The sequence below is a fragment of the Vibrio sp. 779(2023) genome (assembly GCF_033344285.1).
GTDB classification, from domain to species: Bacteria; Pseudomonadota; Gammaproteobacteria; order Enterobacterales; family Vibrionaceae; genus Vibrio; species Vibrio alginolyticus.
Window position 1 is genome coordinate 402,856 of sequence record NZ_JAWPOM010000003.1, and the last position, 57,671, is coordinate 460,526.

Consider the following 57,671-nt stretch of genomic DNA (forward strand, 5'->3'; position numbering starts at 1 on the left):
TCACTAAACTGAAAGGCAATGTCCAGTTTGTACCGAACCAAGCGGAGCAGCCGTTAATCAATGATCTTCGCAGTTAACTCATTGGTGGCATAAGTGCAGTAGAAAGTGGTTGTCATAAAAAACTAACAACGTCAGACAAAAGGCTAGAAAAGGGATACCACATTGCGCTGCGTATCCCTTTATTTTTTACTACCGCAATCAGGGAGCGGGTAAATGAAACAGGCACCAATGATTAACACACAATTCTGGGATGATTTGTTTATCCGAGGCACTATGCCTTGGGATGCCCAATCGACACCTCAAGAACTCAAGGACTATCTCGACAATTCACTTCATGTAGGCCAGTCAGTGTTTATTCCTGGGTGTGGTGCCGCTTATGAACTGAGCACTTTTATTCAATATGGGCATGACGTGATCGCGATGGATTACAGCCAAGAAGCGGTAAAAATGGCGCAATCAACGTTAGGTAACTACAAAGATAAAGTCGTATTGGGTGATGTATTTAATGCCGATTTTTCTCACTCGTTTGATGTCATTTACGAGCGGGCCTTTCTCGCAGCACTACCGAGAGATATGTGGTCAGAATACTTTTCGATGGTGGATAAATTATTGCCAAGCGGAGGTTTTCTAATTGGTTTTTTCGTCATTGATGATAATTACCTATCACGCTTTCCTCCATTTTGTTTGCGAAGTGGGGAGTTGGCATCTTTTCTAGAGCCCACGTTTGAACTTGTGAAGTTCTCAGTGGTGGCAAACAGTGTTGAGGTTTTTAAAGGCAGAGAGCAATGGATGGTGTGGCAGAAACGTTAGTCGTCACTGAGACTTCTTTAGAAAGTATTCGCGGAAACTGTCTGGTTCTTTGTGAATCGCTGATACATAAGTCTTCACTCTATGCCTGATGGAATGCTCACATAGTTTGTCGGTTTGTGTGAAACATTAATTTCTCGTTGCTGGTTTAAGTTGTTGAGATATCTCTAACAGCGGTCGAGTGGTTGAGTTTATTGCCGGCACGGGTTGTGTGCTCAGAGCGTAAAGCGACAGATCAGCATCGATCCGAAAGGTAGTAGAACGTCTCTCACTGATCTGTCTATTTCATGCTTATACTATTTTAGGTTGACCATCTGATGCGGTGGCACCGCCGTCTACAGGTAGGTTTACGCCATTAATGAAAGATGCGTCATCACTTGCCAAGAAAGTCACGACAGACGCAATTTCTTCAGGTTCGGCTGCTCGGCCAAGCGCAATGCGCTCATTGAATTTATCGCGGATGTCCTGCGGCCAGCCGTTTGTCATGTTGGTTTTTACTAAACTTGGGCATACGGCGTTAATTCTTACCCCATCCGCACCATGGTCCAATGCCATCGCTCGGGTAAGGTTCACCACTGCGCCTTTACTCGCGCAATAGAATGCGGCACCCCAGTCACCACCCAAACCGGAAACGGACGCGGTATTTACCATACAACCTTTCGTTTTTAAGAGTTCAGGCAAAGCAAACTTCGCGCAATAAACAACACCATCAATGTTTACACCAGAGATCTTCTTCCAGTCTTCCACACTACCTTCAATCACGGAACCAGGGACATGTACGCCAGCATTGTTTACTAAAATATCCAGTTTACCGAAACGGGTAACAACATCAGAAATCAGTGCTGCGACTTTTTCTGGGTCAGAAACATCAATAGAATGCGCAGACACACGCTGTTTATCAAAGCCCTCAACGGCGTTTGCCAATTGCTCTTCATTCCAATCGGCAAGAGCGACGTTTGCGCCTTCTTCATACAAACGTTTTGCGATGGCCAAACCAATACCATTGGCAGAACCAGTGACGAGTGCGACTTTATTTTTTAATCCTCTCATGCGATTTCTCCTTCGAAACTTACAAAAACGGGATCTTGATTTTTCTCTGTGCGCGGCAACATCAGTTTGTCGTTGTCGCTGTAATCTACGGGGATAGCCACCACTGCTGGTCCTTCAACGTCCATGGCTTTATTCAATGTCGGTAGCAATTCGTGTTGACTAGTCACTGCGAAGCCTTTCGCGCCAAATGATTCGGCGTACGCCTTGAAATCAATTGGTCCAAATTTCACACCAGAGCAGCGCTGATATTTGTTGATCTCTTGCATTTCTACCATGTTGTAGGCGTTATCAACCCACACAATATGGACGATATTACAGTTCAGTCTAACCGCGGTTTCTAACTCCATGCTCGATTGCATAAAACCGCCGTCTCCTGATATCGATACCACTTTGCTACCAGGTTTTAGTAGGCTGGCACCAATGGCCCATGGTAGTGCAACGCCCATTGTTTGTTGGCCGTTAGACACCAGCATTTGGCGAGCTCGAAAACAACTTAAGTAACGAGCGATCCAGATGTGGAAGCTCCCCATATCAAGACATAGCGTGGTATCTGGTGTGATGATAGATTGCATGGCTTTAATCAGTGCCAGTGGATGAAATCCTTGCTTGTGATAGACATTGGGATAGGTTTTGATCACTTGCCGTTGCAGTGCTACCTCTTCCAGTACTGAAAGTGCCGTTGGGGAAAGGCGGGCATATTCAGAGATATAGCTGCCCATCTTGTCTAATGACTGCGCAATGTTTCCGACGATTTCAACACAAGGCTGATAATTAAGTTGGTATTCTGCCGGTTCAATATCGAGGTGAATCACTGGGTTGCGGTGGCTGTTCCAAAGCTCAGGGTCATACTCTATTGGGCTAAAGCCGATGGTGAGAATTAAATCGGCGTCCCGCAGTAAAACATCGCCAGGTTGGTTATTAAACAAACCGACACGCCCAGCAAAGTGATGATAGTAATTGATGTCTACCGTGCCGGCGGCTTGGTAAGTGCCGACAACGGGTAGCTGCGTATTTTGAAGAAATCGGGCGATAGCAGCAGCGTTTTTACTGCGGCTCGCGTGAAGGCCAAGTAAAACCACACAGCGCTTTGCTTTACTGATTCGACTGACCGCTTCTTCGATTGCTGCGATGTCTGCGCAACCAGGCTGTGTGTAAGGCGAGGGGACAATAATGTCCGTTTGGGTTTGCTCGGATAAAACATCTTGGGGGAGACTCAAAAAGCAAGCCCCAGGACGACCTGACTCTGCGATACGAAATGCGTTCGCCATGATCTCGCTTGCGGCGTCCACATGCTGCACTTCAGCACTGAACTTAGTTATAGAGCGAAAAATACTGACGGTATCCATGCTCTGGTGTGTTTGTTTTTGCTGGTCAGTTCGTTTCACCGCACCACCGATAGCAATCAGCGGATCGCCTTCGGAGTTTGCTGTTGCCACTCCCGTAACTAGATTTCCACAGCCAGGGCCTGACGTAACCATGGTGACGCCTGCTTTGCCGGTTAGTCTTCCCATAACGCCCGCCATAAATGCGCCGTTAGCTTCGTGGCGTACCGGAATCATTTGGATGTTAGTGTCTTCAATCGCATCGAACAGTCGATCGATTTTTGCACCGGGAATACCGAAAATGTACTTAATGCCGAGAGACTCTAGCTGTTGAGCGATCAACTGAGATCCATTTTTATTTGAAGGTTTGGATTGCATTTGTTGTCCTTATTATTTGCCTGACTTTGTTACTTTTCCGCCTTTTCTATGGCGGTATTTATATCTTCCGGAGCCAAATTGGCGTTGAGGAAGTCTGTCGATACCGGGGTATCAATCACTAGCCGCGAGACTTTGCCAATCTGGAGGAACCCTGACGAAATGCTGTAATCCTGAATATGACCACCTCCTTGGCGGTCATCGGTAATAAAGTGTTCGTGATAGCCGGGCACATTGATGCCAGTCGTATATTTAGGACTGCGAAAGCCGGCGACCACGCCTTGCTTATGCGTGAAGCGGAACGTTGGTTGTTCTTTGACCACTTCAAGCATTGGCCGATAAGGGCGTGTTTGTTTAGGTACGGTGCGAGTACGAACTGAATCGAAAACGCCATCAATGCGCACTGCGCAAAATAGGTTATCGCTTGGAACCATCTCGTCTATGATGCTATGGACTTCATGACGTGACATGCGCGATGTCAGTGGCAGCTCGATATCAGGCTTAAAAAAAGTCATGACAGCAAAGGGCGTTTTTTGCGCCAGGTCTGCCGGGTTTGCGGAGCCATCCGACTTGAGTTGAAAAACTTCCTTATCAAACGCAATCAACTCACCATCCAATTCATTGAACGTACCTAAACCAAAATCCCCATGTTTCAGCAGTTCTTCTATGGTTGTTGAGCCTTCGTAAACACCAGCGATCAAAGCACTCATTAACGAAGTCTGATAAATCTCACCATCTCCGGTAACGTGATGGTATTCAGAAAATTCTTTCGCTACTTCAAGCGAACAAGCACATAGAGGGTTATAAAATCCACGCATGAGTAAGACCAGTTATGCAATGAAGAGTATATTTAGATTGACTTCTACACGGTGCTAAATCCAATATAAAAAAGATTTATTTTGATATGGAAAATATATGGAATTTCGCTACCTGAAGTATTTTGTCGCGGTCGCCGAGACTCGTCACTTTACCCGAGCAGCTGAACGGTTAGGGATTGCGCAACCTCCTTTGAGTCAACAAATCAAAAAGCTAGAGCACGAGCTTGGCGTGGACTTATTTAAGCGCTTGTCTAGAGGAGTAGAACTGACCCATGCAGGGCAAGTCTTTTATACGGATGCGGTAAATATTCTTGCTGATGTGGAACGCGCTAAAGCAAAAGCCCGACAGATTGCCCGTGGTGAAAATACGCAGGTTAAAATTGGGTTCGCGACGTCAACATCAACCTGCATTAAGGTATTGGAGAGGATTGGGCGTATTCAAGAGAATGGGGTTCATTTACAGACGGCGGAACTGTCAATGCCAGAGCTTGCCACTCAGTTAAAAAGCAAACAACTTGATCTCGCAATCATGCGGCTACCCTGTTACGCCAGTGAGCCTTTTGAGCACAAGGTGTTGTTTAACGACCCGTTTGTCGCGGTGATTCCGGCGGGCCACGAACTGGCAAAGTATCCCTGTATCCAGATGAAACAGTTGAGAGGCCATAAAATTTTACTGTTTCCACGAGAGACTGGACCCGCATTGTTTGATGGCATGAGCACACTTTTTGCCGACGCAGGAGTAAGGCTCGAACCACAGTTCGCAGCACCGCAACTTCGTACGACGATTGCCATGGCGCAGGCCGGGTTAGGTATTGCTCTCGTTCCGCGCTCACTGGCTGAACATCTCGATGATTCCGCGACAGTCGCTGAGATTGATGATATCCCTCTCATTAGTCGTGTTGTTGTTGCTTGGGAGGCATCTAATCTCAATAAACAAGCGCTAAAAGTAGCCATGCACATCGGTCATGTTGAGGCTTAAAGATGAGTCATCGAATTGGCTCTGATAGCCACAGGCAAATGTGATACTCTCACTCGTTATATGCAAAGCTATGCTTTGGTTGAATAGACAAATCTTACTCAACGAATAGAACTTACTGAGGATGTACCAATGATATACGCTGCGGTCTTTGATATGGACGGGTTGCTGATTGATTCAGAACCTTTGTGGAAGGAAGCGGAAAAGCAGGTGTTTTCATCAGTTGGTGTCCAAGTGACCGAAGTGCTGTCAAAGCAGACTGCAACTATGACGACAGGTGAAGTAACAAGGTTTTGGTATGAACGTAATCCTTGGCAAGAAAAGAGCCTAGAGGAAGTAGAGAATGCTGTTGTGGATAAAGTGGAGGCATTAATAATTGAAAAAGGATGCGAATTAGAGGGTGTTACAGAAACACTCAAATTGCTTAAGGAAAAAGGGTTTAAGATAGGGTTGTCTACTAATTCACCTTATCAACTCATTCCCATCATTTTGAACAAACTCGGTATTGCCAGTTACTTTGACGCGATATCATCGTCAGACGATGTAGAGCAGGGTAAGCCAGAGCCAGATGTCTACCTTTCAACAATCAATAAACTAGGTGTAGATTCAAGTAACTGTATTGCCTTTGAAGACTCTTATTCGGGTATGCTTGCGGCAACACGAGCAAACATAAAAACAGTCGTGATACCTCAACCTGATAAGTTCTACCAAGAGTTTAATGAAGCCAGTCTAAAGCTGCAAAAGCTATCAGAGTTTAATGAAAGCCATTTGGCGAGTTTAATGGACTTGAATTTGAAAGCAACACTTGCACCAACACCGCATGAAAGTTTTTTAGAAGAAGGACTTGATTGTGAATAGCCGGTCGCTGAAAAAATACCTACTGCCAATGTTCTTATTGGTTTTACCTATAGAATCATTCGCAAAAGATACGACTATGTTGGACGAGCTCAATAATCGATTTGTTACATTTGAAAGGCGATTTGATGATTGTATCAACTCTGCTTCTCAAAGTGATATGAGTGAAAACATTGTCAGTCAGATTCAAGCGCTTAATATTGATTTTGAAATTTCGGTTGGCTATTTATACAAACAATCACTTTATTTATGCTCTGATGATGAATTCAGTGATTTAGCAAGAATTATCATGATAATTGAAACCTCCGATAATGATGGATTGCAATTATCAAAGGCAAAAGCTAGTCAAATTAGAAAGCTACTTTTTAGCAAAGTGGATTTACGTTTAGAGTCGAAGTTTCAAAGTTTACCGCAAGATAAAAAGGAAGCATTACTGAGCATTGCGAAAAAGCTTGAACCTTTTGATCTCGTAAGCATGCATGAACGACTTCAGGCAATGTAGACTTATGAAAGAATGTTTTGAGTAGATTCTTAACGCTTGGCTTTTTCATTAAGATTGAGTATTAGGTTCAACGCCTCTAGCTCTTACACAAGATCTAGAGGCATCCATTTTTTATTGACTTAAAAATGCCGCGCTAAGATTTTAACCCTGCAGCGGTCATCATGACGCGAAATAACATAGACACTAACCCTAATGCAGCGACGTTAACGACCCAAATTCCAACCATCCACGCCCATTGGCGGCACCAATTTTTGACTTTCATACTCACTCCTTATCAACTCGTTAATGGTACGCTTCGTCTTCTTTCACTTTTCCAGAGAAGACGTAATAACTCCAAAAGGTGTAAGCCAGAATGATCGGGATGATGATCACCGCTCCAACGAGCATAAAGCGCTGACTGCTTGCAGGAGCCGCTGCTTCCCATATTGATATGCTAGGAGGAATGATATTTGGCCAGATACTGATACCAAGCCCTGCGAACCCGAGAATCACGATCACTAGCGCCATCACGAAAGGGCTGCGCTCTTTACGCTTTTTAACGGAGTCAGCAATCTTCAAACATACCAGTCCAGTAATGACTGGTACGGGCAGTAAGTAGAACAAATTCGGCAGAGAAAACCATCTTTCCGCAATGGTAGGGTAAGCAAGTGGAGTCCAAGCGCTCACAATGACTAATGCGGAGATCATCGCCAGTAGTGTTTTATTAGTGAAGCGGTACATCGTGTTTTGCAGTGCACCTTCCGTCTTCATGATGAGCCATGTGCTACCGAGCAGCGCGTACGTTGCGACTAAACCCAAACCGCAAAAGATGGGAAAAGGGGTAAGCCAGTCTAGTTGGCTACCTACGAAGACGCGGTTTTCCACCGCAAAGCCTTGAATTACCGCGCCAACAGCGATGCCTTGGAAAAACGTGGTTAAAATCGATCCGACCATAAAAGAGCGATCCCAGAACTTTAAGTGGCTTTCCAATGCTTTAAAGCGAAACTCAAATGCGACTCCACGAAAGATCAAAGCAATCAACATCAACGTTAAAGGGATGGTTAGCGCTTCAATAATCACCGCGTAAGCCATCGGAAAAGCGCCAAATAGAGATGCGCCTCCAAGCACAATCCAAGTTTCGTTACCGTCCCAAACTGGCGCGACACTGTTGACCATGACGTCTTTTTGTTTTTCATCCTTGATGAAGGGCATCAGTATTCCAATACCCAAATCGAAGCCGTCCATGATGATGTACATCAAAGTGGCAAAAACGATGATCGCGAACCAAATCACGGATAAATCAAAATGCATATTCTCTACCTTAACTTTGTGACAAATTCTAGATGCGGCCTGAAACGGTCGTCATGTCGTGCTCATCGTGCTCGATTGCATCGGGGCCTTTCTTGATTTGGTGGATCATGTAGTAATACCCAAAACCAAACACCAAGCTGTACACAACAAGGAAACACAGCAGGCTGATGCTCATTTGTAGGTCTCCGTGTGCAGAAACCGCATCACGCGTTTTTTGTACGCCATACACGACCCAAGGTTGTCGACCAACCTCTGTCGTAAACCAGCCAGCGAGTATTGCGATAAGGCCAGATGGCCCCATAAATAATGAAAATTTGAGGAACCAACGCGAGGTATAAAGCGTGTTCTTTTTTCGTAACCACATGCTGTAGAAGCTTTGAAAAATCATCAGAAGTCCTAGCCCGACCATGATTCGAAATGACCAAAAGACGATAGGTGAGTTCGGTCGTTCCTCTTTCGGGAAGTCTTTCAGCGCCGGGATTGGCTCAGTTAAACTGTGGCGTAGGATCAAACTTCCTAGAACAGGAATTTCTAAGGCATAGTCTGTGCGTTCTTGTTCCATGTTTGGCATGCCGAACAAAATCAATGGGGTTGGTTTGCCATCACTGTTATCCCAATGTCCTTCGATGGCAGCGATTTTGGCGGGCTGGTGTTCCAGAGTGTTTAGCCCATGCACATCGCCAATCACGGCTTGGAGTGGCGCAAGGAACACTAAGATCCCGAGCGACATCGAAAACATGGTTTTTACCGCAGTCGATTGATTGCCTCTCAATAAATGCCAAGCGGCTGACGCGCCTACAAAGAGTGCTGAACTGACAAAAGCTGCGACGCTCATGTGAGCCAAACGATAAGGAAATGAAGGATTGAAAACGATAGCAAACCAGTCGGTTGGCACCACACGTCCGTCGACAATTTCATAGCCTTGTGGCGTTTGCATCCAACTGTTGGAGGCGAGAATCCAGAAGGTCGAAATGATCGTGCCTAACGCCACCATCGAGGTTGCAAAAAAGTGCAGCTTTTCGCCGACGCGACGCCAACCAAACAGCATCACGCCAAGAAATCCGGCTTCGAGAAAGAAAGCCGTTAACACTTCATAAGTCAGTAATGGGCCAGTGATAGAACCAGCGAAGTCGGAGAAACCACTCCAGTTGGTGCCGAATTGATAGGCCATGACAAGGCCAGATACAACGCCCATCCCAAAGTTAACCGCAAAAATTTTCGACCAGAAGTGATAGAGCTTTTGGTAATCGGGATTACGTGTTTTTAGCCATAAGCCTTCCAGCACGGCGAGATAGGTGGCCAAACCTATGGTGATAGCGGGGAAAATAATATGAAAGGATACCGTGAAGGCGAACTGTATCCGTGCAAGCATAAATGCGTCGAGGCCAAACATTAAACTTCCTTTGATCTTTTAAGTTTTATGAGAGAGCTATTTTAAAAGGAGCGGAATGAGGGAAGTAGGTACAGACAGTGACTATAAACCTATAACAGATTAAATATTGAAGTGTTATTATTTTGAATTCAGCTTTATGGAGGGGGATTTGCGTTTGGCGAAGTATCAAGAGTTAGTGGAACAGCTTAAAAGGCAGATAAAATCGGGGATATGGCATCCGGGTGACAAGCTGCCTTCTCTGCGTCGCCAATCTGAACACTCGGGTTTAAGCTTGATGACGGTGTTGCATGCCTATCAAATTCTGGAATCTCAAGGCTGGGTCACCTCACAGCCGCGCTCTGGTTATCGAGTCGCTCCCAATATTAAGAGTTCAAATGAACCCCAAGCGCCAGCCGCGGTTTCGTGGACAGAACAGGTAGACATCAATGAATTTATCTTTGATGTGCTGCAAGCGAGTAAAAATCCATCCATGATCAATTTTGGCTTTGCCTATCCAGATCCAAGTTTGTACCCACGCTATCACGTGAATCGGGCGATGAGCGCAGCCGCTCGCAATATGCCGATTTCTACCGCCTTTGATAACTTACCGCCGGGAAACGAACAATTACGCACCATCATCGCGAAGCGTTATGCTGCGAAAGGCATTGAAATTTCACCCGATGAAATTGTTATTACGGCAGGCGCGCTGGAGGCGTTAACGCTCAGTTTGCAAGCCTGCACAAGACCGGGAGATTGGGTGGTTGTGGAGTCGCCTGCATTCTACGGTGCATTGCAATCCTTAGAGCGGTTAGGTTTGAAAGCGCTCTCAGTAAGAACAGACCCAGTCACGGGCATTGACCTAGACTCATTGGAACGAGCGCTGCAAACACACGATGTGAAAGCATGTTGGCTGATGTCGAACTTCCAAAATCCTCTGGGTTTTACGCTCACCAACGAGAAAAAACAAAAGCTGATTGAGCTGACACAGCGATATAACGTACCAGTGATTGAAGATGATGTGTACAGCGAACTGCATGCAGGGAATGACTCGGTCTACCCACTAAGAATGTTTGATGACACGGGCAATGCCATGTTGTGCTCCTCGTTTTCAAAATCATTAATCGCAGGGCTACGTATTGGTTGGGTTGCGGCGGGAAAGCGGGCGCTAGAGGTACAAAAGTTACAGCTAATGAGTACATTAGCGACGAGTGCACCAGTGCAAATGACATTGGTGCATTATTTAACAAGCCGCAATTATGAATCGCATTTGAAGCAGTTACGGAAAAAGCTGTTTGAACGTAAAAGTAAGATGACGGATCTGCTTAGTGAGCTGTTACCTGAAGAAGTCAAAGTGTTAAGCCAAAGCGGCGGGTACTTTATTTGGTTAGAGCTTCCCAAGCATATCGACGCCTTGCAGATATATCGAGAAGCGCTAAAAGATAATATCAGCATCGCACCGGGAAAGATGTTCAGCCTGACAGAACAATACGATCACTGTATTCGTCTTAACGCTTCTTTTGAGCTCAATGACAAATACGTCCATGCTCTCAATCTGCTTGCCAACATTATTCGCTGTCATTTGGCGAAATAGCGACTTTCTTCAGTTTTTTGGTTTAATAGAGCGCGCGGGATTTCCAGCAACTCGATCGCCCGGCGCAACGTCTTTGGTTATGACAGAGCCAGCGCCGACGACGGCCTCATCGCCAATGGTCACGCCTGGCAGTATGATAGCGCCCCCACCAATCCAAACGTTATTGCCGATTTTTACCGGTTTGGCGATCTCATCTCCGGCTAAGCGTCTTTGTGTATCGAGTGAATGAGCGGCTGTGTAAATTTGCACTCTAGGCCCAATCATGACGTCCGCGCCAATCTTAACCTGCCCATTGTCCAGAATAATGGCATCCCAGTTGATGTAGGAGTTTTCCCCGATGGACAAGTGACAACCGTAGGTAAGTTGAAGCGGTGGCTCTATACAGGCGCTGTTTTCTAATTGGACGCCCATTTCCGCCAATAGTTGTCTACGGATACTTGGGTTTGGCTCGTGGTTAAATTGGAAGACAAGCTGCGCGGTTTTGGCGCGCATCAGCTTTAGTTCTTCATCCAGACAATTATAGGCTTCTCCAGAGCGCATCCGAGTCAGTTCTGACATAACAATCATTCCATCAATGTTATTTGCAATAAAGTGCATAATAATAAATGAGAGTGATTCGAAGTGAAAATTTGATGCTTAAAAATCAGAAAGTTATCACTGATTTGCCTTGCGTATTCAGTCGGTTGATTGGCTCGTTGAGTACACAAAGACGTACTCCTTAAATGGCTTAATCGTGTTGAAGCCAAAGCGGGAAACCACTCGAAGCGTTTTACGTAGATTACAATATAGTTAATAAGAAGAACTTAATTGAGCCGCTTGCGCTATCGATTGACCTAAAAATTTAAGACTTATGCGCTCTGGCTTGCTGGCAACGATGAATCAAGAGTGAGCACTTTATGTTCGAACGGGTCATTTCATTTTTAGAAACAACGCTGTTTACCTTTAACGAACAACCTATCACGTTGTGGGCGATATTGATGGTGCCGACATGGGTGATTGTCGCTTTATGGTTGTCCAAAATTTTAATCAAAACCGTTACGTCAAGAATGTCCTCATCGGGGAAAGATCCAAACGTCATTCATTTGGTTAAACGGATATTATTTGTCATCGCTCTCGCCATTATTTTTATGACCACACTTTCGATGATCAATGTGCCAATCACCGCGTTCGCCTTTCTGTCTGGTGCCATCGCTATCGGCTTCGGTTTTGGTGCACAAAACATCATTAACAACTTCATAAGTGGCTGGATTTTGATTGGTGAAAAGCCAATCCGAATTGGGGACTTTTTAGAGGTCGAGGGAGCCAAAGGCATTGTCGAGCAAATAAATACGCGTTCAACGCGAATCAGGCGAACCGATGGCGTTCACATGCTCATTCCCAACAGTCAATTGATTGAGAACGTGGTGATCAACTGGACGTTATGCGACAGATTAGTCCGTGGCTCGGTCGTCGTCGGCGTCGCGTATGGGAGCGATGTCAAACAGGTTGCTGCCTTAATGGCGGAGGTGACTTCGCAGCAAGCGCAAGTTCTGAGTTCGCCAGCTCCAGACGTGTTTTTTCAAGACTTTGGCGATAATGCTTTGATCTTCGAATCTTATTTTTGGATTAACTCAACGGTTGAAGGCGGGATTCGATCGGTCGCAAGTGCCATACGTTTTGAAATCTATGAAGCTTTCGAAAAGCACGGTATTGAAATCGCGTTTCCACAACGAGATGTGCACATTGATGGGGAAATCAAGTTGTCTAGGGAGAGAAACGGATAGGGCGATAAGCGGTGTAGGTGCCCTTATCTTGGCTTCGAGTAGTGATAGCGAGGCGGTCACAATATGGATTCACCTCGCTAGAAACCAGTTTGAAGGCGTTATTGGTTGTCCCACATGACTTCGCATTCTTCTTTGATTGCTGATTTTAGCAACTCAATCAGTGGAAACGCTCTGCGTCCTAGGCTTACCGCGGGCTCTGCTTGTTCTTCCTCTTCGTCTACATCAGTAGGGAGGTTTTCTTCAGCTGCATTTTTCGCAGATAGAGCAGAAGTTAATCTTGATAGCGCGTCAGGAACATCTTGAGCGGAAATTGATCCCGGCACCGTGCCGCTGTGACCCATCATTTTGAGCATATCTAATGCAATATCACCAAACATTGTGACGTTTGAGTGGCTTCGACAACGAAATGTTATGAGCATTTACCTGATCCTGTTTTATATGTTCGGTTTGAAACTAAATTGTAGCTGAAATCAGACACTAATTAATGTGATGAAGACCGTTGAGCGTTAAGGTTTTTATGAGTAACAACAAAAAACGGGCACGTACGTCTGCATGCCCGTTGAAATACATTACCTGATTGGTTGTTGATGATTTACAAGCTATACGGATCGCCTAGAGCCAATGCGACCCTAGAAGCAGGAGACTTTCCTAACGCACGGCAAATTTGCCAACCCGCTTCATTGATGACGCCAAGGTCAACGCCTGTTTCAATCCCAAGTTGCTCACACAGATAAAGTACATCTTCCGTTGCAACATTGCCACTGGCTCCTTTCGCGTAAGGGCAGCCGCCGAGCCCCGCTACTGCGCTATCAATGGTGTTGATGCCCATTAACAAGGCTTGGTAGATATTGGCTAATGCTTGTCCATAAGTGTCATGAAAATGTACTGCGAGCGCGTCTTTTGGCAGTAGCGTTAACAACGAATCCAGCATGGCGATAACGCGATTAGGCGTTGCTTTACCGACAGTATCACCGAGCGAAATCTCATAACATCCCATATCAAACAACGTATTGGCGACCTTGGTAGTTTGCTCTGGCTTGATTACTCCCTCATATGGACACACCATGGTACAAGACAAGTACCCGCGTACAGGAATGTTGTGCTGGTTCGCCAATTCGATAACGGGTTCAAATCGAGCGAGACTTTCGGTAATGCTGCAGTTGATGTTCTTCTGGCTGAACGTTTCTGAAGCGGAGCCAAACACCGCAATTCGCTTTACACCGCTTTCCAGCGCACGTTCTAACCCTGCGAGATTTGGTGTGAGCGCGCTATAAACCACGTCAGGCTTTTTTGAGATACCAGCAAACACCTGATCGGAATCGGCCATTTGAGGCACCCACCTTGGAGAGACGAAAGATCCCGCCTCAATATGCTTTAAGCCACTGCTGCTTAGTTGGTTAATCAAACGGATTTTATCAACCAGCGTCACTGCCGTTTCATTTTGCAGACCATCACGAGCGCCGACTTCGACGATATTAACCTTCGCTGGTAGCATATTCGCGCTCCTTATCTTCACTGACGTTATCCGATATCAAAGACAAATTCAGCAGTATGGAACCGTGCTGTACTTGGTCCCCGTGCTGATAAAACAATTCGTCGACTGTTGCTGCGACCGGAGCCGTGATGGTGTATTCCATTTTCATTGCTTCGAGTACCAAAAGCGGATCGCCCGCCGCCACTTCGTCACCTTTAGCCACCATAACTGCTGAAATTATGCCGTTGAGTGGTGCGGTTGGACTTAGTTCATCATCTACATCTTTTGCAGAGTCAAAGTTAGGTTGATGAGCGAACGTGCGCTGCTGACCAAGATAAAATAGTGTTGTTCTTTGTTCATCGCTAAGTGCATTAAAGGTGTAACGCACATTATCAATATCGACGATAATCTGGTTGTCACTTTCAAGCAGGATGACCTGATGCAGCTCCTCACCACATCGGACAGTGAAGTGAGATCCTGTATCTTGCGATGATTGTTGCAAACGTACCTGATGGTTGGCATTGGCATCCGTGAAGTTAAATCGGTAAACGTTGTCAACTGACAGTCTAAAACCTCGTCTGGTTGGCGCGGGTAACGTTGAGCTGTCTGATTTTGAAATGAGATCATTCCGGTGAGCAACCGCCGCCAATGTAAGCCAGATTGAATCCGACACGTCTTGCTGCTCATTTATGCCTTGTTGATGTGTTACGAGGAAACCTGTATCGAGCTCAATCTCGGCAAAGGCTGGCTGCGAAATAATACTGTGCAGATAACCAATGTTTGTCGTTACTCCACGTACGTGATATTGAGTTAACGCCTGCTTAATCTGCTTTAGAGCGATATCACGAGTTTGCCCCCAGACGATCAGTTTGCTGATCATTGGATCGTAATATTCGCTGATGCTATCGCCTTGGGTAACACCACTATCAACGCGTACGCACGCTAGGCGCACACTACTGTCTGATACGGGTTCTTTTAAGTAATCAATGCGGCCAGTCGACGGCATAAAGTCATTGTCTGTATCTTCTGCGTAAATTCGCAGCTCAATTGAATGACCGTTGTGGGTGATTTCAGATTGCGAAATAGGTAAATGCTCGCCAGCTGCGACTTTTAATTGCCACTCCACCAAATCAACGCCGGTGATCAATTCAGTAACAGGGTGTTCAACTTGCAGACGAGTATTCATTTCCATGAAGTAAAACTCACCGCGGCTATCGAGCAAGAACTCCACCGTGCCCGCGCCAACATAGTCGATCGCTTGAGCGGCCTGAACCGCAGCTTCACCCATTTGTTTACGCAGTTCATCACTAAGACCGGGAGCTGGTGCTTCTTCGACTACTTTTTGGTGACGGCGTTGAATGGAGCAATCGCGATCAGAAAGATAGACACAGTTGCCATGTTGGTCAGCAAATACCTGAACTTCAACGTGGCGAGGCTGCAATATACATTTTTCGATTAGAAGCTGCTTATCGCCAAAGCTTGAAAGTGCTTCACGCTGCGCACCGTCGATGGCCAGAGGCATTTCGGCTGCGCTATTGACCACTCGCATGCCTTTACCGCCGCCCCCTTGGGTTGCTTTAAGCATCACTGGGTAACCGATTTTTTCAGCTTCCGCTAATAAGTGCTCTACGCTGTTGTCTGTGCCGTGATAGCCGGGAACCAAGGGCACGTTCGCCTCTGACATGATTGCCTTGGCTTGAGATTTAGAACCCATTGCCTCAATTGCGCTGGTGGAAGGGCCAATAAAGGCGATGCCATTTTCGCTGCACGTTTTCGCCAGTTTCGGATTCTCGGAAAGAAAACCATACCCAGGGTGGATAGCATCGGCTTGCCATTTTTTCGCAGCACCGATAATCGCATCGATATCGAGATACGATTCACTCGCCGGAGCGGGGCCAATGAATTCAGCGAAATCCGCTTGTTTAACATGTAAGCTGCTGCGATCCGCTTCGGAATAGACGGCAACCGTCTCTATAGCCATGCTTTTTGCGGTTTTAATGATTCGGCAGGCAATTTCACCGCGGTTTGCGATCAGTATTCTTTTAAACATGATTCCTCCAATTGGCGGCGCGCTTTTCAAAAAATGCAGCTAGTCCTTCTTGTCCTTCACTGGACACGCGAGCGGTTGCAATAGCTTGGCTGGTGTATTCAATTAATGAATGATCGATAGGTTGGTTATCACAGCGTAAACAAAGTGCTTTTGCAGCCTGCATGGCTTGTGGACCGTTGTTGAGCAGGTGATCAATGGTGCGATTGACGGCTTCACGTGGTTGAGAGTCTATCTGATGAAGAATACTCATCGATAGTGCGGTTTCGGCATCAATCAGTTCCGCGGTTAAAAAGTAGCGTCGGCTTTGTCGTTGTCCAATCGCTCGAATGACGTAGGGTCCGATTGTCGCGGGTAACAAACCGAGTTTCACTTCACTCAAACAGAAGCGGCTTTCAGGTGTACCGATAGCGATATCGCAGCAGCAGATAAGCCCAAGTGCGCCGCCAAATGCAGCGCCATGCACCATAGCAATGGTTGGTTTGCTAAAGGCATCCAGTTTGTGCAAGAGCAACGCTAACTGCTGTGCATCTTGCAGATTTTCCCCCTCGGTTTTGGTGGCCATTGACTGCATCCAGCCAAGATCCGCACCCGCAGAAAAGTGTTTACCTTGCGCCGTTAGTACCAATGCACGTAGAGAGTTGTCTCTCTCAAGTTTTTCCAAGGTGTCGATAAGTGAAGCAATTAATTCATCATTAAACGCGTTGTGTTTCTCTGGTCGATTGAGGCTCAACCAAGCAACGCCATTGCTGTCTTTTTCAAGCAGTAGTCCGGTCATGTGACTTCCTTTGTCTGACATTTCAGTCTGTATTTCAATGCTCGCTAACCATTACTTTTTAAACATCGGTATTCGCGAGGAGTTAAGGTTTGCCTTGCATCCGGCTACATGCGGAAGATGCCAAATTTACTGTCTGGTATTGGCGCATTAAGCGCAGCAGACAGAGCAATGCCGACAACATCACGGGTTTTCGCAGGGTCAATAATGCCGTCGTCCCACAGGCGTGCACTGGCGTAGTATGCATGGCTTTGAGTCTGATATTGCTCCGCAATTGGACGTTTGAACGCTTCTTCTTCCTCTACGCTCCAGCTTTCACCTTTGCGAGTTTTGATATCGCGGGTCACTTGCGCCATCACGCCAGCCGCTTGCTCTCCACCCATGACGGAGATGCGCGCGTTTGGCCACATCCACATCATGGTTGGATCATAAGCGCGGCCACACATGCCGTAGTTTCCTGCGCCATACGATCCACCAATAACCACGGTAAACTTCGGCACGTCTGCACACGCAACAGCAGTTACCATTTTCGCACCATGTTTGGCGATGCCTTCGGCTTCGTACTTCTGACCGACCATAAAGCCCGTGATGTTCTGCAAGAAGAGCAGAGGAATTTTGCGTTGTGCGCACAGCTCAATAAAATGCGCGCCTTTTTGTGCTGATTCCGAAAATAGAATGCCGTTGTTAGCGACAATGCCAATCGGCATACCGTGAATATGGGCAAAGCCACAGACCAAGGTTTCGCCGAACAAGGCTTTAAATTCATCGAACTGGGAATCATCAACAATTCGGGCAATGACCTCTTTAACATCAAACGGCTTTTTAAGATCGGTTCCGACGATGCCGTACAGCTCTTGGGCAGGAAAACGTGGTTCCTGAGGTGCTTTTTGCTTGAGTTGAACGGGTTTCAAGTGGTTGATTTGTGAAACCACTTGTCTTGCCAACTCTAACGCGTGGTGATCATTTTCTGCGTAATAGTCCGCCACACCAGAGGTGCGACAGTGAACGTCTGCGCCACCAAGATCTTCCGCGCTGACTTCTTCACCTGTCGCTGCTTTTACAAGAGGTGGACCTGCCAAGAAAATCGTGCCTTGTTCTTTGACTATGATGGAAACATCACACATCGCAGGAACATAAGCGCCGCCAGCGGTACATAGCCCCATGACCACAGCGATTTGCGGGATACCCTTGGCTGACATTCGGGCTTGGTTATAGAAAATACGACCGAAGTGGTCTTTGTCTGGGAAGACCTCATCTTGGCGGGGTAGGTTAGCGCCGCCAGAATCGACTAAGTAAACACACGGCAGTTGGCATTTTTCTGCAATTTCTTGTGCTCTTAAGTGCTTTTTCACGGTGAGTGGGTAGTAACTGCCGCCTTTTACCGTCACGTCGTTCGCGACGATCATGCACTCAGTGCCGTCAATTACACCCACACCGGCAACCACTCCAGCACATGGAACGTAATCTGGATACACATCCCAACCCGCGAACTGGCCAATTTCTAAGAAGGATGAACCGGGATCGAGGAGGGCAAGAATGCGCTCACGTACCGGAAGTTTGCCTTTCTTCTGCTGATGCTCACGTGCTTTCTCGCCGCCACCATCTTCGATTTGCGCAGTCACGGTATAGAGTTGATCCACGAGCGACGCCATAGAGCGGTAGTTTTCCTGATACTGCTCTGAATGGGTATTAATATTGGTCGTCAAACAAGCCATAAATAGCCGATCTCCATTCGGTAGACGGGTGACACCACCCGCCTTTATCTATGTTGAATAAGATTTAGGTTGAATAAGGAATTTATTTAGATTCAGAACGCCTAGGTATGTTGATTAGGCGCTTTCGTTAAACAATTCGCGACCAATAAGCATGCGGCGAATTTCTGAAGTGCCCGCACCGATTTCATACAGCTTGGCATCTCGCAACAAACGGCCCGTATCAAACTCGTTGATGTAGCCGTTACCGCCAAGTAGTTGAATCGCATCCAGTGCCATCTTGGTTGCCAGCTCTGCGCTGTAGAGGATCGCGCCAGCAGAATCTTTACGTGTGGTTTCACCGCGATCACAAGCGGCAGCGACGGCGTAAACATACGCTTTAGCGGCATTCATTTGTGTGTACATATCGGCGATTTTTGCTTGAACTAGCTGGAATTCACCGATGGATTTACCGAACTGTTTACGGTCGTGAATGTAAGGCACAACGATATCCATACACGCCTGCATGATGCCAAGTGGGCCGCCTGCAAGCACCACACGTTCGTAGTCGAGGCCGCTCATCAATACTTTCACGCCTTGGTTTTCTTCGCCGAGAATATTCTCCGCAGGGACTTCGCAGTTTTGGAAGACCAGCTCACACGTATTCGAGCCGCGCATGCCCAACTTGTCGAGTTTTTGTGCTTGAGTAAATCCAGGGAATCCGCGTTCCACAATAAACGCCGTGATGCCTTTGGAGTGCTGGCTTGGGTCTGTTTTTGCGTAGACAACATAGGTGTGTGCATCAGGGCCGTTGGTGATCCACATTTTGTTGCCATTTAATAGGAAAATATCGCCTTTACGTTCGGCTTTAAGCTGCATAGAGACCACATCAGAGCCGGCGCCGGGTTCACTCATAGCAAGGGCGCCGATATGTTCACCGGAGATGAGCTTAGGTAGGTATTTCTCTTTTTGTGCTTGTGTGCCGTTGCGGTGGATTTGGTTGACACAAAGGTTGGAGTGAGCGCCGTAACTTAACGCAACCGAAGCGGATGCTCGGCTGATTTCTTCCATAGCGATAACGTGGGCGAGATAGCCCATGCCTGCACCACCAAACTCTTCGCTGGTGGTCACACCTAAAAGACCCATGTCACCTAATTTGGACCAAAGATGGTTTGGAAAGTCGTTAGTTTGGTCGATAGATTGCGCTAGCGGCGCAATTTCTCTTGCAGCAAAACTATTGATTTGCTCGCGAAGCAAATCGGTATTTTCGTCATAAACAAAGTTCAGGGAAGAGTAGGTAGATTTCATTGCGTGTCCTTGCCTTTACGTCACCTACATCCCAGAGTTGAGGTGTTAGGTGACTTTTTCGCCTTTCATGGATCTCAGTGTGTTTTGGCATCGCAACTGCGCAGCATTTAACTCCATCATTACCGCTTGAATGTCGTTTGCTTGCTGTTGCAATGCTGCCTTCTTCTCTTCGATCAACCGAATCATATAGTTCAACTGCTCAGTACTTTGATCGGTATCGTAGAGTTCAAATAACTCTTTGATATCTGCAAGAGAAAAGCCCAATCGCTTACCTCGCAAAATCAGTTTTAGTCGAATTCGATCACGACCATTGTAGATTCGAGTGTTGCCTTTACGTTCTGGAGTTAGGAGACCTAAATCTTCGTAGAAGCGAATGCTTCGAGTAGTAATGTCGAACTCTTTCGCGAGCTCGCTGATCTTAAATGTGTTCATTCCTTAACCTTACGACTTTCGTATAACATTTACATGAATATACAATTCGTTAACGTTAAAGTAAACAAACAACATCCACTCTTGAGCCTTGATATCACTCGCATTTACTCGAAATCAAAGAATCACTCGAACAAACAATAACCTCAAACTTGACGTTAACGTAAATGTTAGTATAGTTATGACGTAAACGTCAATAAAAGGTTAATGGAATGAAAAATGAAACATGGATTGTTGCCGCTAAGCGAACGCCTATCGGCTCTTTTCAAGGTGCATTAGCTTCAACAGATGTCACGGAACTCGGTGCGAGAGCCATTCAAGGGGCGCTAGCCGAAAGCCAACTCGATGTGCACAAAATAGACGAAGTGTTGATGGGGTGCGTTTTACCCGCCGGTGTGGGGCAAGCGCCTGCAAGACAAGCAAGTCTTAAAGCTGAAATGCCACAATCGATTGGTTGTACGACACTGAACAAAGTTTGTGGATCGGGTATGAAAACCGTGATGCTGGCATATGACCTTATTCAATCTGGCAATGCGCATGCTGTCATCGCTGGTGGCATGGAAAACATGTCGTCTTCTCCTTATCTATTAAAGAAAGCGCGTGATGGTTTCCGTTTAGGTCACGAGCAAGTGCTTGATCACATGTTTTATGACGGTTTGCAGGATGCCTACCAAGGCGAGCTGATGGGTGTCTTTGCAGAACAGACGGCGCAAAAGTATCAGTTCAGCCGTGAAAGTATGGATGCCTGGGCGCAACAGTCGTTGACTCGTGCGCAGCAAGCAATCGAACAAGGTTTGTTCAAAGAAGAGATCGTGCCTGTTAACGTAAAAAATCGACGCGGCGAAACCTTGGTTGTAGATGATGAGCAACCGAGCAAACTCGACGTCACTAAAATTCCTACCTTACGCCCTGCGTTTGCCAAAGATGGCGGCGTAACCGCAGCAAACTCTAGTTCCATTTCGGATGGTGCGTCGGCAATGATCTTAGTCGATAGTGAGTTTGGTCGTCAGGAAAACCTTCAGCCTCTAGCCAAAATTGTCGCGTACAGCACGCATGCAAGACAGCCTGATGAGTTCACCATCGCACCAGTCTTCGCGATTGAATCGCTGCTGGAAAAAACGGGCTGGGAAAAATCGGACGTGGACCTTTGGGAAATCAATGAAGCTTTTGCTGTCGTGACTCAATACGCGGTGAAAGCACTCGAACTAGACGAGAGCAAAGTGAACCCGCGCGGAGGGGCTTGTGCGCTGGGGCATCCAATAGGCGCAAGTGGCAATCGAATCCTTGTCACTTTGATTCATGCGCTAAAACAAACTGGTGGTAAGCGTGGCGTTGCATCGCTTTGTATTGGCGGCGGCGAAGCTACCGCTATCGCGATTGAAATCTGCTAAATCACTCTCAACAAAGTTTCACTTACATAACAGTAGTCAGTAACAAGCTGAAAAATACAAGGATGTCATCATGACAGAACAAGTAAAGCAGTATATCGGTGGTGAATTTGCCATCTCCGATTCAAAACAATGGCTAGATGTAACCAACCCGGCAACCAACGAAGTGATTGCACAAGTACCTTGTGCCACGGAATCGGAAATGAATGCGGCGATTGCCAGCGCAACAGAAACGTTCAAACGCTGGAAAGAAGTTGCAGCGCCGGAGCGTGCTAGATTGATGTTGCGTTACCAACATCTGCTAAAAGAGCAACACGATGAGTTGGCGATACTGCTTTCAAGTGAGACAGGCAAAACCCTCGCGGATGCAAAGGGTGACATTTGGCGTGGGATTGAAGTCGTAGAACAAGCGGCGAACATTTGTAGCTCAATGATGGGCGAAACGGTGGAAAACGTCGCGACCAATATTGATGGTTACTCTTACATTCAACCGCTCGGTGTTTGTGCTGGCATCACACCCTTTAACTTCCCTGCGATGATCCCATTGTGGATGTTCCCGATGGCGATCGCTTGTGGCAACACCTTTATTCTAAAACCTTCGGAACAAGTTCCGCTGACTGCAATGAAATTGGCAGAGCTATTTGAACAAGCTGGTGCACCAAAAGGCGTATTGCAAGTTGTTCACGGGACCAAAGAGCAAGTCGACCGCATTCTGACTGATCCAGTCGTTCGTGCGATCTCTTTTGTTGGCTCTGTGCCCGTTGGTGAGTACATCTACAAAACAGGTACAGACAACCTGAAACGCGTGCAGTCATTTGCAGGTGCTAAGAACCACATGGTCATCATGCCGGATGCAAACAAACAGCAAGTCATCAATAACCTAGTTGGCGCGTCAGTTGGTGCTGCAGGCCAACGCTGTATGGCGATTTCGGTTGCCGTATTTGTCGGCGAAACCAAAGAATGGATTCCAGAGCTTAAAGAGGCGTTAGCTCAGGTTCAGCCTGGCGCGTGGGATGATGAAACCGCCGGTTATGGTCCACTGATTAGCCCTCAAGCGAAGCAGCGAGTGGTGAATCTGATTAATGAAGGCAAAGCGTCAGGCGCGAATTGTGTTCTGGACGGGACAGACTGCCAAGTACCTGGCTTCCCGAACGGTAACTGGGTGGGGCCAACACTGTTTACCAACGTGACCACAGACATGTCGATTTATCAGGAAGAAATTTTCGGGCCTGTACTGTTAACTATGGAAGTGGATGACCTAGATGAAGCGATTGAACTGATCAATGCAAACCGCTTTGGTAATGGTACGTCTATTTTCACGGCGAACGGCGCTGCCGCGAGAAAGTATCAACACAATATCGAAGTAGGTAACGTAGGAATCAACGTACCGATTCCGGTGCCATTGCCGTTCTTTTCGTTTACTGGGTGGAAAGGCAGCTTCTACGGCGACCTGCATGCTTACGGTAAACAAGCGGTTCGCTTCTACACCGAGACGAAAACTGTCACCGCGCGTTGGTTTGAAGATGACATTCCAAGCGGTCCAAACATGACTATTCAACTTAGCTAATTACTGGATTAGCGACACCTCTAGCCAAGCCCTTCATCCTTTTAGAGGGCTTGGCTCGGATACAAATGCAACGAATTAGACCTTAGGACTTCAAGATGGATTTTGAATTAAACGAAGATCAACTCGCGTTTGCCGAAGTAGCAAAGCAGTTTGCAGACCAAATGTTAGCGCCGCACGCGGCCGAGTGGGATGAAAACCATCACTTCCCTAAAGATGTACTGCGTCAGGCGGGTGAGCTGGGCTTTTTGAGTATCTACACGCCACCAGAGCACGGTGGCTTGGGGTTATCTCGTTTGGATGCGGCGATCATTTTCGAGCAGTTGGCTATGGGTTGTACCGCGACTACTGCGTTTATGACCATTCACAACATGGCGACGTGGATGATCACCAGCTTTGCCAAAGCCGAAGTGGCGCAGCAATTTAGCGCGGATCTAATTTCGGGTGAAAAGCTCGCTTCCTACTGTTTAACCGAACCTAATGCCGGCTCTGACGCCGCTTCTCTAACGACTAGCGCAGTGCGTGATGGCGATGAGTTTGTTCTCAATGGCGCAAAAGTGTTTATCTCGGGTGCCGGTGATACAGATGTATTAGTCGTGATGGCGCGTTCCTGTGGTGAAGGAGCGAGTGGCGTTTCTGCATTCGTTGTTCCTGCTGATTGCGAAGGCATTAGCTACGGTAAAAAAGAAGCCAAAATGGGTTGGAACTGCCAGCCAACTCGCATGATTACCTTCGAAAATGTCCGCATTCCGGCTGACTATCTGTTGGGTGAAGAGGGAGAAGGCTTTAAGTTCGCCATGCTTGGTCTGGATGGCGGTCGAATCAATATCGCCACGTGTTCCGTCGGTACTGCGCAACAAGCACTGAACGAAGCCAAGCAATACATGAACGAACGCAAACAGTTCGGCCGTTCACTGGCGCAATTTCAAGCGTTGCAGTTCAAGCTTGCTGATATGGCGACTGAGCTGGTCGCTGCGCGTCAAATGGTGCGACTCGCTGCCGCTAAACTCGATGCCCAGCACGCAGAAAAAAGCGCGTACTGTGCCATGGCAAAACGCTTTGCTACTGATGTGGGCTTTAAAGTCTGCGATCAGGCGCTGCAAATTCACGGTGGTTATGGCTACATCAAAGAATATCCAGTCGAGCGCCATTTCCGAGACGTTCGTGTTCACCAAATTCTTGAAGGTACCAACGAAATCATGCGTCTGATCGTCGCAAGACGATTACTAACGGAAGGCGTTGAGCTGCTTTAGTCAGCTAGACACAGCCTTACCTAAAGAAATTAAAAAGGACTGAAAGATTATGACGGCACAAATGAAATTAGAGCGCGAAGCGCATATTGCCAAGCTCACGATTAGTAATCCGCCAGCGAACACTTGGACGCTTGAGTCTTTGAATCAGCTAAAAGAGTTGGCGATTGAACTTAGCAATGATCGCTCTATTTATGCGTTGGTTTTAACAGGCGAAGGCGAGAAGTTCTTTTCTGCTGGAGCAGATCTTAATAACTTTGCATCGGGTGATAAATCACAAGCAGCAGACATGGCGTTCGCATTTGGTGAAGCGTTTGAAGCGCTGTCTGCATTCGATGGGGTTTCTATCGCAGCGATTAATGGCTATGCGATGGGCGGCGGTCTGGAAGTGGCGATGGCGTGTGACATTCGTATCGCAGAAGAACAAGTACAAATGGCACTTCCTGAAGCATCGGTAGGTTTGTTGCCGTGTGCGGGTGGGACGCAAAACCTGACCGCGTTGGTAGGTGAAGGTTGGGCGAAGCGTATGATCCTGTGTGGCGAGCGTGTGACGGCCGAGCGAGCGGAAAAAATTGGGTTAGTCGAAGAGGTGGTGGCGAAAGGTCAAGCACTCGAAGCGGCTATGGAGCTAGCACAGCGTGTTGCAGGTCAATCACCGAAATCTGTGTCTGCGTGCAAAACGCTCATTCAAGGTCGACGCAGCCAAACTCATGCAGCTGGATTGGTTTTGGAGCGTGAACTGTTTTTACAGCTGTTCAATACACAAGATCAGACTGAGGGTGTGAATGCGTTTTTGCAAAAGCGCAAGCCACAATGGACAAACAGCTAGCGGAGGCCAAATGACAGGTACAGTAAATGTTTCAAAGCTTAAGTGCGCTGATGGCTCTGTTATTGGTGTGCTAGAGCTTGATAACCCAGCAGCTCTCAACGCGTTGAGTTACGTGATGATTGAGAAGTTGTACAAACAGCTTAATGAATGGCAAACGGACGACAGCGTCATCGCGGTATTCTTGCATGCTCAAGGTGAAAAAGCGTTTTGTGCTGGTGGTGATATTCAAGCGATCTACCGTGCACTTGAAAACAAAGAGCAAGACTTTGATTCTGCGTTTTCAGCGATGGAAACCTTCTTTGACCTCGAATATCGCTGTGACCATCTTATTCATACTTATCCAAAACCGATCATCGCGTGGGGACATGGTTATTTGATGGGCGGGGGAGTTGGCCTGTTTATGGGTGCCAGCCATCGCGTAGCAGAAACCACCACACGCTTTGCAATGCCAGAGATTAAAATTGGCCTTTACCCAGATGTAGGCGCGACGTACTTCCTGAACCAGTTGCCAAAACATTTGGCACTGTTCTTAAGTTTGACGGCTTGTCAAATTAACGCAACAGATATGAAAGCGTTGGGGTTAAGCCAATGGATTGCACAGCCAGAAAACAAGCAAGTGCTGCTGGATCTGCTTGCATCGGTAAGTTGGAAAGGTGAAGCGAACATCAACGAAAAAATCGCCACTACGCTGCGTTCGGTACACGTGGACGAGCCAACCGAAGGGATGTTGATGCCCTATGCGGAATTGATTGAGCAGTTATGTTCGGGTGACTTAGCGTCAATTGTTGATGCAATCAGCCGTGCTAACGTTGATAACAAGTGGTTCGTCAATGCGCAGAAGTCACTGAACTATGGCAGTCCGTTGTCGCTCAGTATCACTTATCAGCAGTTAACGCAGTATCAAAACCTCTCTTTGAAAGCGTGTTTTGATATGGAATTTAACCTAACACTACGTTGTGGCTTAGAAGGTGATTTTAGAGAAGGGGTTCGTGCGCTGATTATTGATAAAACCAATCAACCGACTTGGCAACATCGCACGGTTTCTGACGTAACGCCACAAGTTTTGGAGCGCTTCTTCTCGCCAATTGACTCAGCAGAATACCCACTGACCGCATCGTCGGTAGCTATAGCGGCACTTTAGTACAAGGAAGAAATACGATATGGACAAAATTGCATTTATTGGCCTTGGTAACATGGGTGCGCCTATGGCTAAGAATCTACTTAAAGCGGGCTTGAACGTCGAAGTATTTGATTTGAACCCAAACGCAGTTGAGGAGTTGACCGCATTGGGCGCTTCAAGTGCCGATTCCGTTCAGCAGGCAGTACAAGGTGTTGACGTGGTTGTCACTATGCTGCCAGCGAGCCAACACGTTCAAAGCGTTTATCTTGGTCAAGATGGCATCTTAGATAGCGTCGAATCAGGTACCTTGCTGATTGATTCTTCCACCATCGATCCGGCGACTGCTCGTTTGGTTGGCGAAAAAGCATCGCAACTTGGTATCAGTTTTGTTGATGCACCAGTATCTGGTGGCGTTGCGGGCGCAGCAGCAGGTACGTTAACTTTCATTGTTGGCGGCTCACAAGAGAACTTTGTTCAAGCCAGAGCGGTGCTTAGCCACATGGGTAAAAACATCTTCCATGCAGGCGATGCTGGAGCTGGTCAGGTGGCGAAGATCTGCAATAACATGATGTTGGGCATTTTGATGAGCGGCACCTGTGAAGCACTCAATTTAGGGATGGAAAACGGACTCGATCCCAAAGTGCTTTCCGACATCATGTTGCAAAGTTCAGGACGTAACTGGGCGCTAGAGCTTTATAACCCTTGTCCAAGTGTGATGGAAAATACGCCTGCAAGCAATGGTTATCAAGGCGGCTTTATGAGCCAGTTAATGGCTAAAGATCTGGGTCTTGCGATGGAAGCGGCGGTTGCCAGTCAAACATCAACGCCAATGGGCAGCTTGGCTCGTAATCTGTTTAATTTTCACAACGGTCAGGGCAACGGGCAAAAAGATTTTTCAAGCTTGTTTGAGTTCTACCAAAAGCAAAATCAGGCCTAAGGAGCGCTTATGGAGTTAGCAAATAAGGTCATTGCGATCACGGGGGCAGGGCAGGGGCTGGGTAAACAAATGGCACTGTCACTGGCGGAAAATGGCGTTCATCTTGCGCTTATCGACCTCAATTCAGATCAACTGGCTGAAACGAAAGCGGAATGTGAATCTCTCGGCGTTACCGCTCGTTTTTATGTGACGAACGTGACTGACGAACAGCAGGTGTGCACTGCTTTTGAGCAAATTGAGGCAGATTTCAAGCAGCTCAATGGCGTTATCAATAACGCAGGTATTATGCGTGATGGTATGTTCATTAAAGTCAAAGATGGTCAGGTTAACACGATGTCGCTGGAACAATTTCAGTCTGTTCTAGATGTGAATGTAACAGGCACTTTCCTGTGTGGCCGTGAAGCGAGCAAGGTAATGCTGAACACCGATAGCAAAGGGGTTCTGATCAACATATCCAGCGTTGCGCGTGCCGGGAATATTGGTCAAACCAACTATTCAGCATCTAAAGCGGCGGTAGCCACCATGGCAACGGTGTGGGCGAAAGAGTTAGGGCGTTTCGGAATTCGCTCAGTGGCGATTGCTCCGGGTGTCATCAAAACTGCCATGACAGACCAAATAAAACCTGAAGCGATGGAACGTTTAATCGGAATGATTCCGGTTGGACGTTTAGGTTTGGCGGATGAAATTTCATCGACCATAAAATACGTGTTAACCAACGAATTCGTGACCGGAAGAGTGTTCGAAGTCGATGGCGGAATGCGAATGTAACCCCTTCTGCAACATAAAAAAGGGGAGCGAGTTTGATTGTCCGCTTCCTTCCATTTTCTCCTTTCTTTTATTGCTTCTATCTGAAAAATGTATTGGATGCATCGTCGACTGCTATCTCATCGAACGGTATAAAAATTGATTCTATTTCTAATGTGAATGGTTAGTTCTATATTGCTTGTCATGTAAATGTATCAACTCACAACTAAGACGATCTTTTGTCTCACTAACGAGATCGTCATTCTTGGTGTGTAAAAAATATTCTTATTGGTCATATTGTAACCGAAAACTATTTCGGCATCTAAAGATGGTGATTTATTATTCAGCGCAAAATACATGGGAATATGAGGCTGACTGAATAACCTTCAGTTGTCTTAATAATAAATAATCAGAATTCTCAATTACACTGAAGTAACTACCCATTAGGGAAGAGCAATAATGTCACTATTTCATTCGCTTAGGACGATGCCGCTATTATTGGGGTGTCTGTGTTTTTCTGTTCAGGCCTCCACAGAAAAGGTGGAACAGGAAGGTAAGTTTTTACAGTCGTTAGAAGGCATCGAAAATCAAATTTACGCATTACCTCAGAGTTCTTTAGCTTTGATTGAAGCGTTAGAAGAAGAGTCTTTACTACAAAACCAACCAACAGCGCTGTTGGTGCGTTACTGGCTTGCCAAGGCCACGGTTTTAGAGCTGCTAGGGCGCGTAGAAGAGAGTCAAAGTGTCGTTCAAAAAGGATTGGAGCTTGTGCGTCCACAGAGCCATGAGTATCTCCTGTTTAAGTTGATTCAGATGCGAACTATGGTTGGAAAGAGCGATATCGATACCGCGCTTTCTGCGTTGGATAGCTTGTTGGAAACATCGCGTGAGAATGGTGATAAGCAACTTGAATCAGAAATCCTGTTGCTAAAAGGACGCTATTACGATGAGCAAGGTGAGTTTAAAAAATCCTATGCTGCACTTATGTCGTCCATGGATGTGGCTGAATCTTCAGGTGTTCACGGGCTGGTCGAACGTGCAGCACTAGAGCTAGGTGACGTACTTGTCAAAATTCAGGGTTACGACCGATCTGAGGCGCTTTTGGAACAAGCATATCGCTATTTTAGGGATAGGCGTATGTCGTTCAATGAGTTGTTGAGCGTTTTGACGATAGCGAAACTTCATAAAGCACAGTTCCAATACGAAGAGGCGATAGCGTCATATCAGCGAGCGTTAAAGCTGGCTCAAATTATCGGTGATGGACGCTTTAGATTTCGAGTTAACCTTGAACTTGCAGCTTTATATCGCGAGACGAAACAAGAAAAGAAGATGGTTAACCACTTGAAGCTGGCGGAGAATTTACAGTACAGAGAAACGTCTAGCGCGTATTTGGCAACATTTAAGTTGTTACAAGCCGAATATATGTTAGAGCAGCAGCAATTTGAAATACTTTTAGCGATGATCGCGCCAATGCTACCGGAGATTATAGAGAGTCGATACGTCAAGCAACAGCAAATGGAGCTACTAAAAGTCGCCGCTATGGCCTATGCGGGAAGCAATGACTTTAAACTAGCATTCGAAACTTACGGTAACTATCACGATAAATTTATCCAATTTAGCAATCAAAGAGAAGTTGAAAATCTTGAGCGCCAGCAGACGTTATTTGAGTTGGAACGACTTGAATATGAGAACGAAGATCTCAACTGGAACAATGTTTTGCAGCGTATGGAGCTAGAAAATAACCGTCGTACTTTTTACTTATTGGGTGAAGCGCTACTTGCGCTCATCGGTGTTCTATTTTTGATGGCGGTAGTATTTCTCGTCGTCAATCGCTCGCGTTTGAGAATGCGTCGCCTCGCAAAGACAGACACATTGACAGGGTTGTTCAATCGCCGTTTTTTAGAGGACTGGTTCACTATGCCAGTAGAAGTGAGGCGTGAGCGAAAAGAGAAACCGGTACCTCAATCTAAGCAAGAAAAAATACAACACTTTGTTTTTGAGCAAGTCGAGCAAGTTAAGTACGGTTATCTAGCTTTAAATAAATGGGTAGATAGCAAACTCGATAAACAGAAAATGGTGCCAAATAAACCACAATCGGGGCCAGTAACTTTAGCGTTAATCGATGTGGATTATTTCAAGCAGGTAAATGATACCTATGGGCATGTGTTTGGAGATACCGTACTAACGGGCGTTGCCAAAGTGTTGGAGGAAACTGTACGTGAAAACGACATTGTTGCTCGCTTTGGTGGTGAAGAGTTTGTTGTTGTTATGCCCAATACAGACCATGAAAACGCCCTTATTACTGCCGAACGTTTACGTAGCGCTTTATCCCTACATGGCTTTGTTACGGAACAGAAAGAAGAAGTGAGAGTGACCTGTAGTTTTGGAGTCGTTACCACTGAAGATAATGAGATGAGCTTTAAATCACTTTGCGATCAGGCCGATAAATTGCTTTATCAAGCGAAAGCGAACGGACGCAACTGCGTGAAAGGTCGCTCGCTAGCGTAACAGAAATCAAGAGTTCAGGCTCATCGCACGATGAATCTGAACTTATCCCTCCCATTTACTTTGATAGCCAAGTGACTTTGAGATCCTTGCTTCGAATATAAAACGCTGAATCTAACATCTTAAAGTCACTTGGCGATATTACTTAAAAATGGCTTAAGGATATCGAATCGCATATTCATGGCGTTCAACATAACCTCTCTTTTTGCCTCCTTCACCTTCAAAGTGCGAATGCCACTTGTGTCTACAAAACTATAACAAACTAGTGTGTCTATTCTTTGTACAAATAAACCGTGTACAGGTGAAATGATTAGTGGTCGATATAAATTTTTTGTGGCACAGATTTTTGTTGTTCAAAAATCAACTCGTTCATCATCGTTTTAAAAATAGAGAAAGATTTAAGTGTTTGATTTTGTTTTTCTTGTTTGTTTGTTCTTAAACTGAAATCTAGTTATCCCGACAAGTTCTTACCGAGCGATTTTTCGTACACCCTCAACTTTTCATCCTTTTTTACTAACATTTTTCTTTAAAAATAATTTGAGTTCGAATTAATTTTCAGGCATTTTATATTTAACTAACCGTTCAATTAAAAATAACAGGGACGCAAAATGCCAAAGGTGGGGATGCCTGAAATCAGAAAACCGCAGCTTGTGAAAGCGACAATGTCAGTGATTGATAGAGTCGGTTTACACGCGGCGAGTATTTCGTTAATCAGCAAAGAAGCCGGTGTATCAACGGGGATTATCAACCACTATTTCGGTGGTAAGCACGGATTGCTGGAGGAAACGATGCGAGAAATCTTGCGTCAGCTTTCGTCCACTATCACACAGAAGTTACGTGAGCTGCCAAGTGATGCTCATCACCAAAGAATTAATGCAATCATTGACGGTAACTTTGTCGGCTATCAGGCAGAAAACCAAGTTGCTAAGACTTGGCTGGCGTTTTGGTCGTACTCAATGCATGACGAGCAGCTCAAGCGTTTACAGCGTGTCAACGAACGACGTCTATTGTCCCACCTAAGAAAAGAACTCAAAGCATTATTAAATGCAGAGCAGGCTGAATTGGTTGCTCATGGTATTGCATCACTTATTGATGGAATTTGGCTGCGCGGAACGCTCAACCCGCAAGGCATTGATGCAGAAAGAGCGAGAATCATCATCAACGATTATCTCGAAAAACAACTTACGTTTTATTCTGAAAAAATATAAAAGTTACAGGTCTTCAAAATGGAAATGAAAGCACACTATATCAATGGTGCGATGTACGACGGGTGTTCAGATGAACACTTCACCACTTACAATCCGGCGAATGGTGAGCCATTGGCCAACATTAAACAAGCGAACCAAGACGATCTTCAAGCAGCGATTGAATCGGCAAAAAAAGGTTTTGCTGCATGGTCGGCGATGACTGCGATTGAGCGCAGCCGTATTTTACACAAAGCCGTTGCCATTTTACGTGAGCGTAATGACGAGTTGGCTGCATTGGAAGTGGCAGATACTGGTAAGCCCATTCAAGAAGCTATCGCGGTTGATGTCACAACAGGTGCCGATGTTCTTGAGTACTACGCTGGCCTTGCTCCAAGTCTACAAGGTGAACAGCAGCCGCTCAGCGACGATCAGTTTTTCTATACACGTCGTGAGCCATTGGGCATTTGCGCGGGTATTGGCGCTTGGAATTATCCAATTCAAATTGCGATGTGGAAATCGGCGCCAGCACTGGCTGCGGGCAACGCAATGATCTTCAAGCCATCAGAAGAAACACCATTAACGGCGCTTAAGCTCGCCGAAATTTATTCAGAAGCGGGCATGCCAGATGGCGTATTTAATGTCGTGCAAGGGGATTACCGAGTAGGACAGATGCTAACGGCGCATTCTGATATCGCAAAAGTTTCATTCACGGGTGAGTCAGGCACCGGTAAAGTCGTCATGAGTGACAGCGCTAAGACACTAAAACAAGTAACGATGGAGCTTGGTGGTAAGTCTCCACTGATTATTTTTGATGATGCGAAGTTAAACGATGCCGTTTCTGCGGCCATGGTGGCGAACTTCTACACCCAAGGTGAGGTTTGTACGCACGGTACACGTGTATTTGTCCATGAAGGTATTTATGACGACTTTATCGCACAGCTTAAAGCCCGAACCGAGTTGTTAGTCGTCGGCGATCCGCTTGATGAGAACACGCAAATTGGCGCGCTAATCTCTAAAGACCATGAATCGAAAGTTCTAGGAGCGATTGAAGCCGCGAAAGCGAGTGGCGCGACGTTACTGACTGGCGGCTACAAAGTAACAGACAATGGCCTAGCTAATGGTAACTTTGTTGCTCCAACCGTATTTGTCGATTGCGATGATGACATGAGCCACGTTCAACAAGAAATCTTTGGCCCGGTAATGTCAGTTCTGAAATTCCGCGATGAGTCGGAAGTGATTGCGCGCGCAAATGGCACCGATTATGGCTTAGCGGCAGGTGTATTTACTCAAAGCCTATCTCGTGCGCACCGTGTGATCCACCAAATTCAAGCGGGTATTTGTTGGGTGAACACATGGGGTGACTCACCTGCGGAAATGCCAGTTGGCGGCTACAAGCAATCAGGTGTTGGCCGTGAAAACGGAGTCGAAACCCTTAAACATTACACACAAACGAAGAGTGTTCTGGTTCAGCTAAGCGACTTCGAAAGCCCTTACAAATGATACTACTCATAGTAGATAACTGACCACTTTAGCTTGTTAAAATGCTCGATAACTACGTTGTCAATTTTGATTGTAGGTTAACTACTTATCAAAATTTCCGCCTTGTTCTCAAGCATTTTTCCTACGCTAATTTCGTTCACTTATCTACGGTGATTAGTATTAACTCCTAGGAGAATAAAAATGCAACAACACTACGATTACATCATCGTCGGTGCGGGTTCGGCCGGCTGTGTGTTAGCGGATCGCTTAAGTGAAAGTGGTCAAAATTCGGTCCTATTACTCGAAGCGGGTGGGTCGGATAAAAGTATTTTTATCCAAATGCCAACAGCGCTTTCTTACCCGATGAACACTGAAAAATACGCGTGGCAGTTTGAGACGGTTGAAGAGCAAGGGTTGGATGGTCGCCAACTTCATTGTCCTCGCGGAAAAGTTCTGGGCGGTAGCTCATCTATCAACGGCATGGTTTACGTTCGCGGACACGCTTGTGACTTTGACCAGTGGGAAGAGGAAGGCGCGAAAGGCTGGAATTATCAGTCGTGTTTGCCTTATTTCCGTAAAGCAGAGTCTTGGATTGGTGGTGCTGATGAATATCGGGGCGATCACGGTCCAGTCGGCACATGTAACGGTAACGATATGAAGCTCAATCCACTGTACCAAGCTTTTATTGATGCAGGCAAAGAAGCGGGCTACCCAGAAACAAAAGATTACAACGGTTATCAGCAAGAGGGCTTTGGCCCAATGCATATGACCGTCGACAAAGGCGTACGCGCTTCGACCTCTAATGCATACTTAAGCCGCGCTAAAAAACGCAAAAACTTCACCCTAATGAATAGGGTGACGGTTCATCGAGTTTTATTAGAAGAAACTGGTGCAGAAGGTAAGAAAGCGGTAGGCGTTGAATTTGAAAAGTCAGGTTCAATTCAGCAATGTTTTGCGAATAATGAAGTGATTTCGAGTGCGGGTTCGGTTGGCTCCGTTCAGCTGTTGCAGCTTTCAGGCATTGGCCCTAAGGCAGTACTAGAAAAAGCGGGCATTGAGGTGAAACACTCGTTGGAGGGAGTAGGTAAAAACCTGCAAGATCACTTAGAAGTGTACTTCCAATATCACTGTAAACAACCTATCACGCTCAACAGCAAATTAGGTTTGGTGAGCAAGGGCTTGATTGGCACTGAGTGGATATTAACTCGCAAAGGCCTTGGTGCGACTAACCACTTTGAATCGTGTGCATTTATCCGCTCTCGAGAAGGGCTAAAGTGGCCAAATATTCAATATCATTTCTTGCCAGCGGCAATGCGTTATGACGGGCAAGCTGCTTTTGATGGTCATGGTTTCCAAGTGCACGTTGGACCTAACAAGCCAGAAAGTCGCGGGTCGGTCGAAGTTGTCTCTGCGAATCCGAATGATAAGCCGAAGATTGAGTTTAACTACATTTCCACTGAACAAGATAAGCAGGATTGGCGTGATTGTATTCGCCTTACTCGCGAGATCCTCAATCAGCCAGCCATGGATGAGTTTCGTGGGGATGAGATCCAACCCGGTCTGAACATCACAACGGATGAACAGATTGATGAATGGGTGAAGCAAAACGTCGAGAGTGCTTACCATCCATCTTGTACCTGCAAAATGGGCGCAGATAATGACCCATTAGCCGTCTTAAATGAGCGATGCCAAGTACGCGGTATTCAAGGCTTGCGTGTGGTGGACTCTTCTATTTTCCCAACTATTCCGAACGGTAATTTAAATGCGCCAACGATTATGGTGGCAGAACGCGCCGCGGATATGATTTTGGATAACGCCCTAGAAACGTCGAACAACGTACCAGTTTGGATTGCACCGGACTGGCAAGAGATGCAACGAATGCATCCGCCAAAAAGAGATCTCGATTCGATCTCATAAAATGAAAAAGTCAGTAATCATTACAAGGAATTCAACATGTCTAAGATGACAAAAATCTTCTCAACAATTGCACTAAGTACTTTAGCAACAGGCGCTTACGCCAACCAATGTGAAACGGTTCGTTTCGCAGATGTAGGTTGGACTGACATCACTGCGACCACTGCCGTTACATCAGAGTTACTTAAAGGGTTGGGGTACAAAACGAAGACTGACCTTCTGTCTGTGCCTGTAACTTACTCCTCTATGGCTAATGGCGATATCGACATTTTCCTAGGTAACTGGATGCCAACGATGGAAGGTGATATCGCGAAATACCGTGATGCAGGTACTGTTGAAACCGTACGCGCGAACCTCGTTGGCGCAAAGTACACGCTAGCGGTTCCAAAATACGTTTATGACGCAGGCGTAACCAACTTCGCTGACCTAGTAAAACATGCCGACAAATTTAAAGACCGCATTTACGGCATTGAACCAGGAAACGATGGCAACCGCTTAATTCAGTCAATGATTGATAGCAACGCATTCGGCCTAAAAGATTTCAGCCTAGTTGAGTCCAGTGAAGCTGGCATGGTGTCTCAAGTATCACGTGCCGCACGCCGCAATCAATGGATTGTGTACCTAGGTTGGGCGCCGCACCCAATGAATAGTAACGTTGAAATGGAATATCTAGCGGGTGGCGATGACTTCTTCGGTCCTAACTACGGCGGCGCGAACGTCTACACAAACGTACGTAAAAATTACCTCGCTGAGTGTCCAAATGTAGGTCAGCTAGTGAAAAATCTAGAGTTTAACCTAGAAATGGAAAATGAACTGATGGAAGCGATTCTTAACCAGAAACAGAAGCCATCAAAAGCAGCGCAAGCATGGTTGAATGCAAACCAAGAGCAAATTGAAGCGTGGCTAGAGGGCGTGAAAACGGTAGATGGCCAAGATGCGCTAACAGCTATTACAAACTACTTAAAAACAAACGCTTAATAAGCAGTATTTGAGCTCGTTTTTTTAAAAGAAAGTGGGCAGAGTTTTGCCCGCTTCATTAACACAAAGGTTTTATTTTGAATTTTATTACGGACAACAAACTACCGTTGGGCCAATGGATGGAAACTGGCGTCGATTGGTTAACCATCAATGCATCGGGTTTTTTCGATGCAATCTCTATTACACTTGAAACGATCATTCTTTTCGTGGTGGACATTTTTAAATGGATGCCACCTGCAGCGCCAATCATTATGACGGCGGCAATTGCTTGGTTCTTACATCGCAGCATTCCTCTTGTCGTATTTATCGTGTTGGCCTTACTCGCAATTCTCAACCTTGGTTACTGGCAAGAAATGCTGGAAACCTTTGTCCTTGTGTTTGCAGCGACAACGATTTCCGTATTAATTGGCGTGCCGTTGGGCATTATGGCGGCGCACCGTCCTTGGTTATACACCTTGTTGCGGCCAATACTCGATTTAATGCAGACCGTCCCGACATTCGTTTACCTAATTCCAACCTTGGTTCTGTTTGGATTGGGTATTGTCCCAGGTCTAATCTCGACCATCATTTTCGCTATCGCTGCGCCAATTCGATTGACGTACCTCGGCATTATTAAAGTGCCGGAGGAGCTACTTGAAGCGGGTAAAGCATTTGGTGCCAGCCGCATGAAGCTACTGTTTAAGGTGGAGTTACCTGCGGCATTGCCAAGTATTATGGCTGGCGTTACTCAGTGCATTATGTTGTCTCTTTCTATGGTGGTCATTGCGGCGCTTGTTGGTGCTGATGGGCTTGGTAAGCCAGTCGTACGTGCACTGAATACGGTAAACATTTCACAAGGTTTTGAAGCTGGTTTAGCGATTGTACTCGTTGCCATCATTCTTGATCGCTTGTGTAAAGCACCAAACCAGAAGGAGGCATAATCATGGACGCTATTACTATTAAAAATCTTGATGTCGTTTTTGGTCAGCAACAAGCACAGGCGCTAGCACTACTAGATCAAGGGAAGTCTCGACAAGAAATCATTGATGAAACTGGCCAAGTGGTTGGGGTTGATAATGTTTCGCTGAACGTGAAACAGGGTGAGATCTGTGTCTTGATGGGGCTTTCGGGCTCGGGTAAATCAAGTTTGCTGCGAACGGTTAACGGGTTGAACGATATTTCTCGTGGCTCTCTGAAAATTAAAGACGGCGACGACATGGTTGAGCTCTCTAACTGTGACGAACAGAAGTTGCGCCACCTTCGTACTCACCGCGTATCCATGGTGTTTCAGAAGTTTGCATTGATGCCATGGTTAACGGTATTAGATAACGTTGCGTTTGGTCTAGAAATGCAAGGCATTGGCAAAGCAGAGCGCCGTAAAAAAGCGCGTGAACAGCTCGAAATGGTCGGTTTGTCTGAGTGGGAAACGAAATTCCCGCACGAGCTCTCTGGTGGTATGCAGCAGCGTGTTGGCCTAGCGCGAGCGTTCGCGATGGACACAGATATCTTGTTAATGGATGAGCCGTTTTCAGCGCTTGACCCATTGATTCGTGCTCAGCTTCAAGATGAATTGATTCTGCTTCAAGAAAAGCTAAACAAAACCATTCTTTTTGTAAGTCACGACTTGGATGAGGCGCTTAAAATCGGCAACAACATCGCCATTATGGAATCAGGAAAGCTGATTCAACATGGCAAGCCAGAACAGATCATTCTTGCTCCAGAAAACGATTATGTGGCGGACTTTGTTGCTCACACTAATCCATTAAATGTGCTGAAGGGACGTTCCTTAATGCGTGACGATTTGGTTCGCGAAGATACGCGTGTTCTGATTTGCCCTGATAAAAATATTTGGGTGATACAAGAGAGCAAGGGGTTAAGTTTAGCGGATAAAGATAAATCGTTGATTCAATGGAAGAGCGACTCTTCGAACCTTGACGAAGTTAATGAAAACTCTCTGGTTCAGGTTAGTCCAGAAATCAGTATGCGAGAAGCGATTGAACTTAAACAGCGTAGCAATCAGCCTCTGCTTATGGTTGAAGATAATAAGTTGGTTGGTGTGTTAAGCGACAATGAGCTTTACGATGCATTGCTTGGTAATTTTAAGTCAGAGCAAGTTGCGTAAAGTTGACGCAGAACCAAGTAAAAAAGAGCCGCACATTAATGCGGCTCTTTTTAGTTTAAACAATGATTTAAGTCGCTAAGCTAAGACAATGGTCGACTATAGAGTCGTAATTACGTCATCCATTGCAAGGCGCGCTTTTGGAAGACCATGATTATAATCTTCCCCATCTTTATGGTAGCCAATCGCCAGTGCAACTTCACAAATATGGCCCTCGAGCTCTTCTTTAAACTCTTCTCCAATCAGAGCCGGATCGACACCTTCCATCGGTGTTGAATCAATGCCTAGTCGTGCCAATGTGTGTAGTAGGTTGCCTAGTGCCAAATAGACTTGTGCTTTTGTCCAGTTTCCGTTGAAGCCATTTTCGTCCGTATTTGCATCGGCAAAAGCGTAAGCACCCATAAAGTTGTTGTACATCTCCGCTGGCAAGTGGCCAGATGTTACTTCTGCATCCACACGCTTCGCAAATTTCTCTTTAGTAAATTTAGGATCGTAAGCAAACAGAATCGTATGTGATGCGGCTTTCGCGTGTGGTTGGTTAAACTGATGCATATTTGCAAACGTATTGTGGAAACGTTGCTTCGCTTCATCACTTTCAATAACGATGAATTTCCATGGTTGTGAGTTGATAGAAGACGCCGACAAACGCAGTGCTTCTTTGATTATCGCCATGTCTTCTTGAGAAACGCGCTTGGTTTCATCATATTTTTTTGCAGTGTAACGGCTATTTAGATCGGTAATGATTTGATGGGACACGTTTATATCCTCTTTATGTGATGACAGATGAGGATGCACTAGCATCGACAACCATGCGTACCTCGAATATGGGTTCATGATAATGGATATTTTTTCATTGATAAGAGGGTGTTTATTTAAATCACTTTTTACTTTTTGTTGAAAATCGATGTGAGTTGATCGATTTGAAACTTAAAAGTCCTTATTTGGAAGCTTTTATTTGATATTAAATTAAACTCATATTGAGGCGTAGGGGAAAGCAACATGAACGTGATTGAAGTTTTTAATGATAGCTATGAACGTTGTACTTCAGATCAGGAGTTTTTCGACTTGTTCTACAAAAATTTATGGTCGAAAAGTGCCAACTTTAGACAGAAGTTTGACGGTATAGACATGCACCAACAAGTGAGAATGCTTAGAGGGTCTATTGTATTTTTTATGATGGCAGATACCTCGACCGAAGCGCACAAAATGGTGGAAAAGTATGGGAAAAAGCATGCAAGTGCAGATATTGGTATAGAGCCGCAGGATTTTGATGTTTGGCTTGAGAGTTTGTTAGAAACGGTTCGACAGTGTGATTCCGGGTATGATGCCGATGTTGAAACCGCTTGGCGAACATGCTTTAAAACGGGCTTAGAAGTAATGAAACAAGAATGTGATAAAGAAGATAGGCACATCCTTAAAGCGAGTACCAAATAAGGAAGTAACGTGAGTGGTCGTTACTTCCTAGGGGCAGAATCTTACTTATCTTGTGTCTCTTTATTCTTTTTCACCGCTTCGGCGATATCACTGACAGCTTCGACAAGATTGATCGGCATTGGAAAAATAATAGTGGATGTCTTGTCTGTAGTGATTTCAGTGAGTGTCTGCATGTAACGTAATTGCAGTGCATTCGGTGCTTCGTTGAGCATTTGCGCTGCTTCTTTTAATTTATTTGAAGCCTCTAACTCACCAGTAGCGTGAATGATCTTCGCCCTACGGTTACGTTCTGCTTCTGCCTGACGGGCTAGGGCTCTGACCATGCTGTCATTTAAATCAACATGTTTGACTTCAACCGTAGCAATCTTGATTCCCCAGTCATCAGTCTGTTGATCGAGAATGGATTGTAAATCCTTATTGAGGCGTTCTCGTTCTGATAGCAATTCATCGAGTTCATGCTGACCCAATACCGAGCGCAGCGTGGTTTGTGCTAGCTGACTGGTAGCATCGCTGTAGCTTTCAATATTGTTAATCGCCATTTGAGGATCGACTACGCGAAAATAAACGACCGCGTTGACACGCACAGAAACGTTATCTTTGGTAATTAAATCTTGTGTCGGCACATCCAAAACGACAGTACGTAAATCAACCCTCACCATTTGCTGAATAAATGGGATAAGGATGATCAAACCAGGTCCTTTGACTTCTTGAAATCGACCAAGAAAGAACACAACCCCACGTTCGTATTCTCTCAAAACCTTGAACATTTGGGTCGCTAGTGCGAACAGCAGCACCACGATCACCGCAACGGTATAGAGCATCATAAAGCGCCTCCTATTTATTTTGGCGGTCATCAGGCATCACAGTTAAGGTCAGCCCTTTAACATTAACAATGGTGACGTGATCACCTTGTTTGAATTGTTGATGGTCTTTGGCTTTAGCTCGCCATAACGCACCGTTGAGTTGAACGCGTCCTTCGCCATCGATAAAGTCATCGCTTACCACGGCGACCTTCCCAGGGTAAGTCTCTAAACCCGTCGTTACACGCCGGCGACGAATTTTGAGCAGCAGGCCGACGGTCAGCACGATTAGAGCCACGGAAAATATGGCAATACCAAAAATCAAAGGAAGGGCGATCTGGAATCCTGGTAACTCACTGTCCATGAGAAATATCGAACCGAGTACAAAGGCGACAACGCCGCCTAAGCCCAAAATACCAAAGCTCGGACTGAATGCTTCCGCTATCATTAGTGCAATACCGAGTAACAGCAGACCAAGACCTGCGTAGTTGACGGGCATCATTTGTAGTGCGTACATGGCAAGAAGCAGACAAATCCCACCTAGCACACCGGGTAAGCCAATTCCTGGGTTGTAAAATTCAAGAAGTAAACCGTAGATGCCGATGAGCATTAGAATGTAGGCAACGTTTGGATTGGTGATAACGGCTAGCATTTCTGCTCGCCAATCGGGTGTTCTTTCAATCCATACGGGATTTTCCAGTGACAATGTCACATCACGATTGTTAACTTTAACAGTTTGTCCATTAATGGCTTTGACTAAATCCTCTGGTGAGTTGGCTATATAATCAATAACGTTTAATTCCAATGCCTCTGTGGCGTCCAAACTCGCTGCTTCGCTCACTGCTTTCTCTGCCCACTCTGCATTTCGGCCATGAAGCTTTGCTAAGCCTTTAATATAGGCTCTAGCATCATTAATCACCTTTTTCTCCATTGCGGTTTTCGCGGGAACTTTCTCTGAGCTTTCGTTGGTTCCTTCTGGCGTTTCTTCCGCGTTTTGATCTTTGCCATCATCCGATGAAGGGGGCTGAGGGGCACCACCTAACGCGACGGGCGTTGCCGCGCCAAGGTTGGTGGCTTCAGCCATTGCGGCAACGTGGCTGGCGAGTAAAATGTATGTCCCTGCGCTAGCCGCTCTAGATCCTGACGGGCCAACCCAAGTCGCAATTGGAGTGGAGGAGGTGGTAATCGCGTGAATAATATCTCTCATTGCACTGTCTAAGCCGCCTGGTGTGTCCATCTCTAAGATCACTAAACTGACACCGTTTAGTTGAGCTTCTTCTATTTCACGAGATAAATAGTCGCTAGTAGCAGGCCCTATAGCGCCTTTGACAGGAACAATCCAAACGGTATTCGCCAGTGCTTGACTGGCCATCAAGAGTAAAGGTAAGAACCATATCCATAGTCGTTTCATGCAGTCCTCCTTGTGTGGTCACAGGGACTTTTTGAAATCCTAATTCAAGTATATCCAAATAACTTAGAGATGCTTGAGTATAGGTTCTAATGAATAAGTTGCCGAGGCTAATTAGGAGACTACTTTTTTATATATAAACGCTGTGTGAGATAGTAAACTAAAGCAAATTATTGGTAATTGTGATGTTTATGTTTATTGTTCAGCGTTTGATTAAGTTGGCCGTTATCTGTGCCGTATTCTTTACTATTTTCGATCTGATCTCGTATGGAGAGGTGACTTGGTTTCAACGGTTTTTGGCTTTTCTACACTAAACTCAGATTTCAATACGTTAGCTACTCATAAGGCGATCGATTTCTTCCTATTCGCCTTATTACTCCCTCTTCAACCAAAGCCTTAAACAAAGCAATACTTAACTCGTTTTTTCAACTTCCTGTCGGTGGAAAAAACGCCAAAATGCAACTAAATTCATATCAATGACAAGTTTAAGGTATGTAGTTGATGAGGCAATTCAGCGCAATCGCACTAGCTGTTGTAACACTCATTTTGAGCCAAACAACAACCGCAAGAAACGCGAAGATGTTAGGTGATATCTCCCTAGTTCAGCCCATACAGGGTGATCCTAATGTGGATATCAAGCTAGCGAGAATTGGCTGGCATCTCTTCCGCGATCCTCAATTATCGTCAAATGGTAATGTCAGCTGCGCGACATGCCACAATCTGCAAACCAATGGCGCTGAAAATACACCAGTCTCTACGGGGGTGAAAGGTGATGGAATTAGAAATTCTATAACAGTGTTTAATGCAGCGTTAAATTATCGTTTTTTATGGGATGGTACGGAAAACACCTTGATGGCTCAGATTGATGGTCCAATCCATAATCCAATGGAAATGGACTCAAACTGGCAAACAATAGAGCAATATGTAAAAGAGAGTGAACATTATCAAGCGCTATTTAATCGTGACGGTGAATTGCCGATTAACGTTCATAATATCAAGTCCGCTATTGTGGAGTTTGTTGAAGGGCTGCAGACGCCTGGCGCACCATTCGATGCTTACTTATTGGGTTACACGCATGTATTGAGTGAACAGCAAATCAGAGGTTGGAAAACATTTCAGACTTCAGGTTGTGTGCAGTGTCATCAGGGCAAAAATATCGGCGGAGCGATGATCCAAAGGTTCGCCTATTTCAAGGATAAGCCAGTAGTAGAGGACTCGGGCAGGCAACTCGTTACGATAGAAGATGAAGAGCGATTCTATTTTAGAGTAGCCAGTTTACGCAATGTCGCGCTAACGAGTCCTTATTTTCATAATGGGCAAGTCGATAAGTTATCCGACGCGATACAAATCATGGCTAAAACCCAGCTCGGTATAACGATGAACGATGAGAATGTCGCGGACATTGAAGCATTCTTGCAGTCGTTGACAGCACCTAGACCCATAATTTTAGAGGTGTTGGAAAATGAATAAATTCAAACTGATCAACTTTTGCTTTTTTATTGGGATACTGACGTGCTGCACACTGGCGTATATGTCGTATATGAATTCAAAAAACGCTCAAGAATTTCATGCAGAGCTAATGAATATCGGACATGAATTGATTGAAGAGCGTGATGTTATCGTGAACCGATATGCCGTTGAAGATAGGAAAAACTATGAGTTAACAACATCTTTAGTAGAGATAGAAATCGCAGCACAGGCACTGTTGGAATCATCAAAGGCATCAGTTTGGTTTCCCGTGACACCCAATCGTATAAAAGTTAGGGATACGCTTGAACAGTTTAAGGAGCGAGTGCTTCAAACAACGTTGAAGCTTGATATGTTAATTGGTGTTCAGGTAGAAAATCGGTATGCATTACTCATGTTGTTCAATTTATATCAGCAAGATGTTTCTACCGAGCGCGGCCAATCATTGGGTGGCAGTCGTTATTTTGAATTTCTCAACCAGTTGCTTCTAACACAAACTGAAGTTGAGAGTGAAAAGGAAGCGAACTTCCTTAAACGGCTTCAAACGAGTGATAAAAGAATTGAATTGCTGACGAATGAACTGCTTGATCACACTTATATTGAGTTTGTCGAAAGCTCAGAGCATCGGTTACTCAATATTGCTCAAAGTGAGGCGCGTTTTACGTGGTTGTTTGTATTTATTGCGGTGATGTTTCTAGTTAGCGCGTTTGTTTATCAGTCACATCACCGAATGCATAACTTAAAACAGTTGAATCTTGAAATTGAAGAGGCGAGAAACAAAGCCGAGCGAGCGGCAAAAGCGAAATCAAATTTTCTCGCTGCAATGAGTCACGAACTAAGAACGCCGATGAATGGCGTACTAGGGCTTTCTCAAATGATTGCAGAAGAGACCAAAGAGCCGACGACGAAAGAGCACATTAGGGTTATTCTTGACTCTGGCCAGCATCTGATGACTATCCTCAACGATATTTTGGATTTTTCTAAAGTTGAAGAAAACAAACTGGAATTTGAGCAAGCTAAGTTTAAGCTCGATCAAGTGCTTTCTCCGGTGTGTAGCGCAATAAAACCACTTGTTGATGAAAAAAATATCGAGTTAATCTTGGAAAACGAGATTTCTGAATATACTGAATTTACTGGGGATTGTGCGCGTTTACGACAGATCTTGTTTAATCTCGCCGGTAACGCGGTGAAGTTTACTAATGAAGGGCATGTGCTGGTTAGAACTGAGTTAGATGAATCGAATCAGTTGTTGGTCATGCGCGTGAGCGACACCGGTATTGGTATTGCGCCAGACAAGCACGAGCATATTTTTAACTCGTTTGAGCAAGCAGACTCATCAACGACTCGAAGGTTCGGCGGAACAGGGCTTGGGTTAGCCATCGTCAAAAAACTAACCGATTTGATGGGTGGCCATATTACTCTGAAGAGTATAGAAGGCGTTGGAAGTCAATTTATCGTTGAGTTGCCGATTCCTTGGGTAGAATCTGCTCCGAAAAAGCAGCAAGAAGCACCGAAACCTCGCGCAAAATCACACCATTTAAAGATACTACTTGCTGATGATAACCGTGTGAATGCCATTGTGGCAAAAGGGTTTTGCGAAAAGCTTGGGCATGAAGTGGATGTTGCAGAAAATGGATTAATCGCGGTTAAAAAGGCGAAAGAGAACGAGTACGACCTGATCTTGATGGACAACCATATGCCCGAGATGAATGGCGTTGAGGCGACACGCGTTATCCGAAAAGAGTTAGGTATCAAGACATTACTCTTTGCGTACACGGCAGACGTATTTCGTGAAGCTCACGATAGCTTTATTGAAGCAGGAGCAGACCATGTGCTTACGAAACCGCTACAGCATGAGAGCTTTTCAGACGCTCTCAAACAGTTTGCCGCCAGACTCGAACCGAAACAGAATCCGCCACTAACGAGTGACAGCAATGTGCTTCAATTGCAACGTAAGCCAATCGAGAACTTAAGGTTAACAGAGGAAGAACTCTCCCGTTCAGGCATGTTTACTTCTTTACGAGATGAGCCAGAAGCGCTCGACGAGTTGCTAAAAAGCATTATTGTCGATTTTGAGACTTCTGTTGATGAACTTATTGAATACTTTATGGCTGAAGATTTTGCTTCATTAGAGCTGACGTTGCACAAAACGAAAGGGATGGCACTGAACCTAAGTTTACCTATTTTGGCGAGCCAAACGGAGGCCCTGGAAACTCGACTTAAAGCCAACCAAAGTCCCGAGATTGAGCAGTTGCAGATGCTGATCAATCGGTTACAGGTCAACATCCATCAGTCTCATAGACTTTTGGATGATATCCAGAAGAACAATGCCGATCCTCAACAGATTTTATAGTCCCTGTGAGTGCGATGCTTTCCTTAACTCATTTTGTTGTGGTTTACTGTGGCAAGGACGGATAGTGTTGATTCGTCGTCGGAAAATCAGGGAGTTAGAATGAGTAAGCATTCCGCTTTAATCAAATGGCATCGTAAAGCTGGCGAAGAGTTTAGTGATAATAAGTATAGTAGGGCACACATTTGGCAATTTGATGGAGGGTTGCAAGTCCCAGCATCTCCATCTCCCCACGTAGTACCATTACCACTATCCGTAGAAGAAAATGTTGATCCAGAAGAAGCGTTTGTCGCGGCACTTTCTAGTTGTCATATGCTCGTTTTCCTGTCTATTGCAGCAAAGCGACGTTATGTTGTGGACAGTTACTTAGATGAAGCGGTGGGGGAGCTTGAAAAAGGCGAAAACGGAAAAGAGTGGGTATCAAAGGTGACGTTAAACCCTGAGATAACATTTTCAGGTGAAAAACAACCGACACCATCTCAATTAGAAAAACTGCACCACATGGCCCATGAGAATTGCTTTATCGCCAACTCCGTTAAAACAGAAGTGACAACGCTTATTGTGAATTAAGTGAAGCTCTTTATCGAAAGCGCGGCCTATTACAGAGTTATATTAAGCCAGCAGTCATCCTGCTGGCTCGTTCATCTAGACGACACCTTGCTCAATCATTGCATCAGCGACTTTTCTAAAGCCTGCAATGTTGGCGCCTAAAACTAAATTTCCAGGTTGGCCAAACTCTTTACTGGTTTCGTTTGCATTGATGAAAATATTTTTCATGATGGTTTGCAACTGACTATCCACTTGTTCAAACGTCCAGTTTTGCATGCTGGCGTTTTGCGCCATTTCAAGTTGACTGGTTGCAACACCGCCTGCATTGGCTGCTTTGGCAGGCCCATAAGCTATGTCTGAGTCCACGATAATATTGGCAGCATCACGGGTGGTTGGCATGTTCGCCCCTTCACTAATCAAAATACATCCGTTTTCGATAAGAGCCAGTGCGTCGTCTGACGTTAATTCATTTTGAGTCGCACAAGGGAAGGCAGCATCAGCCTGATATCGCCAAACAGCATGCCCTTCATTAGGATAGTCGCCCTCTGGTGTGTATTCTGCTTCAGGGTAAGTTTCTAAATATTCTTCTAAGCTTGCTCTTTTCACTTCTTTCAGTTGTTTGAGGAGCTTAAGATCAATACCGTGCTCATGATAGATCGTACCTCGAGAGTCGCTGCATGTAACCGGCGTTGCTCCCATATGGTACAGTTTTTCAATGGCGTAGATAGCCACGTTGCCAGCACCAGAAACGAGGCAAGTTTTCCCTTTCAATGAATCGTTGCGGTCGTTGAGCATGCATTCTGCAAAATAGACGGCGCCATATCCTGTCGCTTCTTTTCTGGCGAGTGAGCCCCCCCAAAGCAGACTCTTGCCTGTAAGCACACCTTCGTAGCGCCCCGTCAATCGTTTGTATTGACCAAACATATAGCCAATTTCGCGCGCCCCGACGCCGATATCGCCTGCGGGAACATCGGTGGCAGGACCGATATGACGGTACAACTCGTTCATAAATGATTGGCAAAATCGCATGATCTCGCCGTCGGATTTTCCTTTAGGATCGAAGTTTGAACCGCCTTTGCCGCCACCGATAGGAAGGCCAGTCAGTGCGTTTTTAAAGATTTGCTCAAAGCCGAGAAATTTTATGATGCTCGCATTGACTGAGTGATGGAATCTCAATCCTCCTTTGTACGGCCCCAAAGCAGAGTTGAATTCAACTCGATAACCTTTGTTTACTTGTACATTTCCAGCATCATCAACCCAAGGAACTCGAAACATGATTTGACGTTCTGGCTCGACGATCCTCTGGATAATCGCTTGTTCCTTATATTTATTATTGCCTTCTATTACCGGCGCGAGAGAAGTTAATACTTCTTCTACCGCTTGGTAAAATTCTTTTTGCGCAGGGCTACTGTGTTGCAACGCAACAATAGTATCGTGTATGTATGACATAGATTTCTTCCTTGATGTGAATAAGCAATCAGTTTATATGAATGTATTTCCATTAAATAGTGATTTTGACCAAGATTCAATGGTTGTAGTGGTCTTTCCTGCGGATGAGAATGTGCAGCTTCTAACCCAGGCAGTGTTGGTTGAGATAGGTAGGGCGAGCTAAGTAAGCGGGTGGTTGAGTGATCAGTTTCACATATAACAAGCAGAAATCACTTTAGTCGATGTTGTTGTGCAGTTACGCAAATTGTTTATGTTAACGTCATGTTAAAGTTTGTGTGTGATAACTTGTGAAAAGACAACTATATGGATGAGCTTAAGGTTCTGAACTCGTTTATTCAGCAGAATGGTCTACCAGCGTTTGGCCACCTTGATGGAATTCCAACATCGTTACAGCTAGATAAATTTACTTACCTCGATGAGATGGATAAGCCAGTGTCTAAGTGGCGCCGTTACCGCGATTATAAGCAGTTTCAGTTCGTCAATTTGGTCACACCTGATTACGTCATTGGAGTAGCGATTGCTGATATACGGTATTTAGCATCCGGCTTTTGCTACCTGTTTGATATTAAAAAGAATAAGTTGATTGAGCAACAATGGTTGAAACCTTTTAATATAGGTTATCAAACTCAGCCTTCCAGTTGGTGCAGTCTTGCCCATCTTGCTAACAAAAGAGTTCAGTTTTCTATTAAGGATGGTATTTGGCACGTCCACTTTGTGACAGAGTCAGTCAATGCGGATCTCTATTTACGTCCAGAAAACATGAGTTTGCCATTAATGTTGTGTACGCCAACAGGTTATGCGGGTTGGACATATACTCAGAAGCACAATGCGTTAGCAGTAGACGGTAACTTGTTCATATTAGGAAAAGAGCAAGATCTTTCAGAGGTGGCTGCTGGTTACGATTTTTCCGCTGGGTACATGCGGCGAGAAACAAGTTGGCGCTGGGCGAGTATCAATTGCTTTGAGGATGACAGGCGTCTGGGGTTGAACTTGGCAGCTGGCGTTAATGAAACTGGCTATTGCGAAAATGTATTGTGGATTAATGGTCAGCGTCACTTTTTGCAACCTGTGCAGTTTCAGTTTTCACGAAGTGATGAAGGGCAAAAGTGGCATATTACGTCTGAAGATAAACGAGTTAACTTACAGTTCACGCCTTTGAATCGACGCTCAGAGAAGAAAAATTTTTGGCTTCTCAAAAGTAACTTTCGTCAGTATATCGGTTATTTCTCTGGCTATCTTATCGATGGAAATGGCATCAAACATCAGTTAGAAGAAGTTATGGGTCTTACTGAAGATCACTATGCAAAATGGTAGAAACACAATGGATTGGACGCAGTTGATGGACCGCCCAGAATTACTTCTGATGATTCTGGCTCCAGTTTTCTTTTTCTGCATGCTTGCCGAATATTGGTTCGGACAAAGAAGGGGACGCTTGCCTGAAAGCGCGACGTATTACTTCCCTGAAGTAGCGTGTAATTTTGTTCTTGCGGGCTTACACCAAGCGACAGACATACTCACGGGTTTACTGATTGCTCAGTTGTATTTGTGGTGGTTCGATTGGCGTTTGTTTGATATCGAAATGAGCGTCTCAGCTTTTCTTTTACTTGTTGTCCTGCAAGATTTTTTCTATTACTGGTTTCATCGGGCTAGCCATCGTATTCGTTGGATGTGGGCCGCGCACGTTGTTCATCACAGTTCGGAAAGAATGAACTTCAGTACCGCCTTTCGTCAAAGTTTAATGTATCCGCTAGCGGGGATGTGGATTTTTTGGTTGCCCTTGGTGATTATTGGTTTTGAGCCAAAATGGGTTGTCTTCGTTGTGTTGTTTAATCTGGGCTTACAGTTTTTTGTTCACACCCAATCAATTCGTTCGCTCGGGCCACTAGAGTGGGTATTTAACACGCCGTCTCACCATCGCGTTCATCATGGTGTGAACCGTCAGTACATCGACAAAAATTATGCGGGTGTATTAATTATTTGGGATCGAATGTTCGGAACGTTTGAACCAGAGGTGGAAACGGTTCGGTATGGGGTTTCTAAACCTGTAAACAGCTTTAATCCCATCCGCGTGACGTTTGCAGAATGGAAAGACATGTTTTATGACGTAACTCGACCAAACTTATCATGGAAACAACGCTGCCGCCGTTTGTTCGCTCCGCCATCGGATTTTTATGAGTAAATTGAGATAAAGAGATTGGAGCGGGCAGCGGGAATCGAACCCGCATCATCAGCTTGGAAGGCTGAGGTAATAGCCATTATACGATGCCCGCGCATCGATAGGACTCGGTTAATATGCCACACTGGACGAAAAAGAAAAGTCTTTTCTCATCAAATGTTTGTCAGTTGCCTAAAAAAGTAGCGGACTGATGTTAAAGTGTTCATTGTCTCTGGTTTTTTGTGGCACTCGCGATTTCGTTACTAAGCCTAGAGGCTTCCAATTAGGTCGTAAACACCGAATTCTTAGGTGTTTAGATGTTGATGATATTCAAGATTTTCTGTGTAAAGGTTAATCTCGTTTATTGAACAGTCACGTTTCATGGTCAAGACTAGATATTGAAATGATTACTTTTTACTGTTGATGCGTATGTATAACACAGGGTAATTCTGCTGAAACAGTCAGCTTAACCAAAGGAGATTTAACATGATGAGAGGTTTGATATTAGGGCTGGTGGTGATGCTGGTATCTGCTTGTACTACCGTTACAACCGATGTAGATAAACAAGCCGACTTTTCAGCTTACAGAACGTTTGACTTCGGTGCTCAGGCGGAAGCTCCTACCAGTATTGATGGTCGACGTATTGAGCAAGGGCTTGCTGAACAGCTTGAGGGTAAGGGTTTAATTAAGGTAAATAGTGGCGGTGACCTTTACGTACATCATGATATCATAGAAGAATCCGAGCTTGTTTCTTCAGGATCGTCGGTGAGCTTTGGCTATGGCTGGAATAGCTTTGGTGTGATCACTTCAAGCCCAGAAAGATATAAAAAACGTAAGTATGGGAAGTTGGTGGTTGAACTGGTTGATGCAAAGGCTAATCAAGTCGTTTGGAAAGGCGTTTCAAGTCGTAAACTGTCTGAGTCAATGAGCTCTGAGAAAAGAGAATCTCTCATCCAAGAAGAAATCGCGAAGATGTTTGAAAGCTACCCTTACGGTGAAAAATAATTAGTATTCTTAACGATTAAGAATACTAATTGCCAATAGTTACGCACAGGGTTAAAAGAACTTATTATTTTGGTTTTGGTTACCTTTGTGCGTACGACCCTGATTGCTTTACTCGGACTACTTTTCTGCTTGTTGGCTCCGAGCATGAGCCTGGCGCACTCACACCCAAATTTTCTTTCCTTTCATAACCAGAATATTGCTGTTGACGCTAAGTCGAAGCACTTTTCAGAACATCCTATCTCTCCAATACAACAAGACTATCCGAGTTTAAACAGCCGGAATGTATTGAGGGTTAGCCATGCTAAGGAAATGAGCTCGAACGACGATGTAGAGCCCGAATGGTTTGAAATGCTTGATGTAGCATGGTGGGCGCATCGTTCGGCAATTTACTCGATGAAGCGGCTAAAACGCATCGGCAATGAGGCTTTAGGTTGTTGTATTGAAAGTATTTTTACTCACTTTAAATACAGAATCGGCGTGAGAAAAGAATCGAATTTCATATACCGCTTTATACATGCTCGCTAACACATTCCATGTTTTTGCAACTTTTGGTTAATTATGCTTAGGAGCGGTTTATGTTTGATTCGATAATTCAGGTCTTGAGTGCCTTTTGGCATCAAGATTTCACGGCGTTAATGGCGCCAGGCAGTGCAGGTTTAGTTTATTTTGTTGTTGCTGTGATTATTTTTTTGGAAAGTGGTTTTATTCCTGCTGCACCTTTCCCATGCGACAGTGTCGTCGTATTATCCGGTACGCTGGCGGCGGTTGGCGTCCTTGACCCAATTATGATCATGTTGGTGATAGCTGTTAGTGCGGGATTGGGAAGTTGGGCGGCTTATTTACAAGGCAAGTGGCTAAATCGCTTACCTAAGGTCCAAGGCTGGGTGAGTGCGGTTCCTCAAAAGCGTTTGGAACAAGTCGACGTATTACTTAGTAAACATGGATTGATTGCGCTTTTTTGTGCGCGGTTTATTCCGGTTGTTCGCTCCCTATTGCCATTAATGATGGGGTTGCGAGTGAAACGTATTAGTAAATTCCATTACTTTGCGTGGTTGAGTGCGATTTTATGGACGCTGGTATTATGCGGTTTTGGTTCATTACTTCCTTTGTTACCAGAAAATATGAGCAAAGCGATCACAATGCTATTAATGGCGGCACCAATAATTACTCTTGTGATTGGGGTGCTTAGTTTCTTGTTTGTTAAAGCACGTCGAGCGTTCTGTAAACCCAAGGATGTGTCTGAGTTTTCTCAGTAAGTTTACTTGATTTGCACTTTTAAGCTTGTATGCAGATTAGACATCTAATCGACAGGTTTTTATCAGTAAAAAGAAAAGCGCATACATTGCGCCTTTCTTTTTGAGTGTCGTTAGGGTTTCGAATTTAATAGCCAATGCTATATAAGTATTCGCCAACTTCTTTGCACTGAGACTTGTAGATGTTCTCTACTTCAGACTCATTCTTATCTGCTGCTTTAAATTCAAGTTCGGCAGACGATAGCTGGTCAAAGCTGTAGTCTCTCTCAGACATTAAGTAGTGTCTGAACATCGCTCTGTGTTCCGGAACTGCAATACGTGCGTTAGAAACGTTGGCACACTCTAACAGAGTGTCGTTACTCATTTCTTCTGGCTTAGTTTCTGTGTTTGCAAAGGTTGAGCCCGCTGAAAATAGTAATGCTAGTGCGATTGTTGTAGCGATTCTTGTCATTATATGGACCTCAAATTGGTTCTAGTAACAATGAGCATATTGGCTCTTATCGTTACATTTTCGTGTTCTCTGTATGTCATAAAAAGTTAAACAACAGAGAAGGCGTTGCGACCATGAGTAAAGACGTACATTAAGTTCGCTTCCTTTCTTCCTGAGAGGCGATAAAGAGAGCGTTGACTCATGAGTCCGCCATAACTGTCTAGAGGTAAGCGAGATGCTTGTTTTGCCAACTCCAGTAGTGGTGGAGAAGAGAAAGCAATAAGTAAAAAATAATCAGGAGTAAAATCTGATGATAAAACGCCATCAGTAGCTGATGTTCGGCGACAGGAGACAAGCCCGAACAACTCGCGCTTTATATGTAGGTAGTAACTTTCTGATCCCCAAGAACTCAGAGAAGCTGAGGCATGAAAATCAGTGTGTGCTAGCTCAAAATCGTCTTGTTGTGAGAGTTTAAGTAAACGCTCGGAAGTGTAATGTTTGGTGTGGTGCCACTCATGCGCATATGAAGCTGTGATGAGCCCTGAGAGCAGGGACAAAGAAAGCATCAATAATATACGGTGTAGATAACGCAAGAAGTAACCCTAAACATATAAAGCCACAGTTACCCACCATGATTAAGGAATCTTAGTGGAACTATGATAACGATGAAAGCCAGTGTCTGATGAACTCAGCGTATACTAACGATATGGAAGGGGGATGAACAGAGTTTTCTGATCGCACTTAGGTATATGAGCGAATAACACAATAATTTTCGCTTTCGAGTAAGCGAAAATGGAAAGAGAGTCGTTGCACAGGACGATTAAGCTAACAGGATTATTACTGGGGAAGAAATAGAATCTTCTTTTTTCTTCCCCATATGTGTCACATAGGTATTACGCGCTTGCGTAAATAACGCTGCCGCCTTTTATAGTGTCAATGATCTCGCGAGACAACTTCTCTGGTAAAGCAGGGCAACCCCAACTGCGTCCGAGGTATCCATTCTTCTTGATAAAGGAAGGGTTTGCGTAATCGGCACCGTGCACGACAATGTAACGCTCGCGAGCTTTGTCGTTTAATCCAGAGCTTAGCCCATCTAATCGAAGTGAATAGCCATTTGAGCCGTAGTAAGTGGTATCAGTCAAAAAAGTGCCCAATGATGTTTTTCGCGAGTTTACGACATTTGAAAACTGTGTCGCTGTTTTCTTTCCGCTGTTCACGCCGTGAGAAACATACGTATTGTAGATTAGCTTCTTTTTATCTAAATCAACCACATAAAAACGCTTTTCAGTTGATGGTTTACTATAGTCGATGATCGTTAGTACCGACTTCTTTCTATCGGGTGTCTTCTGATAAGCGATGTAAGCGTCACTGAACAACTTAAAGTCTACTATGCCATCTAGCTTGGCTTGTTTAAACACATGTTCAACTTGCTTTGGTCGTAAATGATCCCTGGGTTCGTTATCTGATTGTTTTGCAAAAGCAAAAGGTGAGACAGACAACAGCGCACATGTAAATAATAAAATTAACTTTTTCATCTTGGCTAAATAAAACTCTATGGTGTTACAAATTTACCGATTGCTTCATGCATTCGTTAAAACAACATGCACATCAATATAATTCTATTCCCAATGTTTCTTATTGCACGCTTAGGTGCTTGATATTGGGTTGACGATAAGTTTTCGAGTTAAAAACTAACTAATTGAAACTTATAAAAAATATGAAGTTTAACGATGATTTCTATAAACTTCGGCGTAAATAATATCTGATATATGTAATTAATAAAACTGTGTTTAAGGATATTTGTGAAGTTGCTAATTTATAAAAACGGCGTTTTATTTTTCGTACTTTAGAAACTCTTTTTATTTCAATGTGTTTTCTTTTTCTACGCTTTATCCAATACCTCAAAAGTTTGTGATTTAACTCGTAACAAATCGTAACGCCGAATCGTTATGTGTATAAATGCATTTATAATGTATGAATAAACAACAGGGTGGTAAGAAAAGGCAGTAAAACAGCGGTGAATCGGTTGTTTTTAATTCACGATTGACAAAGCTAAGTCTAAGTCGTACAAAAATTGAACTTGTGAATGTATCGTTTAAGTGAGAGTGATGAGCTCGACAAAAGTGAAGTGATGCGTGCTATTGTTTATTCTCTAATTTATTCGATTACATAAGGAAGGGTACATAGTAAAAATTGAAAAAATAATTCTATCGTGTGGATTAAAATATATAAATAATAAAACTTAGAAATTAAAAGATAAGAACGCCAGATATTAATTCATTAAATTTTTGAACATGAAAGTAAACTCTATCTATTATGTTTGTTTTGTTTTGGTTTGGTTTGGTGTGAAAGCGATCGTCTCATTAAGAAAAGCGCTCAAATTTATTTAAGGACGGTTATGACAGCATTTAATAAAGTGTTTATTGTCACTCCCAATGTTAATGATTTTGCAATGTTGCAAGAGTCGCCATTGGAAATGTCTCTTCAAGTAACGGCAAGCAAACCTATCCAACTCTATGGAGAGTCTGTTAAAGCCAGTTGGAAAAGTATTGATATTGAATGGTTAGACGTTATGGGTGAAAAGCCATTGCCCAGGCCTGATATTGCAGCATGGGGATCTTTTACTCTTGCTGTATCCGCTTCTATTGCGGATAAGCTCGATGTGTTGAGCGAGAATGTCGAATTTTTACCATTAAATCTACAAGGAAAGCCTTGGCGAGCATTAAACATTGTCACTCAAATTGATGCCATTGATACCTCTGCTACCGAGTATAATCTTCGTCATGGTAAGCTAAGTCGTGCTAGACCGTTTAAGAAACTCGTTTTGAATAGAGAAGCCGTTAATGAATCTGACTTGTTCAGAGTAAAAGGTGCTGGGCTCAGAACGTTTTGCACGGACAAAAAAGGTGGCTTGTACGATAGCGTCAAAGCGCTGAATTTGACCGGTTTGGATTTCAAGGAAGTGCTGGTTTAAAAACGAATAAATAGTGATTTACTCAACTAAAGTTATAGATATAGGTATGGGGGAACAAAAGCTGAGCATCTATCAATGAAGCTCATATACAGCTAAATACAGCCGCCACAGTTGTGACTGCTGTACGTCTCCCCTTAACTTATGTTCTTGAAACCCTAATTGAGCTGACCATGGACGCATCAAATCGACTGTCGTCATTTGCCGATTGCCACCACAAGCTCAATTGTTCTTTAGTCATTGGTTTGCCAAATAAATAGCCTTGCATATAGTCGCAGCGGTATGCCGATAGCCATTCATGCATCATATTGTGTTCAATACCTTCTGCTGTAACCGTTTTATTTTGGGCATGGCATAGCTCAATAATAGGTTTGATCACATGGCCGTTGTTGGTGTTCATCAATGTAACGAGGAACTCTCGATCAAATTTGATTTTTTGAACCGGATACTGAACGAGCTGAGTTAACGATGTGTAACCAGAACCAAAGTCATCAATTGCAAGACGGTAGCCACGTTTTGATAGCTCATCAAGTAGAGCCGTGCCTTGTTGTTCTGCGGCAAAGGTTTCGGTTATTTCTATCTCAATACATTCTGGTTTAACACTGTGCAGTGTCGCTTGTTCATGGATGTAGTTTGCCATTTCTATCGAGTTTAGCTCTGCTGATGAAAGATTGACCGAAAGAACAATATCCTTACCGAAAATATTCCTTAATTGATGGTATTCCGCCGTTGCATTGGCGAAAACCCAGCGGTCAATTTTATCAAATAATCCGGCTTGCTCTGCAATTGGAATAAACTCCTTTGGGGGGATAGGGCCGATACCTTCGGCTTCCCAGCGCAACAAGACTTCTAACCCCTCAATTTCGTTGCTTCGATTGTTCATATAGGGTTGAAAAACAAGGTGGAATTCTTCCTCTACATTGCTTTTTCGGAGCGCACGTTCAAGCTGACTTCGTCTTTGAGACTCAATATTGAGAGCGGCTGAATAATAGGCGTATTGATTTTTCCCTGCCCGTTTTGCTTGATACATAGCCGCATCGGCACTGGAGAGTAACTTCGCGATGTCAGTACCGTCTTGAGGATATTGTGCAATACCTACGCTTGCCGTAACGGGAAATGAATTACTCCAAGATGAACTGAGATTACTAATCGGTTTTAGTAACTCTGATGCAAGCAAATCAGGCAAGCGTTTTACCTCTTGATTTGAGCTCAGCAAAATTGCAAATTCGTCACCAGATAACCTGGCGGCAAAGCAGGGGCTGTTGTAATCGTGCGAGAACTTTTGACAAGCATTCTTGATGTGTGATGAGAACACTTTTAACAAGTTATCTCCCAATTCATGCCCGTATTTATCATTCACGTATTTAAAGTTATCAAGATCGACGTAAACAACCCACAGAAACTGCGAAGGGGAGATAAGTTCACGAGTGGCAAGCTCATGAAAACGATGGCGATTGGCGAGTTGCGTCAGGTGATCCGTTTCAGCTAGGCGTTTTGTCTTTTTATAGATGACATTAAGTTCCTCATACATATCAAAAAAGCGTGCAGAGAGGCGTCCTATTTCATCGTTTGTTTCTAGCTTTTCAATATTGTCACGTTGATTAGATTCAAGTTCGTTCAGCTGCTTATCAAGGCGAGAAACAGGGCGCAACACATAGCGGTACAACACCAAAATGATTAATGTGATGGTGAAAAACGCCGCTACGCCAAAGGAGAAAGCAAGTTCTAGCCACACTTTATCGACTTTATTCCACATTAAATATTCGGCAGGAGAAAGCACGGCATAAAAGTGCGGCAGCAGCTCAATGGTTTGAGCGAGAGGAATATCAAGATAAATGGGTTTGTCGGCGAAAGTAATCACGCTGTGTGTGTCAAACTCGATGTCATGCTTAATCTCGTTAAAGGCTTCAAGTGATACGGAAACTACCACAAAAAACACATTTTTCGAGTCAAAGCTCAAAG

53 protein-coding genes and 1 tRNA gene (2 of these 54 only partly in view) are annotated in these 57,671 nt (G+C 44.9%); 31 read left to right on the forward strand and 23 right to left on the reverse strand.

What is annotated here, in order from left to right; genetic code table 11:
- Nucleotides 1–77: the final stretch of a phenylacetate--CoA ligase family protein gene (locus R8O70_RS06785; RefSeq protein WP_170890151.1), read on the forward strand. The gene continues 1,126 nt to the left of window position 1, outside the view; the window shows 77 of its 1,203 coding nt (coding positions 1,127–1,203); its start codon lies beyond the left edge, outside the window; it ends in the stop codon at nt 75–77.
- Between the two features lie 136 nt (nt 78–213).
- Nucleotides 214–810: a methyltransferase domain-containing protein gene (locus R8O70_RS06790; RefSeq protein WP_318184100.1), complete on the forward strand. Its 597-nt coding sequence runs from the start codon at nt 214–216 to the stop codon at nt 808–810.
- 288 nt (nt 811–1,098) lie between these two features.
- Here the strand turns inward: R8O70_RS06790 and R8O70_RS06795 are convergent, their stop codons facing one another.
- Genes R8O70_RS06795 through budA form a run of 3 tightly spaced genes read right to left on the reverse strand, consistent with a single transcriptional unit; the run spans nt 1,099 to nt 4,372 of the window.
- Nucleotides 1,099–1,857 carry an SDR family NAD(P)-dependent oxidoreductase gene (locus tag R8O70_RS06795; protein ID WP_017820351.1) on the reverse strand — a complete coding sequence of 253 codons (759 nt, stop codon included), beginning with the start codon at nt 1,855–1,857 and terminating at the stop codon, nt 1,099–1,101.
- On the reverse strand, nt 1,854–3,557 hold the full coding sequence (alsS, locus tag R8O70_RS06800; protein ID WP_213869872.1) for an acetolactate synthase AlsS: 1,704 nt from the start codon (nt 3,555–3,557) through the stop codon (nt 1,854–1,856). Before alsS ends, R8O70_RS06795 begins: the two co-directional genes overlap by 4 nt.
- A 29-nt stretch (nt 3,558–3,586) precedes the next feature.
- Nucleotides 3,587–4,372, reverse strand: coding sequence for an acetolactate decarboxylase (budA, locus tag R8O70_RS06805; protein ID WP_017633685.1), 786 nt, complete (start codon nt 4,370–4,372; stop codon nt 3,587–3,589).
- 97 nt (nt 4,373–4,469) lie between these two features.
- Here budA and R8O70_RS06810 point away from each other — a divergent pair, with 97 nt between their 5' ends.
- The 3 genes from R8O70_RS06810 (at nt 4,470) to R8O70_RS06820 (ending at nt 6,705) form a co-directional block, all read left to right on the forward strand.
- Nucleotides 4,470–5,351 carry a LysR family transcriptional regulator gene (locus R8O70_RS06810; RefSeq protein WP_213885483.1) on the forward strand — a complete coding sequence of 294 codons (882 nt, stop codon included), beginning with the start codon at nt 4,470–4,472 and terminating at the stop codon, nt 5,349–5,351.
- A gap of 129 nt (nt 5,352–5,480) precedes the next feature.
- Nucleotides 5,481–6,206: a hexitol phosphatase HxpB gene (hxpB, locus tag R8O70_RS06815; protein WP_054574664.1), complete on the forward strand. Its 726-nt coding sequence runs from the start codon at nt 5,481–5,483 to the stop codon at nt 6,204–6,206.
- Nucleotides 6,199–6,705 carry a hypothetical protein gene (locus tag R8O70_RS06820; RefSeq protein WP_054574663.1) on the forward strand — a complete coding sequence of 169 codons (507 nt, stop codon included), beginning with the start codon at nt 6,199–6,201 and terminating at the stop codon, nt 6,703–6,705. Before hxpB ends, R8O70_RS06820 begins: the two co-directional genes overlap by 8 nt.
- A 133-nt stretch (nt 6,706–6,838) precedes the next feature.
- Here R8O70_RS06820 and R8O70_RS06825 read toward each other — a convergent pair whose 3' ends face one another.
- The 3 genes from R8O70_RS06825 to R8O70_RS06835 are packed head-to-tail and all read right to left on the reverse strand — an operon-like array spanning nt 6,839 to nt 9,388.
- Nucleotides 6,839–6,967: a DUF2474 domain-containing protein gene (locus R8O70_RS06825; protein WP_318184101.1), complete on the reverse strand. Its 129-nt coding sequence runs from the start codon at nt 6,965–6,967 to the stop codon at nt 6,839–6,841.
- 20 nt (nt 6,968–6,987) lie between these two features.
- Nucleotides 6,988–7,995 carry a cytochrome d ubiquinol oxidase subunit II gene (gene cydB, locus R8O70_RS06830; RefSeq protein WP_213885484.1) on the reverse strand — a complete coding sequence of 336 codons (1,008 nt, stop codon included), beginning with the start codon at nt 7,993–7,995 and terminating at the stop codon, nt 6,988–6,990.
- Between the two features lie 28 nt (nt 7,996–8,023).
- Entirely contained in the window at nt 8,024–9,388 is a 1,365-nt protein-coding gene (locus R8O70_RS06835) for a cytochrome ubiquinol oxidase subunit I (RefSeq protein WP_005477080.1), read from the reverse strand.
- Nucleotides 9,389–9,524: 136 nt separating this feature from the next.
- Here R8O70_RS06835 and R8O70_RS06840 point away from each other — a divergent pair, with 136 nt between their 5' ends.
- Complete coding sequence (locus tag R8O70_RS06840; RefSeq protein WP_085569101.1) at nt 9,525–10,958, forward strand: PLP-dependent aminotransferase family protein; 1,434 nt, start codon at nt 9,525–9,527, stop codon at nt 10,956–10,958.
- 9 nt (nt 10,959–10,967) lie between these two features.
- Here the strand turns inward: R8O70_RS06840 and R8O70_RS06845 are convergent, their stop codons facing one another.
- A complete protein-coding gene (locus tag R8O70_RS06845; RefSeq protein ID WP_085569100.1) occupies nt 10,968–11,516 on the reverse strand; it encodes a sugar O-acetyltransferase in 549 nt (182 codons plus the stop codon).
- A 338-nt stretch (nt 11,517–11,854) separates the two neighbouring features.
- Here R8O70_RS06845 and R8O70_RS06850 point away from each other — a divergent pair, with 338 nt between their 5' ends.
- Entirely contained in the window at nt 11,855–12,721 is an 867-nt protein-coding gene (locus R8O70_RS06850) for a mechanosensitive ion channel family protein (RefSeq protein ID WP_005463614.1), read from the forward strand.
- Nucleotides 12,722–12,819: 98 nt separating this feature from the next.
- Here the strand turns inward: R8O70_RS06850 and R8O70_RS06855 are convergent, their stop codons facing one another.
- The 7 genes from R8O70_RS06855 to R8O70_RS06885 all read right to left on the reverse strand — a co-directional run bounded on the left by R8O70_RS06855 (nt 12,820) and on the right by R8O70_RS06885 (nt 20,448).
- The gene (locus R8O70_RS06855) at nt 12,820–13,140 is read right to left on the reverse strand and encodes a DUF1840 domain-containing protein (RefSeq protein WP_005373256.1); all 321 of its coding nucleotides are present in this window, start codon (nt 13,138–13,140) and stop codon (nt 12,820–12,822) included.
- Between the two features lie 173 nt (nt 13,141–13,313).
- The gene (locus R8O70_RS06860) at nt 13,314–14,216 is read right to left on the reverse strand and encodes a hydroxymethylglutaryl-CoA lyase (protein ID WP_104980568.1); all 903 of its coding nucleotides are present in this window, start codon (nt 14,214–14,216) and stop codon (nt 13,314–13,316) included.
- Nucleotides 14,197–16,245 carry an acetyl/propionyl/methylcrotonyl-CoA carboxylase subunit alpha gene (locus tag R8O70_RS06865; protein WP_213885485.1) on the reverse strand — a complete coding sequence of 683 codons (2,049 nt, stop codon included), beginning with the start codon at nt 16,243–16,245 and terminating at the stop codon, nt 14,197–14,199. The genes R8O70_RS06860 and R8O70_RS06865 overlap by 20 nt, the downstream gene beginning before the upstream one ends.
- Entirely contained in the window at nt 16,238–17,020 is a 783-nt protein-coding gene (locus tag R8O70_RS06870; RefSeq protein ID WP_213885486.1) for an enoyl-CoA hydratase-related protein, read from the reverse strand. Before R8O70_RS06870 ends, R8O70_RS06865 begins: the two co-directional genes overlap by 8 nt.
- A gap of 104 nt (nt 17,021–17,124) precedes the next feature.
- A complete protein-coding gene (locus R8O70_RS06875; protein WP_248525538.1) occupies nt 17,125–18,732 on the reverse strand; it encodes a carboxyl transferase domain-containing protein in 1,608 nt (535 codons plus the stop codon).
- A 114-nt stretch (nt 18,733–18,846) separates the two neighbouring features.
- Nucleotides 18,847–20,016, reverse strand: coding sequence for an isovaleryl-CoA dehydrogenase (locus tag R8O70_RS06880; RefSeq protein WP_005373245.1), 1,170 nt, complete (start codon nt 20,014–20,016; stop codon nt 18,847–18,849).
- A gap of 45 nt (nt 20,017–20,061) precedes the next feature.
- Nucleotides 20,062–20,448, reverse strand: coding sequence for a MerR family transcriptional regulator (locus tag R8O70_RS06885; RefSeq protein ID WP_005373242.1), 387 nt, complete (start codon nt 20,446–20,448; stop codon nt 20,062–20,064).
- Nucleotides 20,449–20,657: 209 nt separating this feature from the next.
- Here R8O70_RS06885 and R8O70_RS06890 point away from each other — a divergent pair, with 209 nt between their 5' ends.
- The 14 genes from R8O70_RS06890 to choV all read left to right on the forward strand — a co-directional run bounded on the left by R8O70_RS06890 (nt 20,658) and on the right by choV (nt 38,441).
- Nucleotides 20,658–21,836, forward strand: coding sequence for a thiolase family protein (locus R8O70_RS06890; protein ID WP_213891421.1), 1,179 nt, complete (start codon nt 20,658–20,660; stop codon nt 21,834–21,836).
- A gap of 70 nt (nt 21,837–21,906) precedes the next feature.
- Nucleotides 21,907–23,400, forward strand: a complete 1,494-nt coding sequence (locus R8O70_RS06895; RefSeq protein WP_005382664.1) for a CoA-acylating methylmalonate-semialdehyde dehydrogenase — start codon at nt 21,907–21,909, stop codon at nt 23,398–23,400.
- A gap of 95 nt (nt 23,401–23,495) precedes the next feature.
- Complete coding sequence (locus R8O70_RS06900; protein ID WP_006741037.1) at nt 23,496–24,650, forward strand: acyl-CoA dehydrogenase family protein; 1,155 nt, start codon at nt 23,496–23,498, stop codon at nt 24,648–24,650.
- A gap of 49 nt (nt 24,651–24,699) precedes the next feature.
- Nucleotides 24,700–25,476: an enoyl-CoA hydratase gene (locus tag R8O70_RS06905; RefSeq protein WP_213891419.1), complete on the forward strand. Its 777-nt coding sequence runs from the start codon at nt 24,700–24,702 to the stop codon at nt 25,474–25,476.
- A gap of 10 nt (nt 25,477–25,486) precedes the next feature.
- Complete coding sequence (locus R8O70_RS06910; RefSeq protein WP_033906448.1) at nt 25,487–26,617, forward strand: enoyl-CoA hydratase/isomerase family protein; 1,131 nt, start codon at nt 25,487–25,489, stop codon at nt 26,615–26,617.
- 19 nt (nt 26,618–26,636) lie between these two features.
- A complete protein-coding gene (mmsB, locus tag R8O70_RS06915) occupies nt 26,637–27,533 on the forward strand; it encodes a 3-hydroxyisobutyrate dehydrogenase (RefSeq protein WP_017633668.1) in 897 nt (298 codons plus the stop codon).
- A 9-nt stretch (nt 27,534–27,542) separates the two neighbouring features.
- Nucleotides 27,543–28,301 carry an SDR family oxidoreductase gene (locus tag R8O70_RS06920; protein WP_005373217.1) on the forward strand — a complete coding sequence of 253 codons (759 nt, stop codon included), beginning with the start codon at nt 27,543–27,545 and terminating at the stop codon, nt 28,299–28,301.
- Nucleotides 28,302–28,763: 462 nt separating this feature from the next.
- A complete protein-coding gene (locus R8O70_RS06925) occupies nt 28,764–30,785 on the forward strand; it encodes a diguanylate cyclase (protein WP_374043690.1) in 2,022 nt (673 codons plus the stop codon).
- A 605-nt stretch (nt 30,786–31,390) separates the two neighbouring features.
- Complete coding sequence (gene betI / locus R8O70_RS06930; RefSeq protein WP_017820329.1) at nt 31,391–31,990, forward strand: transcriptional regulator BetI; 600 nt, start codon at nt 31,391–31,393, stop codon at nt 31,988–31,990.
- Nucleotides 31,991–32,008: 18 nt separating this feature from the next.
- Nucleotides 32,009–33,469, forward strand: coding sequence for a betaine-aldehyde dehydrogenase (gene betB / locus R8O70_RS06935; RefSeq protein ID WP_258624037.1), 1,461 nt, complete (start codon nt 32,009–32,011; stop codon nt 33,467–33,469).
- Between the two features lie 180 nt (nt 33,470–33,649).
- Nucleotides 33,650–35,365, forward strand: a complete 1,716-nt coding sequence (gene betA / locus R8O70_RS06940; protein WP_258624035.1) for a choline dehydrogenase — start codon at nt 33,650–33,652, stop codon at nt 35,363–35,365.
- Nucleotides 35,366–35,401: 36 nt separating this feature from the next.
- Nucleotides 35,402–36,340: a choline ABC transporter substrate-binding protein gene (locus tag R8O70_RS06945; RefSeq protein WP_005382646.1), complete on the forward strand. Its 939-nt coding sequence runs from the start codon at nt 35,402–35,404 to the stop codon at nt 36,338–36,340.
- A gap of 77 nt (nt 36,341–36,417) precedes the next feature.
- Complete coding sequence (gene choW / locus R8O70_RS06950; RefSeq protein ID WP_005392552.1) at nt 36,418–37,260, forward strand: choline ABC transporter permease subunit; 843 nt, start codon at nt 36,418–36,420, stop codon at nt 37,258–37,260.
- Between the two features lie 2 nt (nt 37,261–37,262).
- Nucleotides 37,263–38,441 (forward strand): choline ABC transporter ATP-binding protein, encoded by a 1,179-nt coding sequence (choV, locus tag R8O70_RS06955; RefSeq protein WP_033906454.1) that lies wholly within the window; start codon nt 37,263–37,265, stop codon nt 38,439–38,441.
- 96 nt (nt 38,442–38,537) lie between these two features.
- On the opposite strand, the gene R8O70_RS06960 is transcribed toward choV, so the two are convergent.
- Nucleotides 38,538–39,194 (reverse strand): NAD(P)H-dependent oxidoreductase, encoded by a 657-nt coding sequence (locus R8O70_RS06960; RefSeq protein ID WP_064354707.1) that lies wholly within the window; start codon nt 39,192–39,194, stop codon nt 38,538–38,540.
- 243 nt (nt 39,195–39,437) lie between these two features.
- Between R8O70_RS06960 and R8O70_RS06965 the strand changes: the two genes are divergently transcribed.
- Complete coding sequence (locus R8O70_RS06965) at nt 39,438–39,872, forward strand: globin (RefSeq protein WP_149192078.1); 435 nt, start codon at nt 39,438–39,440, stop codon at nt 39,870–39,872.
- Nucleotides 39,873–39,913: 41 nt separating this feature from the next.
- Here R8O70_RS06965 and R8O70_RS06970 read toward each other — a convergent pair whose 3' ends face one another.
- Nucleotides 39,914–40,696 carry a slipin family protein gene (locus R8O70_RS06970; protein WP_005373196.1) on the reverse strand — a complete coding sequence of 261 codons (783 nt, stop codon included), beginning with the start codon at nt 40,694–40,696 and terminating at the stop codon, nt 39,914–39,916.
- A 10-nt stretch (nt 40,697–40,706) separates the two neighbouring features.
- Nucleotides 40,707–42,083, reverse strand: coding sequence for an NfeD family protein (locus R8O70_RS06975; RefSeq protein ID WP_033906456.1), 1,377 nt, complete (start codon nt 42,081–42,083; stop codon nt 40,707–40,709).
- Nucleotides 42,084–42,581: 498 nt separating this feature from the next.
- On the opposite strand from R8O70_RS06975, the gene R8O70_RS06980 reads away from it, so the two are divergent.
- The 3 genes from R8O70_RS06980 (at nt 42,582) to R8O70_RS06990 (ending at nt 46,467) form a co-directional block, all read left to right on the forward strand.
- Entirely contained in the window at nt 42,582–43,550 is a 969-nt protein-coding gene (locus R8O70_RS06980) for a cytochrome-c peroxidase (protein ID WP_017820324.1), read from the forward strand.
- Complete coding sequence (locus tag R8O70_RS06985; RefSeq protein WP_238975369.1) at nt 43,543–45,900, forward strand: ATP-binding protein; 2,358 nt, start codon at nt 43,543–43,545, stop codon at nt 45,898–45,900. Before R8O70_RS06980 ends, R8O70_RS06985 begins: the two co-directional genes overlap by 8 nt.
- Before the next feature lie 99 nt (nt 45,901–45,999).
- Nucleotides 46,000–46,467: an OsmC family protein gene (locus R8O70_RS06990; protein WP_053307606.1), complete on the forward strand. Its 468-nt coding sequence runs from the start codon at nt 46,000–46,002 to the stop codon at nt 46,465–46,467.
- A 75-nt stretch (nt 46,468–46,542) separates the two neighbouring features.
- Here the strand turns inward: R8O70_RS06990 and gdhA are convergent, their stop codons facing one another.
- Entirely contained in the window at nt 46,543–47,895 is a 1,353-nt protein-coding gene (gene gdhA, locus R8O70_RS06995; protein ID WP_017633658.1) for an NADP-specific glutamate dehydrogenase, read from the reverse strand.
- Between the two features lie 303 nt (nt 47,896–48,198).
- On the opposite strand from gdhA, the gene R8O70_RS07000 reads away from it, so the two are divergent.
- Both R8O70_RS07000 and R8O70_RS07005 read left to right on the forward strand, forming a co-directional pair.
- Nucleotides 48,199–49,209, forward strand: a complete 1,011-nt coding sequence (locus tag R8O70_RS07000) for a DUF2804 domain-containing protein (protein WP_053307607.1) — start codon at nt 48,199–48,201, stop codon at nt 49,207–49,209.
- Between the two features lie 7 nt (nt 49,210–49,216).
- Nucleotides 49,217–50,074, forward strand: a complete 858-nt coding sequence (locus tag R8O70_RS07005) for a sterol desaturase family protein (RefSeq protein ID WP_005373167.1) — start codon at nt 49,217–49,219, stop codon at nt 50,072–50,074.
- A 16-nt stretch (nt 50,075–50,090) separates the two neighbouring features.
- On the opposite strand, the gene R8O70_RS07010 is transcribed toward R8O70_RS07005, so the two are convergent.
- A tRNA-Gly gene (locus R8O70_RS07010) sits at nt 50,091–50,165 on the reverse strand.
- 371 nt (nt 50,166–50,536) lie between these two features.
- Between R8O70_RS07010 and R8O70_RS07015 the strand changes: the two genes are divergently transcribed.
- The 3 genes from R8O70_RS07015 to R8O70_RS07025 all read left to right on the forward strand — a co-directional run bounded on the left by R8O70_RS07015 (nt 50,537) and on the right by R8O70_RS07025 (nt 52,311).
- On the forward strand, nt 50,537–51,055 hold the full coding sequence (locus R8O70_RS07015) for a DUF4136 domain-containing protein (RefSeq protein WP_258624032.1): 519 nt from the start codon (nt 50,537–50,539) through the stop codon (nt 51,053–51,055).
- A gap of 87 nt (nt 51,056–51,142) precedes the next feature.
- Complete coding sequence (locus R8O70_RS07020) at nt 51,143–51,580, forward strand: hypothetical protein (protein ID WP_230818661.1); 438 nt, start codon at nt 51,143–51,145, stop codon at nt 51,578–51,580.
- A 50-nt stretch (nt 51,581–51,630) separates the two neighbouring features.
- The gene (locus R8O70_RS07025) at nt 51,631–52,311 is read left to right on the forward strand and encodes a DedA family protein (protein WP_047101379.1); all 681 of its coding nucleotides are present in this window, start codon (nt 51,631–51,633) and stop codon (nt 52,309–52,311) included.
- A 124-nt stretch (nt 52,312–52,435) separates the two neighbouring features.
- Here R8O70_RS07025 and R8O70_RS07030 read toward each other — a convergent pair whose 3' ends face one another.
- The 3 genes from R8O70_RS07030 to R8O70_RS07040 all read right to left on the reverse strand — a co-directional run bounded on the left by R8O70_RS07030 (nt 52,436) and on the right by R8O70_RS07040 (nt 54,273).
- Nucleotides 52,436–52,759 (reverse strand): hypothetical protein, encoded by a 324-nt coding sequence (locus tag R8O70_RS07030; protein WP_042522561.1) that lies wholly within the window; start codon nt 52,757–52,759, stop codon nt 52,436–52,438.
- A gap of 86 nt (nt 52,760–52,845) precedes the next feature.
- Entirely contained in the window at nt 52,846–53,304 is a 459-nt protein-coding gene (locus tag R8O70_RS07035; RefSeq protein WP_017633653.1) for a hypothetical protein, read from the reverse strand.
- A gap of 327 nt (nt 53,305–53,631) precedes the next feature.
- Entirely contained in the window at nt 53,632–54,273 is a 642-nt protein-coding gene (locus tag R8O70_RS07040; RefSeq protein ID WP_005373154.1) for a murein L,D-transpeptidase catalytic domain family protein, read from the reverse strand.
- An 863-nt stretch (nt 54,274–55,136) separates the two neighbouring features.
- Between R8O70_RS07040 and R8O70_RS07045 the strand changes: the two genes are divergently transcribed.
- A complete protein-coding gene (locus R8O70_RS07045; RefSeq protein ID WP_017635389.1) occupies nt 55,137–55,712 on the forward strand; it encodes an imm11 family protein in 576 nt (191 codons plus the stop codon).
- Between the two features lie 139 nt (nt 55,713–55,851).
- Here the strand turns inward: R8O70_RS07045 and R8O70_RS07050 are convergent, their stop codons facing one another.
- On the reverse strand, nt 55,852–57,671 hold the 3' portion of the coding sequence (locus R8O70_RS07050) for an EAL domain-containing protein (protein WP_053307610.1). Its footprint extends 541 nt past the window's final position; 1,820 of the gene's 2,361 nt are visible here — the last part of the coding sequence; the start codon falls outside the window, past its right edge; its stop codon occupies nt 55,852–55,854.

Excerpts from the sequence above, each read along its gene's own strand:
- R8O70_RS06790 (WP_318184100.1), top strand. The coding sequence starts at position 214 with ATGAAACAGGCACCAATGATTAACACACAATTCTGGGATGATTTGTTT.
- R8O70_RS06795 (WP_017820351.1), bottom strand. The coding sequence starts at position 1,857 with ATGAGAGGATTAAAAAATAAAGTCGCACTCGTCACTGGTTCTGCCAAT.
- alsS (WP_213869872.1), bottom strand. The coding sequence starts at position 3,557 with ATGCAATCCAAACCTTCAAATAAAAATGGATCTCAGTTGATCGCTCAA.
- budA (WP_017633685.1), bottom strand. The coding sequence starts at position 4,372 with ATGCGTGGATTTTATAACCCTCTATGTGCTTGTTCGCTTGAAGTAGCG.
- R8O70_RS06810 (WP_213885483.1), top strand. The coding sequence starts at position 4,470 with ATGGAATTTCGCTACCTGAAGTATTTTGTCGCGGTCGCCGAGACTCGT.
- hxpB (WP_054574664.1), top strand. The coding sequence starts at position 5,481 with ATGATATACGCTGCGGTCTTTGATATGGACGGGTTGCTGATTGATTCA.
- R8O70_RS06825 (WP_318184101.1), bottom strand. The coding sequence starts at position 6,967 with ATGAAAGTCAAAAATTGGTGCCGCCAATGGGCGTGGATGGTTGGAATT.
- cydB (WP_213885484.1), bottom strand. The coding sequence starts at position 7,995 with ATGCATTTTGATTTATCCGTGATTTGGTTCGCGATCATCGTTTTTGCC.
- R8O70_RS06835 (WP_005477080.1), bottom strand. The coding sequence starts at position 9,388 with ATGTTTGGCCTCGACGCATTTATGCTTGCACGGATACAGTTCGCCTTC.
- R8O70_RS06840 (WP_085569101.1), top strand. The coding sequence starts at position 9,525 with ATGGAGGGGGATTTGCGTTTGGCGAAGTATCAAGAGTTAGTGGAACAG.
- R8O70_RS06845 (WP_085569100.1), bottom strand. The coding sequence starts at position 11,516 with ATGTCAGAACTGACTCGGATGCGCTCTGGAGAAGCCTATAATTGTCTG.
- R8O70_RS06850 (WP_005463614.1), top strand. The coding sequence starts at position 11,855 with ATGTTCGAACGGGTCATTTCATTTTTAGAAACAACGCTGTTTACCTTT.
- R8O70_RS06855 (WP_005373256.1), bottom strand. The coding sequence starts at position 13,140 with ATGCTCATAACATTTCGTTGTCGAAGCCACTCAAACGTCACAATGTTT.
- R8O70_RS06860 (WP_104980568.1), bottom strand. The coding sequence starts at position 14,216 with ATGCTACCAGCGAAGGTTAATATCGTCGAAGTCGGCGCTCGTGATGGT.
- R8O70_RS06865 (WP_213885485.1), bottom strand. The coding sequence starts at position 16,245 with ATGTTTAAAAGAATACTGATCGCAAACCGCGGTGAAATTGCCTGCCGA.
- R8O70_RS06870 (WP_213885486.1), bottom strand. The coding sequence starts at position 17,020 with ATGACCGGACTACTGCTTGAAAAAGACAGCAATGGCGTTGCTTGGTTG.
- R8O70_RS06875 (WP_248525538.1), bottom strand. The coding sequence starts at position 18,732 with ATGGCTTGTTTGACGACCAATATTAATACCCATTCAGAGCAGTATCAG.
- R8O70_RS06880 (WP_005373245.1), bottom strand. The coding sequence starts at position 20,016 with ATGAAATCTACCTACTCTTCCCTGAACTTTGTTTATGACGAAAATACC.
- R8O70_RS06885 (WP_005373242.1), bottom strand. The coding sequence starts at position 20,448 with ATGAACACATTTAAGATCAGCGAGCTCGCGAAAGAGTTCGACATTACT.
- R8O70_RS06890 (WP_213891421.1), top strand. The coding sequence starts at position 20,658 with ATGAAAAATGAAACATGGATTGTTGCCGCTAAGCGAACGCCTATCGGC.
- R8O70_RS06895 (WP_005382664.1), top strand. The coding sequence starts at position 21,907 with ATGACAGAACAAGTAAAGCAGTATATCGGTGGTGAATTTGCCATCTCC.
- R8O70_RS06900 (WP_006741037.1), top strand. The coding sequence starts at position 23,496 with ATGGATTTTGAATTAAACGAAGATCAACTCGCGTTTGCCGAAGTAGCA.
- R8O70_RS06905 (WP_213891419.1), top strand. The coding sequence starts at position 24,700 with ATGACGGCACAAATGAAATTAGAGCGCGAAGCGCATATTGCCAAGCTC.
- R8O70_RS06910 (WP_033906448.1), top strand. The coding sequence starts at position 25,487 with ATGACAGGTACAGTAAATGTTTCAAAGCTTAAGTGCGCTGATGGCTCT.
- mmsB (WP_017633668.1), top strand. The coding sequence starts at position 26,637 with ATGGACAAAATTGCATTTATTGGCCTTGGTAACATGGGTGCGCCTATG.
- R8O70_RS06920 (WP_005373217.1), top strand. The coding sequence starts at position 27,543 with ATGGAGTTAGCAAATAAGGTCATTGCGATCACGGGGGCAGGGCAGGGG.
- R8O70_RS06925 (WP_374043690.1), top strand. The coding sequence starts at position 28,764 with ATGCCGCTATTATTGGGGTGTCTGTGTTTTTCTGTTCAGGCCTCCACA.
- betI (WP_017820329.1), top strand. The coding sequence starts at position 31,391 with ATGCCAAAGGTGGGGATGCCTGAAATCAGAAAACCGCAGCTTGTGAAA.
- betB (WP_258624037.1), top strand. The coding sequence starts at position 32,009 with ATGGAAATGAAAGCACACTATATCAATGGTGCGATGTACGACGGGTGT.
- betA (WP_258624035.1), top strand. The coding sequence starts at position 33,650 with ATGCAACAACACTACGATTACATCATCGTCGGTGCGGGTTCGGCCGGC.
- R8O70_RS06945 (WP_005382646.1), top strand. The coding sequence starts at position 35,402 with ATGTCTAAGATGACAAAAATCTTCTCAACAATTGCACTAAGTACTTTA.
- choV (WP_033906454.1), top strand. The coding sequence starts at position 37,263 with ATGGACGCTATTACTATTAAAAATCTTGATGTCGTTTTTGGTCAGCAA.
- R8O70_RS06965 (WP_149192078.1), top strand. The coding sequence starts at position 39,438 with ATGAACGTGATTGAAGTTTTTAATGATAGCTATGAACGTTGTACTTCA.
- R8O70_RS06970 (WP_005373196.1), bottom strand. The coding sequence starts at position 40,696 with ATGATGCTCTATACCGTTGCGGTGATCGTGGTGCTGCTGTTCGCACTA.
- R8O70_RS06975 (WP_033906456.1), bottom strand. The coding sequence starts at position 42,083 with ATGAAACGACTATGGATATGGTTCTTACCTTTACTCTTGATGGCCAGT.
- R8O70_RS06980 (WP_017820324.1), top strand. The coding sequence starts at position 42,582 with ATGAGGCAATTCAGCGCAATCGCACTAGCTGTTGTAACACTCATTTTG.
- R8O70_RS06985 (WP_238975369.1), top strand. The coding sequence starts at position 43,543 with ATGAATAAATTCAAACTGATCAACTTTTGCTTTTTTATTGGGATACTG.
- R8O70_RS06990 (WP_053307606.1), top strand. The coding sequence starts at position 46,000 with ATGAGTAAGCATTCCGCTTTAATCAAATGGCATCGTAAAGCTGGCGAA.
- gdhA (WP_017633658.1), bottom strand. The coding sequence starts at position 47,895 with ATGTCATACATACACGATACTATTGTTGCGTTGCAACACAGTAGCCCT.
- R8O70_RS07000 (WP_053307607.1), top strand. The coding sequence starts at position 48,199 with ATGGATGAGCTTAAGGTTCTGAACTCGTTTATTCAGCAGAATGGTCTA.
- R8O70_RS07005 (WP_005373167.1), top strand. The coding sequence starts at position 49,217 with ATGGATTGGACGCAGTTGATGGACCGCCCAGAATTACTTCTGATGATT.
- R8O70_RS07015 (WP_258624032.1), top strand. The coding sequence starts at position 50,537 with ATGATGAGAGGTTTGATATTAGGGCTGGTGGTGATGCTGGTATCTGCT.
- R8O70_RS07025 (WP_047101379.1), top strand. The coding sequence starts at position 51,631 with ATGTTTGATTCGATAATTCAGGTCTTGAGTGCCTTTTGGCATCAAGAT.
- R8O70_RS07030 (WP_042522561.1), bottom strand. The coding sequence starts at position 52,759 with ATGACAAGAATCGCTACAACAATCGCACTAGCATTACTATTTTCAGCG.
- R8O70_RS07035 (WP_017633653.1), bottom strand. The coding sequence starts at position 53,304 with ATGCTTTCTTTGTCCCTGCTCTCAGGGCTCATCACAGCTTCATATGCG.
- R8O70_RS07040 (WP_005373154.1), bottom strand. The coding sequence starts at position 54,273 with ATGAAAAAGTTAATTTTATTATTTACATGTGCGCTGTTGTCTGTCTCA.
- R8O70_RS07045 (WP_017635389.1), top strand. The coding sequence starts at position 55,137 with ATGACAGCATTTAATAAAGTGTTTATTGTCACTCCCAATGTTAATGAT.